This is a genomic window from Variovorax sp. 10N432, from assembly GCF_056394465.1.
In genome coordinates, this window is the sequence record NZ_JBFTHX010000033.1 from 1 (window position 1) to 56,278 (window position 56,278).

Below are 56,278 nucleotides of genomic sequence, written 5' to 3' on the forward strand. Positions count from 1 at the left end.
GTGCGGGACGGGCGATCCCCTCTGCGCCGCTGAGGAGCGCAGCTTCAGGCGGATAAGGGCCGCGCGTGTTTGAGCGAAGCGAGTTTCGCGTGGACCCCGCCTGGAGCGAGCACCGCAAGGGAGCCCGAAGGGCCGGCGCAGTGGGGTCGACTGGCCCGCACCGCTTGCCGGGCGCCCCTCCAACCGGTGACCCCTTCAACCCGCCGAGCCTCAAACATCCACCTCCACGTACAACCGCGTCATCCGCGCCCCACGACGTTTCGCAGTCGCCGAAAGCTCCTGGTCCGTGCGCACCACGTAGCCCCGCTCGGTGGTCGCCTTGCCGAGCGCCGTGACCAGCGCGTCGAGCGGGATGTCGCCCCATTTCTTCTTCAGCGCCATGGCGTGGTCGACCGGGATCACCGCGACGTCGAGGGCCGTCATGCGCTCGAGCCCGCCGGCCTTCAGGGTCGCGTTGTGGCTGCCGTGGTGGCCGACCTTGTAGTAGACGGTGCGCGCGAGCAGGTCCGGGCCGGTGACCGGCTTGCCGCCGACACGCCACTTGCAGTCGCTCCACGTGAGCCAGTTGCCGACCTGGGCGTCGGCGGCGAACAGCAGCACGCCGACATCGTCGAGGTCGATCGCCAGCACGAGGCTGGTGTTGTTGGTCATGCTGTCCAGCGCCAGCGCGAGTTCGGAAGCGTCGTCCATCCAGGCGACATCGATGCGGCGCCAGGCCTCGTCGTTCCAGTAGCGCTGCTGGAAGAAAGGCGTGCTCTGCGCCACCCGGTTCGGGATCCGGAACGCATTCGAGAACGGTTGTTGCTCGGGATTCGCCAGCGCCTGGCCGATGCTCCGCTCGGCCGCCGCCAGCGCCATGCCGTAGGTCTCGGGCGCCGTGGCGCTCGGCAGCGTCTTCTTGAGCATCTTCATGTCGCGCGGCGGACCCAACGTGTAGATGCGGCCGCGGAAACCGTCGAGCTCGACCGGCAGGTCCTTCGGGTCGCAATAGCGCGGCCGGGCCACCTTGGCGCGCACCAGTTCGAGCGCCGAGGCGGTGGTGGTCCGTGCGGCGGCGCCGAAGAAGTCGAGCAGCGACGTCAGCAGGGTCGGCTCGCCATCGCCGCCGCCATCGAGCTGCATCCGGACGGCCGCGGCCCGCAGCAGCGCGAGCGCGTTGTCGCGCTCGCCGCGCAGCTGCTTCGCGTCGGCGTCCTTCGGGTCCTCGGTCCAGCCCAGCCAGACCGCGCCGACCTTGAGTTTGGCGAACGACTCGGCGGCCTGGGCGAAGCCCGAGACATGGTCCCAGTGCTCGTGGGTCGCGACCAGCAGGTCGATGCTGCCGCCGGTGGCGGCCAGGATGTCGTCCATCACCTCGGTCATCACCGCGCCGGCGTTCGCCGTGCCGAGGATCACGCCGCAGTCGATCATGATCTGGTACTTGGCCTTCCGGGCACCGTAGAGCGTCACCAGGTGGCAGTCGCCGAGGCCGTGGCGGTAGGTCCGCACCGTGGCGCGCGGCGGCTTCTTGCTCGGCGTCGGGGTCTTCTTGGCGGCGGCCATGGTGTGTCCCGTCTCAGTGGGCGCGGTGCAGCAGCGCGAAAGGCTCGGCGTCGTGCGTGGCCAGCCCCGAATAGCTGTTGGGCTGGGCCGCCCGGCGGTCCGCCCACAGCGCCTGCTGCGCCGAGACCCGTGCCTGCTGGTCGACCCGCTTGCGCACCAGGTAGGTGATGGCGCCCTTGCCGATGTCGAACAGCAGGGTGGCGCCGGCGCGGAACACCATGCCGGTGCCGTCGTCGGCATGCAGCGACTGGGTCAGTTCGATCACCAGCTGCGACAGCAGCTGGCCGTCGGGGCCGACCCGGTGCAGCGGGCGGATCGAGTGCACCTCGATGCCGTGCAGCGTGCAGGGCACGGCGGTGCCGTCCGTGCCGGCGAGCGAGACGGGGGCCGGCGCTCTGCGGCGCAGGCCGAGCACCGCGAGCTCGTCGTCGTCGACGACCTCCGGGTCGACCAGCCATCCATGCAGCAGCGCGGCGTTGGCGCGCGCGTCCGTCCAGGCCGCTTCGCGGTCGACCTGCAGGTCCCAGTTCAGCTGCAGCCCGGCGAGCTGGCGTTCCAGGCGCGGGAAGGGCGCCGGCGGCGGCTCCCAGGCGATGGTGTCGACCGACAGCGTGCGCACGTTCTCGGGGTAGATGCCGCGCGCCGCGAAGGCCGAGACGAAGGCGACCCGGTAGCCGAGCGGATCGTGATGCACCAGGTCGCGGTCGGCCGTGACCAGCGCCCGCAGGTAGTCGCCGAAAGTGATGTCGACCGGCGGGCAGTAGTCGAGCGCGCGGATGCACATGCCGAGGATCTGGCTCGCCACCTTGCTCGCGACCTCGGTCAGCGCATCCACCAGCTGTGCCGGCAGGGCACCCTCGGGCAGCACTTCCGAGCCATGGGTGGCGAGCCGGATCGGCACCTGCGCACGCCGCGTGTAGATCTTCAGGAAGGCGTCGAAGACCGCCGACACCAGCACCGCGCCGCGCGCGTGGGCCTCGGTCGAGCGCTGGTAGTCGCCCTTGTCGGGCGGGGCCGCGGGCTGCCAGACGTTCTGGCCGGTGGCCTCGTCCCGGACCTCCTTGCCGATCGCCTGGCGCAGCGCGCCATAGTGGCCGGTGGCATTGCCGAACTGCACCGCCAGCTTGGCCAGCAGGGTCGGCTGGAACAGGTCGCCACGGGCCCGGGCGACCGCTTCGCGCAGCGAGTCGCCCATCGAGAAATGCTGGAACAGCGCGACGATGTCGGCAAAGGCTTCGTGGAAGGCCAGCACGTCGGGGTTGGTCGCCTCCCGGAAGCGCCGGTGCAGGCCGTCGAGCAGCGCATGGGTGGTCTCGTGGGCCACGATGTCGTGCGACAGGGCGGTGAAGACGTATTCCGACGGCGCCCCGCTGGTCGCCGCGCTCGACGCGAAGTAGCCGAGCAGCAAGGCCTTGCGCTCGGGGCTGTAGTAGGCGTTCTCGGCTCGCAGGGCATGCGGATGGATGCGCAGCCGGCGCACGAAGCGCTCGGACTGCGGGCCGGCCCGCGGTGCCCACAGCGCCACCCGGCCCAGCGCTTTCTCGAAATGGTCGATGGTGCGCATGGCGACCGCGTAGACCATCTGCTGGTGGAACTGCGGGTTGGCCTCCGAGGGGCGCAGGCCGTCGGTCGCCAGGAGGCGCGGATCGTCGAGATCGACCGGGGCGTAGCAGCAGCCGCTGGCCGGATCGACGTCGACCACCTCGAGGTATTCGCCGACCGGGCCGGGCTGCAGCTTCGCCTCCCAGCGCACCTCGGCCACGGTCTCGTTGAGGCCGACCGTGTCGAGGTCGCGGCCCAGCGAGGGGTCGTAGGCGTAGATGCGCAGCCGCCGCGCGGCCGGTGTCGGCGCCTGCGGCGCCAGGGCGTGCTGCAGGTGCAGGGCCTCGATGCGGCTCAGCCGCTGCGGCGGGATCGGCAGGCCCGGGTCGGGCGCGGGATGCGACTGCAGGGCCGCCCGCAGCGCCTGCGAGGCCCGCGGATGGTTGCGCAGGGCTTCCAGCACGGCCATCCGTTCGGGCCCGGTGAGCGACAGCGGGTCGACCGCGGGCTCGGGCAGGATGCGCTCGATCGCCGAGCACTGGGACAGCTGCAGGGCCTCCAGCTCCAGCATCGCCTGCGCCGGTGTGGCCTGGGCCTGCAGGCCGAGCCCGGTGAGCACCTTGAACAGCGGGAAGGAGGCGTTGTCGGGCGCCTCCGCCTTCAGTGCGGCTTCGGCCTCGGGCTCGACGGCGAGCGCCTTCACGACCTGCAGGCAGCCGCGCCCGAACTTGACCGGGTCGCCGTCCCCGGCGCTGTCGAACAGCGCCCGGCGCACGGCCTCGACCCGCATCCAGGGCTGCGTGTAGCGGCCGCACGCGGCCTTGTTCTTCTGCAGCCAGGTCGCGGCGGCGGCTGCGATCTGCGGCGTGGCCGCGGAGGTGCCGGCGCCGTCGAGGTCGACCACCGTGCCGCAGCCGAGCTTGGCCCACGGCACGTTCGGCGTGTAGGCCGCCATGGCGGTGCGCATCTTGCTCGCCGGCCCGTAGTTGCCGGCCATCTTCGAGGCCGGCAGGTCGGCGTAGGGCTGGTGGTCGGCCATCACGCCGCAGGCCGCGATGACGCGGTTGAACCGCGCCGGGTAGACGACATGGTGCGTCGGCAGGTTGCCGAAGTTGTTGCCGGCCGCGGCCACCACCACCACCCCGGCCTCGTAGAGCGCGTTGACCGCATCGGCCCAGGCGCTGCTCGCGAGGCCGCCCATGCTCAGCGTCACGACATCGACGGCGGTCGCCGGTGTCGCGCACAGCGCGTGCACATGGTCGAGCGCCTGCGCGATCGCGCTGTTGCGGAACAGCACCACGCGGTCGGCGACGCGCAGCGGCACCACCCGGGCGAATGGAGCCGCGCCGAGGCGGGGCAGGCCGCCGGCCGGTGACCCGGCCAGCAGGCTCAGCGTGCCGGTGCCGTGGCCGCGGTTGTTGAACACGCCCGAGGCCGTGTCGGTGGCGTCCGTGGGCGCCTGGTCGTCGACGAAGTTGCGCTGCAGCTCGGTCTCGAGCAGGGCCGGGCGGCTCTGGTGCGCGGGATCGAAGCCGGTGTCCAGGTGGGCGATGCGCACGCGCTGGTCGGCGGGCGGCAGCGTCAGGTCCGCGAGCGCGCGGGCGAACTCCGAATGGCCGTCGTCCTGGTGCCAGAGGGGGTCGTCCGCGCCGGGATAGCCGCTGCTTCCGGTCTTCTGGGCGACGGGCTCGCACGAAGCGGTCAGCGCCAGGGCTTCGGCCTCGGGCGAGCCGGTGATCCAGGATTGGGGGAAGTCCGGCTCGGCGAACTCGGGCAGGGCGGCGCCCGCCAGGCCGAGGCCCTGGGTGACCATCGCGTGGCAGACGTCCCAGGGGTTGCCGGCGTCGAGCGCCAGCGCCGGCTCGACGATGTGCCAGCTGGCGCCGGCCGCCAGTCCCAGCCCGGTCGGGGCGCCGATGCTCTGGAACAGCGGCCGGATGTGCAGCGGCACGGCGGCGCCGAACAGCTGCACCGAGGCCTGGCCTGCGGGGGCTCGCATCTTGACGAGAAATCGCTGCGGCTGGGCCATCGGTTTTCCCGCTGGAATGGAGCGATGGTTGTACTCCCTGGCGGGCGCTGCGCCCCTCTGCCAAATGGTCGAGTGAGTCGCCGCGCCGCAACGGCGCTGCCCGTGCAAAAGTAATAGCCTCTGCCTGTCGTCATCCAGGAGTATTCAAAGCCATGTCCGGAACAACCCCGCTGCCGCCCCAAGGCCTGCGCCCGACGCACGCGCAGATGCTGCGCCACCTGCGTCGCTCCAACGAGGTGGCGCTGCGCGCCGTCGCACTCGGGCACCATCCCTTCGGTGCCGTGCTGGTCGGCCCCGACCAGGAGACCGTGCTGCTGGAGCAATGCAACATCGACACGGTCAACCACGCCGAGTCCACGCTGGCGCGGGTGGCGGCGACCAACTTCACGCCCGAATTCCTGTGGGGCTGCACGCTCTACACGGCGGTCGAGCCCTGCTGCATGTGTGCCGGAACGGCCTACTGGGCCAACATCGGGCGCGTGGTGTTCGCGATGACCGAGGCCGAGTTGCTGGCGGAGACCGGCAGCCATGCCGAGAACCCGACCATGAGCCTGTCGTCGCGCCATGTCTTCGACCACGGCCAGAAGCCGGTGGAGCTGATCGGCCCGGTCACCGAGATCGCGCAGGAGACGATCGCGATGCAGCGCGCGTTCTGGGCCAGCCGCTGACGCAGCGGCCGGGAACCGGGGGACCGCCGCGGTGTCCAACCAGGTCGGTCGTCGACAGGAGACGCCATGCCTCGACTGCTCGTTCCCACGCTCGCCGCGCTGCTCGTGGCCGGCGCCTCCGCGCAGGCCGCCGCGCCAGCGTTGTCGGTCGTCTTCGTGCATCCGGAGCGCTTCACCGATGCCGCCTACTCGCATCCCAACGGCAGCGAGCCCGAGCGGCTCGAAGTCATGCGCGACGTCCAGCGCCACCTGGTGCAGCTGGCCGAGCGCGGCCTGCCGCCCGGCGACAGCCTGCGCATCGAGGTGCTGAACATCGATTTGGCCGGCTGGTTCGAGCCCTGGCGCTTCCGCCTCCAGACCGGCACCTACATCCGCATCCTGCGCGACATCACCTGGCCGCGGATGCGGCTGCACTACACGCTGACCCGCGGCGACAGCGTGCTGGCGGACGCGGACGACGAGCTGTCCAACCTCAACTACCTCATGACGGTCAATCGCTATTCGCCCACCGATCGGCTGCGTTACGAGAAGGCGATGATGGACGACTGGTTCGACCGGCGCATCGTCGCCCGGGCGTCCCAGGACTGACACCGCCCTATTCGCAGAGCCGACGGATCTCCGGCGGGATCGGCACCGCCCGGATGCCGCCGCCTTCGCGGGCGGCGGCGAAGATGCGAACCTCCTCGCATTCGAGGATCAGGTCCTCGCCGCGCGTCACGCGGTAGGTCTGCACGAAGCTCTTCTCGCGCCACTCGCGGATCGCGGCCGCGATCTGCAGCGTGTCGCCGTAGCTGGCGCTCTTGACGAAGCGGGTGTGGGTGTCGACCAGCGGCGTGCCGATCACGCCCAGCGTGCGCGCCGTTTCCTCCCAGCGCGGCACGCCGCGCTCGGCGAAGAAGTGGCGCGATGCGGCGTCGATCCAGCGGAAGAAGTTGGGGAACCAGACGATGCCGGCGGGGTCGCAGTCGCCGAATTCGACGCGGACGGTGTAGGTGACTTCAGGGTTCATGGTGGTGAGAGTCTATGCATCCTGGACGGCGTTCAACGCAGGTAGGCCTGCACCAGTGACACCCAGTAGCTCGCGGTGCTCGGCAGGATCTCGTCGTTGAAGTCGTAGCCGGTGTTGTGCACCATGCAGCCCGGACCGCCGCCGGGCTTGCCGTCGCCGTTGCCGACGATGAAGTAGCTGCCCGGCACCGCGTCCAGCATGAAGGCGAAATCGTCGCTGGCCTGCAGCGGCGCCATGTCCGGGATCAACGCCTTCTCGCCCATCGAGGCCAGCGCCACCTGGCGCGCGAAGTCGGTGGCCGCCGTATCGTTCACGCAGGGCGGCATCTTCCATTGGTAGTCCACCACCGCGCTGGCGCCATGCACGGCCGCCTGGCCCTGGGCCATGGCGGTGATGCGCTCGCGCAGGAAGGCGCGCACCTCGGGCCTGCGCGCGCGCACCGACAGCTTGAGTTCGGCGCTGGTCGGAATCACGTTCGGCGCCTTGCCGGCGTTCATCGCGCCCACCGTGACGACCGCCATGTCGTTCGGATCGACCTCGCGCGACACCAGCGTCTGCAGCGCCAGGATCAGGTGCGCCGCGACCATGATCGGGTCGACGGTGGTGTGCGGCATCGCGCCATGGCCGCCCTTGCCCTCGATGGTGATGACGACCGTGTCCGACGAGCTGTAGATGACGCCCGGCAGGAAGCCGAACTGCCCGGCCGGAAAGCCGGGCTCGTTGTGATAGGCATAGACCGCATCGCAGGGGAAGCGTTCGAAGAGACCGTCTTCGACCATCTTCTTCGCGCCCATCAGGCCTTCCTCGGCCGGCTGGAAGATCAGGTTGAGCGTGCCGTCGAAGCCCTTCGCGGCCGCCAGTACCTGGGCCGCCGCGAGCAGGGTGGCGGTGTGGCCGTCGTGGCCGCAGGCGTGCATGGCACCCGGTTTCCGGCTGGCCCAGGACAGGCCGGTGGTCTCGGTCATCGGCAGCGCATCCATGTCGGCGCGCAAGCCCAGCCGCTTGCCGCCCTGGCCGAGCTTCAGGGTGCCGACCACGCCGGTGCCGCCCAGGCCGCGGTGCACCGCATAGCCCCAGCGCGCCAGCCGCTGGGCCACCAGGTCGCTGGTCTGGAACTCTTCGTAGCCCAACTCGGGATTGGCATGGATCTGCCGGCGCAGGCCGACCATTTCCTCGGTCGACGCCTGGATGCCTGGGTGAATGGGAACGGAAATCATCGGAGCCGCCTTGATGCTGCAGTGGACTCGCATTTTCCACGCCAATAATGGCGGGCCCATTGGCCTCGAAATTGCTGTCCCAGAACGATGACCGATTCCACCCACGATTCCTCGCCCCTCCCGCTGACCCGCCGCCAGCTGAGCCTGGGCGCGCTGGCCCTGGCCGGCAGCCTCGCCACCTCGCGCTACGGCCGTGCGGCCACCGGCAAGGGCACGGCGGTGCTGGCCATCGACGCCGACCCGCCGACCCTGAACCTCGGAACGACCACCGACTTCGCGGCCGGAGACGTCTCGGCCAAGATCCTCGAAGGCCTGGTGTGGCTGGACCCGCAATACAACCCCAAGCCCTCGCTGGCCACCGCCTGGACGGTCTCGCCCGACGGCAAGACCTACCGCTTCACCTTGCGCCCTGGCGTCAAGTGGCATGACGGCAAGGACTTCACCAGCGCCGACGTCAAGTTCACGCTGCTCGAGGTGGTGGGCAAGCTGCATCCGCGGGCGGCGCCGGTGTTCAAGGGCCTCGGCGTCGAGGTCGACACGCCCGATGCCCTGACCGTGGTGGTGCGGCTGCAGAAGCCGTACGCGCCGCTGCTGTCGCAGATGACGGTGTTCGATGCGCCGATGCTGCCGCGCCACATCTACGAGGGCAGCAACATCGGCACCAACCCTGCGAACCAGAAGCCGGTCGGCACCGGCCCCTTCAAGTTCGGCGAATGGAAGCGCGGCGCCAGCATCAAGCTGGTGCGCAACGACCAGTACTGGGATGGCGGCAAGCCCTTCCTCGAATCGATCATCTTCCAGGTGATTCCGCAGGCGGCCAACCGGGTGCCGGCCCTGCAGACCGGCGAGATCGACGAACTGCTCGACTTCTACACGCCCAAGCCCGAAGTCCCGCGCATCCTGGCCGACAAAAACCTGGCACCGCGCCGCGGCGTGAACATTCCTGCGATCTATTTCCTGATGTTCAACACCCAGTCGCCGCTGTTCTCGAAGATCGAGGCGCGCCATGCGGCGGCGCTGGCGATCGACCGCCAGCGGCTGGTGAAGCAGGCCATGAACGGCATCGCCCGGCCGGGCGCCGGCGCCTTCGGCGACGGCTTCAAGTGGCTCTTCAACGACGAGGTGAGCTACGCGAAGAAGTACCCGCTCGACCCGGCGCGGGCCAAGGCGCTGTTCGAGAAGGCCGGCGCCAAGCCCGGCGGCACGACCTTGCGCATGCCCTTCGACGTCAGCCGCGCGCAGATGCGCGCGCAGTCGCAGATCATCCAGGACAACCTGCGCCAGATCGGCATCGAGGTGAAGCTCGAACCGCTAGAGCGTTCGGTGTACTACGACCGCGTGTTCGCCAAGCGCGACTACGACATGATGCTCGGCTCGTACTTCTCGGCCGGCGACCCGGCCATCGGCTACACCCGCCTGTACAACAGCTACACCGGGACCGCGCCCAACACCAACGCCAGCGGCTATTCGAATCCGAAGGTCGACGACCTGCTCGCCCGGGCCGCGACCGCCACCGACCGCGAGGCCCGCGCCAAGCTCTACAAGGAGCTGCAGGCGATCCTCAACGAGGACCTGCCGACCCTGGTGCTGTTCGACGAGGAAACCGTCGACACCGCGAGCAAGAAGCTCACAGGGGTCTTCCCTGCGCTCGATGCGCGCGATCAGTGGGCCGGCGTCAAGCGTCTGGACTAGTCGTCTCTCGATGTCTTCCTTCGTCCTGCGGCGCCTGCTGCATGCGATCCCGCTGCTGCTCGCTGTGGTGGTGCTCAACTTCCTGCTGATCGCCTTCACGCCGGGGGACCCGATCACGCTGTTGGTGGGCGACTTCCCGGCGCCGCCCGAGTACCTCGACCAGATGCGCCGCGAGTTCGGGCTCGACCAGCCGGTGTGGGTCCAGCTGCTGCGCTACCTGGCCAAGGTGGCGCAGGGCGACTTCGGCTATTCGTTCGCCAACCAGCAGCCGGTGGCGACGCTGATCCTCGAACGCCTGGGCGCGACGCTCGAACTCACCCTGACCGCGCTCGCCTTCGCCAGCGTCATGGGCATCGTGTTCGGCGTCGTCGCGGCCCGCGCCGCCAGCCGTCCTGGCCGCGGCCTGGTCGACTCGGCGATCCAGGGCGCCTCGTCGGCGGGCTACGCGATTCCCGACTTCTGGCTCGGCCAGCTGCTGATCCTGGTGTTCGCGATCTGGCTGGGATGGCTGCCGTCGCAAGGCAACAACCCGGTGCGCGGCACGCTGCCCGGCTTCGACGGCTTCGTGCAGCACCTGTCCTACCTGGTGCTGCCGGCCTTTGCGCTGTCGCTGCGCTACCTCACGCTGATCACGCGCATCACGCGGGCCGCGATGCTGGAGGTCATGAACGCCGACTTCATCCTGGCTTCGCGCTCGCGCGGCGCCTCGGAGTGGACGGTGCTGGTGGTGCACGCGCTGCGCAATGCCGCGGCGCCGGTGCTCACGGTCATCGGCTACAACGTCGGCTTCGTGCTCGCCGGCTCGGCCCTGATCGAGGCCGTGTTCGCCTGGCCCGGCATCGGGCGGCTGCTCTACGAATCGATCTCCAAGCGCGACTATCCGGTGATGCTGGCGATCCTGTTGATGGTGTCGGTCACGGTGGTGATCGCCAACCTGGTCACCGACATCGTCCACCGATGGATCGATCCCCGGATCGAACGCGCATGAGCGACCCGACCCAACTGACGATGACGCCCCCCGCGGTGGGCACGCCCTTCCAGAAGGCCGGCTTCCGGCGGCGCCTGCTGCGGCGGCCGACGACGCTGCTCGCGCTGGCCTTCCTCGCGCTGCTGTTCGGGCTGGCCGTGTTCGCGCCGCTGGCCACCGGCCACGACCCGCTCGGCGGCGGCGACAGCGCGCTGCTCGAACCGCTGTCGCCGGGCCACTGGCTCGGCACCGACGACCTGGGCCGCGACATCTGGGCCCGGGTGGTCTTCGGCAGCCGCATCTCGCTGACCGTCGGCGTGCTGAGCGCGCTGATCGCGGTGGTCGTCGGCGTCGTGGTCGGCGCGCTGGCGGGCTACTTCGGCGGCTGGCTCGACACCTTGCTGATGCGCATCGCCGAGTTCTTCCAGACGCTGCCGCGCTTCGTGGTGGCGCTGATCGTCATCGCGCTGTTCGGCACCAGCGTGCTGAAGATGATCGTGGTGATTGCGGCGCTCTCCTGGCCGCAGCTGGCGCGGGTGGTGCGGGCCTCGGTGGCCGCGCTGGCGCAATCGCAGTTCGTCGACGCGGCGCGGGTGGCGGGCATGGGCCACGGCGCGATCATCGTGCGCGAGATCCTGCCCAACGTGGCGGCGCCGATCATCGTGCTGGGCTCGCTCGACATCGCGATGGCGATCCTGATCGAGGCCAGCCTGAGCTTCTTCGGCCTCGGCGATCCGAACCACGTGTCCTGGGGCGCGATGCTCAACGACGCCCAGCAGTACCTGCGCAGCGCCTGGTGGATGTCGGCCTTCCCGGGCCTCGCGATCGCGCTCACCGTGCTGTCGTTCAATGTCTTCGGCGACGCGCTCAACGACGCCCTGAATCCGCGAGGCCCGAAATGAGCGATTCGGAACTGCTGCTCGACGTGCGCGGGCTGTCGGTCGACATCGGGCAGGGCGCGGCCGCGCTGCGGGTGGTCAACGACCTGTCGGTCACGGTGCGCCGCGGCGAGGCCGTGGGCCTGGTCGGCGAATCGGGCTCGGGCAAGTCGATGACGGCCTTCGCGCTGATGAACCTCTTTCCGTCGCCGCTGGCGCGGGTGGCCGCCGGGCAGGTCCTGCTCGAAGGCCGCGACCTGGCCCGGCTGCCGGCCGCCGAACTGCGGGCGGTGCGCGGCGCCCGCGTGGGCATGGTGTTCCAGGACCCCACCAGCTACCTCGATCCGCTGATGCCGGTCGGCCGCCAGATCGCCGAGCCGCTGCGCGCGCACGGACGCACCGACGGGTTGGAGGCGCGCGTCCTCGAATTGCTCGACATGATGGAATTGCCGCACGCCGCACGGGTCGCGCGCCAGTACCCGCACGAACTCTCGGGCGGCATGCGCCAGCGGATCCTGATCGCGAGCGCGCTGGCGATGCGGCCCGCGCTGCTGATCGCCGACGAGCCGACCACGGCGCTCGACGTCACGGTCCAGGCTGAAATCCTGAAGCTGCTGATGCGGCTGCGCAAGGAACTCGACCTCGGCATCCTCCTGATCACGCACGACCTGGCGGTGGTGGCCGAAACCTGCCAGCGGGTCAACGTCATGTACGCCGGCCAGGTGGTCGAGGCCAACGAGGTCGGGTCGCTGTTCGCGGCGCCGCGCCATCCCTACACGCAGGGCCTGCTGGCCAGCATCCTGAGTCCGCAGTCGCGCGCCCATTCGCTGTTCTCGATCCCGGGCAGCGTGCCGATCGCCGGCCACTGGCCCGCAGGCTGCCGCTTTCATCCGCGCTGTCCGATCGCCCGTGCCGGCCTTTGCGACAGCGGCACGCCGGCGCTGCGAACCCGGGGCGCCGGTGCCGACCGCTGCCGGCGCAGCGACGAAGCGCTGGCCGCCGATGCCTGGCAACGCAACGAGGCCGCGGCATCATGAACGAAGCGACTCCGGTACTGCTCGAAGCCCGTGAGCTCAGCCGCCTGTTCCCGGTGCGCGCGAGCGGCGGGCTGTTCCGCGCCCGGCAGATGCAGCGCGCGGTCGACCGCGTCTCGCTGTCGATCCGCGCCGGCGAGGTGCTGGCCCTGGTCGGCGAAAGCGGCAGCGGCAAGACCACGCTCGGGCGCATGCTGCTGGGCCTCACGGCGCCGAGCGAAGGCACCATCCTCTACAAGGGCATGGACGTCGCGACCCGCTCCGGCGAGGCGGCGCGCAGCTTTCGCCGCGAGGTGCAGGTGGTGTTCCAGGACACTGGCGGTTCGCTCAATCCGCGCCGCACCATCGGCCAGAGCGTCGCCCTGCCGCTGACCTGGCACCGCGGACTCGACGCCCGCGCGGCGGCGGTCGAGGTCGATGCGCTGCTGGAGCAGGTCGGCCTCGCGGCCGCGCACTTCCGCCACCGCCTGCCGCACGAGCTCTCGGGCGGCCAGCGCCAGCGGGTCGGCATCGCCCGCGCACTGGCATCGAATCCGGCGCTGATCGTGGCCGACGAGCCGGTCTCGGCGCTCGACGTCTCGGTGCGGGCGCAGATCCTCAAGCTGATGTTCGACCTGCAGCGGGAGCGCCAGCTGGCCTATCTCTTCATCACCCATGACCTCGGCGTGGTGCGTGCCATGGCCGACCGCGTGATGGTGATGCACCAGGGCCGGGTGGTGGAGAGCGGCGACGCCGACGCGGTGCTGAATGCGCCGCGCGACCCCTACACCCAGCGCCTGCTGGCCGCCACGCCGGTGCCCGATCCGTCGCGTCAGCTCGCGCCACAGCGGACTTGAAGATGACCGGGCATTTCACCGAAGCCACCACCGACCACTGGCAGCGCATCGTCGCGGCCGATGACGTCGAGCGGCCCGAGGCGCCCTGGCGCTTCGGCTACCCGGCCCGCCTGCCCGACGGCCGCGTGCTGATGCTGCCGATCCGGCAACTCGCGGCCGAGCCGGCGCATGCCGTGGCATCGCTGCTGGTCAACCACGCCTCGCTCGAAGTGGTCGACACGCTGGGCGCCATGCTGGCGCAGCGCCTGGCCCCGCAGGCGCCCGAACTGGTGATCGGCCTGCCCACGCTGGGGCTCACGCTGGCGCCGGTGGTCGCGCGTGCGCTGGGCCATGCACGCTACCTGCCGATGGGCTACTCGCGCAAGTTCTGGTACGACGAGGCGCTGTCCGCGCCGGTGCACTCGATCACCTCGCCGACGCCGGGCAAGCGCATCTATCTCGACCCCCACCTGCGTCCGCTGATCGAGGGCCGGCGGCTGGTACTGGTCGACGACGCGGTCAGCACCGGCACCACGCTGCTCGCGGCCTGGGAGCTGATCGAGTCGCTGGGCGGCGATGTGGTGGCCTGCGGGGTCGCGATGCTGCAGGGTCGCCGCTGGGTCGGCAAGCTCGGGGCCGAGCGCGCCGCGCGGGTGGTCGGCGTGTTTGAAAGTCCGCTGCTGAAGGCGGTGCCCGACGGCTGGGTGCTGCGGGACTAGGCTGCGTTCATCGCGCGGCGCGCGCGAGGGCGTCCAGCACCACGCGGCGCAGCAAGGCCTCGTCGGCCACGCTGGCCACCTGCGCATTGGACGCCGCGCGCCTCGGCACCCGCCACTCGACGACGGTCATGCCGCGGGTGTGCTCGCCCTTGCATTCGGCCACCAGGTGCGCCGGCCTGAAGCTCATTCCGTGGGGCGCCACCAGCGCCGCGGCGGCCGTCGGGTCGTAGAGCGACATCGGCAAGGTGCCCGCCGGGCTCGCGATGCGCACATAGCCGAGCAGCAGGTCGGCCAGCAGCTCGGCCTTGTCGGTGCCGACGGCACGCAGGGCCTCGGCGTCGGCCGCATGCACGCGCACCTGCCGGCAGGCATCGAGGCCGACCATATGCAGCGCCACGCCGGCGTCGAGCACCGCATTGATCGACTCGGGGTCGACGGCCGCATTGAATTCGGCCGCCGCCGTGTGGTTGCCCGGCCCGGCGCTGCCGCCCATCCACATCAGCTGGCCGATGCGCGGCGCCAGTTCGGGGCGGCGCTGCAGCAGCCGCGCGATGTTGGTGAGCGGCCCCAGCGCGAGCAGCGTGACCGGCTGGTCCGCGGCCGAGAGATGGTCGATCAGGGCGGCCACCGCGTCGCTCGATGCCAGCGCGGTGCGCACCAGCGGCAGGCTGCGGCCGGCCGAGGCCATGGCGTCCGCGCCGAGGATGTTCTGCGCCGTGACCAGTTCGCCAACCAGCGGCCCGTCGCTGCCGGCGTGGATCGGAAAGCCCCAGCCGAAGCAGGCGGCCGCGCGCAAGGCGTTGTCGACCACCACCTCGAGCGGCGCGTTGCCCGCCACCAGCGACATGCCGTCGACCCGCCAGGGCGGCGTCTGCGTGACCGTGAGCACGGCCGCCAGATCGTCGAAGCCCATGTCGGTGTCGATCCAGGCGGAAGTCGGTGCGTTTGAAGGATGCATGCGAGATTGTGTCGCCTGCCGGGCCGGTGATTTCAACCCATCTTGGTCGGCAGCCAGAGCGCGATGATCGGGAACGCGATCAAAATCACCAGCCGCAGGATGTCGGTCAGGATGAAGGGCAGCACGCCCTTGAAGATGGTCGTGAAGCTGACGTCCTTGACCACGCTCTTGATGACGAAGACGTTCATGCCCACCGGCGGATGGATCAGCCCGAGCTCCACCGTCATCACGATGATGACGCCGAACCAGATCGGATCGAAGCCCAGGTGGACGATCACCGGGAAGATGATCGGCACGGTGAGGATGATCATCGCCATGGCGTCCATCAGGCAGCCGAGCACCAGGTACATCAGCATGATCAGCGCCAGCACGCCGTAGCGGCCGATGCCCAGGCTGGTGAGGAACTCGGTGAGCTTCTGCGGGCTCTGCGTGATGGTGAGGAAATAGCCGAACAGCAGGGCGCCGATCAGCACCGTGAAGACCGCCGCCGCGGTGCGGGTGGCCGACAGCAGCGCCTCGCGGATCTTCGGGCCGTCGAGCTTGCGGCGCAGCAGGCCGAGGATGAAGGCGCCGCTGGCGCCGACGCCGCCGGCCTCGGTCGGCGTGAAGAAGCCGCCGTACAGGCCGCCGATCACGAAGACGAAGAGCACCAGCGGCGCCCAGACGTTCTTCAGGTCGGCCAGCCGCTCGGCCCAGGGCCGGAGCTGGCCGCCGGGCAGCCAGTCGGGCCGCACCCGCACGATGATCGCGATGGTCATCACGTACATCGCCATCGCCAGGATGCCCGGCACGATGCCGGCCATGAAGAGCTTGCCGATGTCCTGCTGCGTGAGGATGGCGTAGACCGCGAGCACGGTCGACGGCGGCAGGATGGCACCCAGCGTGCCGCCGGCCGCGATCACGCCGGTCGAGAACGACTGCGGGTAGTTGAAGCGCCGCATCTCCGGATAGGCCACGGCCGAGAAGGTGGCGGCGGTGGCCACCGACGAGCCGCAGATCGCCGCGAAGCCGCCGCAGGCCAGCACGGTGGCCACGCCGAGCCCGCCGCGCAGATGGCCGATCATCGAGTTCGCGGCCTTGAACAGCTCGCGGCTGACCCCCGACACCGACACCAGCGCGCCCATCAGCATGAACATCGGGATGACGCCGAAGGTGTAGTCGGTCACCGTGCGCATCGAGGTCTGGCCGACCAGCTTGAGCGCCGGGCCGGGGCCGACGATCCAGGCGTAGCCGGTGACGCCGACCAGGCCCATCGCCATGCCGACCGGCACCCGCAGCAGCATCAATGCGAACAGGACAACGAAACCCAATACTGCTATCGCATCAGTGCTCATTCATCGGCTTTCATTTCCGGCTTCTCGTCATGGAGCAATTCAGGATGGAAGATCAATCGATAGGTGCGGATCGCGATCAGCACCACGGCCGAGACGTCGCCGAGCCAGGCCACCGCGTAGAAGGGCCAGGTCGGGATGTTCATGTCGTAGGTCAGCACGTTGTCGACATAGGTGCCGCGCACCTTGTCGAACAGCATGGCGGTCTGCACCGCGACCACGAACAGCAGCACCAGCGTCGCGAAGACGTCGATCCAGCGCTTCATGCGCGGCCCGGCGGCGGTCCAGACCAGGTCGACCGTGATGTGGCCACCGCGGTAGCTGGTGGCCGCGATGCCCCAGAAGATCAGGATGCCCAGCAGCATCCGGCCGAAGTCGTAGGAGTCGGGGATCGAGGTGTTGAAGAACTTGCGCAGCACCACCGCCAGGAAGATGTTGAGCGCGACGATCCCCACGAACATGGCGGCCAGCCACTCGATGGAATTGATCATCCGGTCCATGACCCCCACGCGGGGTCGGGTCGGCGCGGCTGCGTCGTTCATTCGAACCCCGCCCGGCTCAGAGCGCCGACTTGTTCTTGGCCAGGCTGGCCTTGAGCGCGTCCATCACGGCCTTCGGGTCCTGGCTCACCTTTTTCACGCCCTCGGCCCATTGGGCCTCGCCGGGCGCCGTGGCCTTGCGCCAGGCGTCGAGCTGCTCGGGCGTGAGCTTGTAGATCTCGTGGCCCGGCTGGCCGGCGATCTTGGCGCGGCCCGCGAACTCGAAGTCGGCCCACGGCGTGGCGACCTTCTCGGCCCATTCGCTGGTGCAGTGGTCGTCGATGACCTTCTTCTGCGCCGGCGACATGCTGTCGTACTTGCTCTGGTTCATGGCCCAGACGAAAGGCGTGACGTAGAGCGGCACGTCCATGTGGTAGCTGACCACCTTGTCGATGCCGAACAGGCCGATCGAGCCCCACGGGAAAGTGATCGCGTCGGCCACGCCGCGCTCCAGCATGTCGCGCGACTCGGGCGCCGACGCCTGCACGTTGGTGCCGCCCAGCGAGGTGACCATCTGGCCGATGGTGCTCGTGGCGGGGCGGATCTTCATGCCCTTGATGTCGGTCGGGAGCGTGATCTTCTTGCGCGCGTGGAAGGTGCCCGGGTCGTGCACGAAGGCGAAGCAGAACTTCACGTCCTTCATCTCCTTCGCCGCGTAGGAGCGGTACCACTCGTCGATGGCGGCCGAGCCGCCCTTGCCGTTGGCGAACAGGAAGGGCAGCGACGCGCCGGCCATGATCGGGAAGCGGCCCGGCTGGTAGCCCGGGTTGATGTAGGCGAAGTCGGCAATGCCGTCGCGCGCCATGTCGTAGTGGTCGAAGGCCTTGCCGAGTTGCTCCGACGGGAACAGCGTCGCGGTGATGGTGCCGTTCGAGGCCTTCTTGATGTCGTCGGCCCAGGCCTGCAGCGACGGATTGAGCGGATGCTGCGCCGGCACCCAGCTCGACATCTTGAGGTTGACCGGCTTGTCCTGCGCATGAACGGCACCGGCTGCCAGTGCCAGCGCGGCCGAAAGTGCCAGCACGGCGCGGCCGGTGGCCGAAGTCATGAAGCGGATAGGGGTCATGGGATGTGTCTCCTTGCGGGTGTTGTCGGATCGGGAAGCTCGGCGCGGTGCGAATCGGTTATTTTTTATAAGAATCGACGCACCGTGAATCGGCATTTACCTTGATTGGGCGGGCGTGGCGCCGGCCTGCGGCTTGCGCTTCATCCAGCGAATCGGCTGCGCGACCACCGGCCGCGGCGGCGCGCCGTGGCGCACCAGCGCCGCGTCGAGCGCCTTGCCGGCCTCGTCCGCCAGCGCGGCTTCGCGCGCTGCCGCGATCGCCGTGGCGCGCGCGGCCGGCGAGCCGTCTGGCAGCGGCGCCGTCGCCAGGTGATCGATCACGTGCAGCAGGTTGGCCTTGCCGCGCTCGTTGGTGCTGCCGTAGCCCTTGATGAGGCGGCCGCAGAGCGCCACCTCGTGGCCCAGGCGCCAGTCGGCGCGCGTGCCTGCGACGACGGCGTCGAGCCAGCGCACGATCAGCGCTTGTTCTTCGGCGAATCGGCTGCCGCGCTTGCGCAGCCAGCGCAGCGACGCCAGCAGCCGCAGCGAGGCCATGCCGATCACCGAATGGCTGCCGACCTTCAGCGGCATCGCCCAGGGCGTCGAACGGCGCCGGTCCCAGGCGGTCACGCGATGCGCCAGCGGGGCCGGCAACAGCGCCGCGAACTCGGGTGCGCCGGGCTTGAAGTGGTCGTACACCTTGACGATGTCGTCGTCGCCGGCCTTGACCTCGCCGTGCACGCGCTGTGTCCGGCTGGCCCGGCTCTTGAGTTCGGCCACCCGCACGATGTCGTCGAAAGCCATCCACAAGGCCAGCCAGCGCGCCATTTCGCGCGTGGTCGAGTAGCCGTGGGCGGCTGCCGGATCGGCCGCGCGCTCGGCGGCCAGCACCTGGGCCAGGCGCTCGACATAGAGCGTGGCGTAGGCGGCGTCCTGGTAGTCGAGCACCCGCGCATGGCCGAGCGCGAGCAGGTCGTGCATCGGCGCCGGAAACCGGGCGGCCACGGCCGGCGGCAGCGGCGCCGGCAGCGCGCGTTCGCCGCTCGCGCTGTCCAGCAGGCGGGTCACCATGGCGGCCTGTTCCCGCGGCGCGTTGACTGCATCGAAGGCGGCGGCGAAGCCGCGCAGGCTGGCGGCGGCCATCTTGCCCGGCTTGTCGCTGCCGCCGTCGCCGCCCCGTACCGCTCGCTCGTAGGCCGCGCGCGGAAACGGGAACAGTCCGCTGCCGGCGATCGCGCCGAGCATCACGGCACTGACCACCGTGCCGGCCTCGCGCGCCGCGGCCCCCATGTCGAACACGTGGTGCTCGCGGCTGAAGGCCTTGACCACCTCGAGCAGCCGGCCGGCATCGGCGCGGCCATCGCCGGGCTGCATGCGCTCGGCGGTGGTCAGGGTGCGGGCCGAGGAGGTGATGACGAGGGTGCGCTCGGGTGCGCTCATGCCGTTGCCGATCTGGCGCGTGGTCTCGAGCAGTTCGGACGAGACGATGGCGTCCAGCGCGCCCGGCACCGGACTCAGGCTGAACACCGGCCGGCGGCCGCCGAGCTCGGCCAGCGGCACCGGGAAGACCTCGACGTAGTAGGTGGTGGCACCGGTGCGCTGCGCCACGCCGGGGATCGAGGTGCTCTGCGCCGCGTAGCCCGCATGGCGCGCGGTATCGACCAGCCATTCGGTCAGCACGCCGCCGCCTTCGCCGCCGAGGGCGCAGATGAGCAGGGTGGTGGGTTGGGTGCGGTTCATCATGCGGGCTGGAGAAGTCGGACGAATGCGCCGCGCAGTCCGTGCAGCAGGCGTTCGTGCCATTTCGGGTTCTGCACCACCTCGGCGCGGTAGAAGCTCGGGCACAGCGTGGCGGCATGGGCATTGGCGCCGCACAGGCCGCAGCCCACGCAGCCGTCGATCACGACCGCCACTGGATCGACCTTGAGCGGGTCCGGGTTGTCCTTGATCGTCAACGTCGGGCAGCCCGACAGGCGGATGCAGGCATGGTCGCCGTTGCAGACGTCCTCGTCGACGCCGTACTTCACGCGCACCACCCGCTCGCCTCTCTTGAGCAGGCTGGCGATCCACGGCTTGATGCGGCGCTGGCGCTCGAGCTGGCATTCGCCCTCGGCGACGATCACCTTCAGCCCGTTGAAGTCGCTGGTGAAGGCGTCGTTGAGCGTCTTGCGCATCTTGTCGACGTCGTAGGTGTGGACCGTGTGCAGCCACTGCACGCCGAGGCCCCTGAGCGTGGCCTCGATGGTCTGGTTCTTGTCGACCAGGCTCTGCTGCTTGTCGACCGCGCGCTCCTTGACCTCGTCGTCGGGCGTGGAGATGATGTCCTGCGTGCCGGTGGCCGAGGTGTAGCCGTTCTTGAAGATCAGCAGCACCGCATCGTCGCCGTTGAAGAGTGCACTCTGCACGCCCGTGAGAAGGCCGTTGTGCCAGAAGCCGCCGTCGCCCATGATCGACAGCGCCCGCCGCTGCATCATCGGCGACACGCCGGCGCGGCTCGCCAGGCTCATGCCGTAGCCGAGGATCGAATGCCCCATCGAGAACGGCTCGAAGGTGCCGAAGGCATGGCAGCCGATGTCGGCCGCGATGTGGACCGGGCCGCTGTCCTGCTGGGCCAGCTTGAGCGCCGCGAACACCGGACGCTCGGGGCAGCCGATGCAGAAGCTCGGCGGCCGAATGGGCAGCGGGGCGTCGAGCCGGGTCGCGACCGCGGCGCGGCGGTCGATGTTGCCCGCCAGCCAGGCGCGGCCCGAGCCGTGCGCCTGGTCCGGCAGGTAGCGCTCGGCGAAGCGGCCGACGCCGGTGGCCAGCACCTCGACGCCGTATTCGCCGGCGGCCGGCAGCATGTCGCAGCCGTGCAGCGGCGTCTGGATGTCGCGCCGGCGCAGCAAGGTCGCGATCTCCTGCTCGATGTATTCGGGCTGCCCCTCTTCGACCACCAGCACCGCGCGCTTGCCGACGCAGAAATCCGCCACTTCCTCGGGCACCAGCGGATAGGCGACATTGAGCACCAGCAACGGGACATCGGTGGCGCCGAAGGCATCCGCCAGGCCGAGTTGCTGCAGGCTGCGGATGAGCGCGTTGTAGAGCCCGCCCTGCACCACGATGCCGAGGTCGGCGTGCGTACCCGGGATCAGTTCGTTGAGCTTGTGCTCGGCGATGTAGCGGCGCGCTGCCGGCAGCCGTTCTTCGCCCTTGAGCTTCTCGTGGCGGAAGGTGACGGGCGGATGCGCGAGCCGCATGTAGTCGAAGCCGGCGGGCTCCGCCATGAGTGCACGGGTCGAGATGGCGGGCGGCAGGTTGTCCCTGCATTCGAAGCTGCCGCGCACGTGGCAGGTGCGGATGCGCAACTCCATCATGCAGGGCATGTTGGAGAACTCCGACAAGCGGAAGCCGTGCTCGACCATGTCCACCATCACGGCCAGATCGGGCCGCGGGTCGAGCAGGCACATGCTGGACTTGAGCGCATAGGCATGCGTGCGCTCCTGGATCACCGAGGCGCCTTCGCCGTAGTCCTCGCCGACCACGATCAGCACGCCGCCCTTGACACCCGGCGACGACAGGTTGGACAGCGCGTCGGCCGCCACGTTGGTGCCGACGATGGATTTCCAGGTGACGGCGCCGCGCAGCGGATAGTGGATCGAGGCGCCGAGCATGGCCGCCGCCGAGGCTTCGTTGGAACAGGCCTCGACGTGCACGCCGAGTTCGTCCATGTAGGGCTTGGCCTGCACCATGACGTCGAGCAGGTGGGACACCGGCGCGCCCTGGTAGCCGCCGACGTAGGCCACGCCGGACTGCAGGAGTGCCTTGGTGATCGCGAGGATGCCCTCGCCGTGAAAGGTGTCGCCGGCACCGAGGCGCAGGGCCTCGATTTCCTTGCTGAATGAAACTTCCAAGAGACGGATTCCTGTTTGCCGGAGGGCTGGGGTGGCGGGGGCAGAGCGGCGCCGGGGTCGGCTCACCGGCCGGTCGCCAGTGTCGTGGGGCGGTCAGCAGTCATCAATAAAATAATCAAACTAAGCAACATGAACGCCATGCATATCGATTCGATCGACCTGAACCTGCTGCGGCTGTTCGACGCCGTCTACCGGGCCCGCAGCGTGAGCCGGGCGGCGGAGTCGCTGGGCCTGACCCAGCCGGCCGCCAGCCACGGGCTGGGCCGGCTGCGCCTGCTGCTCAAGGACGCGCTCTTCATGCGGGCGCCGGGCGGCGTCGCGCCGACGCCGCGCGCCGACCGGCTGGCGGTGGCGGTGCAGGCGGCGCTGGGCACCCTCGAGGAGGCGCTCAACGAGCCCGATCGCTTCGAGCCCTCGGCCTCGCGCAAGACCTTCCGCATCCACATGAGCGACATCGGCGAGGGCCGCTTCCTGCCGGTCCTGATGGCCCGCCTCGGCGCGCTGGCGCCCGGGGTGCGGCTGGAGACGCTGCCGCTGCCGCCGGCCGAGATCGCCCCGGCGCTGGACAACGGCCGGATCGACTTCGCCTTCGGTTTCCTGCCGAAGGTGCGCGACACCCAGCGCGCGCACCTGCTGAAGGACCGCTACATCGTGCTGCTGCGCGCGGGCCATCCGTTCACGCGCGGCCGGCGCAACAGCGGGGCGCTGCTCGACGCGCTGCAGACACTCGAGTACGTGGCCGTGCGCACCCACGCCGAAACCCTGCGGATCCTGCAGCTGCTCAACCTCGAGGACCGGGTGCGGCTGACCACCGAACACTTCATGGTGCTGCCGGCGATCGTGCGGGCCACCGACCTGGCGGTGGTGATGCCGCGCAACATCGCCCGCGGCTTCGCGCAGGAGGGCGGCTACGCGATCGTCGAGCCGGCCTTTCCGTTGCGCGACTTCAGCGTCTCGCTCCACTGGAGCAAGCGCTTCGAGGGCGATGCGGCCAACCGCTGGCTGCGGCAGGTCATCCGGGAACTGTTCAGCGAGGGAGCCTGACCATCACCTGACTTGAAGTCGACAATGGTTTACGATTTCGAACATATTTTTGTAGGATGAAGGCATGCGACATCCATCAGTCATCGACGCGTCGACCCAGCCCGCACCCCTGGCGGGCGCGGGCGCCTGAACCGCATGGCCCAGAACCTTCTGCCACGGGCGTTTCGCGAGGCCGCCTATCGCCGCAAGTTCATCGACAACGTCGACGAGCACCTGTTCATGGGCTCCTACGAGAGCTTCGAAGCGGCTGCCGCGGCGGCACCGACATCCAAGCCCATGGGGTTCGACAACGCCGCGGAGGCCCGCCGGCTGTTCAGCCAGAAGATCTTCTTCTACGACTACCCGGGGCTGTTCTGGATCGCCCGCTCGTTCGAGGACGGCTTGCGTTCCGTGTTCGACCTCGGCGGCCATGCCGGCATCAAGTACTACGCGTTCCGTCGCGTGCTCAACTACCCGTCGGGCATGCGCTGGAGGACCTGCGATGTCGCGGGCGTCATCCAGGCCGGCCGCGAGATCGCCGCCGAGCGCGGCATCGGCGAGGAACTGAGCTTCACCAGCGACTACAAGGAAGCCAGCGGCTTCGACGTGCTGTTCATTTCGGGTTGCCTGCAGTTCCTGCCCGAACGCATGCCCCAGATCCTGGCCGCGCTGCCAGTCAAGCCGAAGCGCATCATCCTGAACACCACGACGGTGCATCCCGAGCGAACGATCTTCACCGTGCACAGCCTCGGGTTCGGCTTCTGCCCCTACCGCATCCAGAAATACGACGAGCTGATGGCCGACCTGGTCGAGGCGGGCTACGTGCGGCGCGATGCCTGGCGCAATGAGGGCAAGCTGATCGAGGTGCCCTTCGTCGAGGGCGGAGACGCCGCCTACTACGCCGGTTGCTGCTTCGACCTCCGGCCGGGTTAGGGCGCCTCCCGCGCCCGGCGACTTCTAGGGTTTTCCCTATCGTCACATACCGGGCGCCACATAGGCGCTATGGGTGGGACCGTATGCATGGCATGCGGCAAAGTACTAACTTCGACATGGCCCGATTTTTGATCGTTCCAGAGCGTTGACAGAACCCACCCACGAGATGCGCATGACCCCGAGCACCCAACCGATCCGCTTTTTCCATCGCGGCCGAATCGTCGACGTCAGCGGCGTCCATCCGACCCGTTCGGTGCTCGACTGGCTGCGCGAGGACGTGCGCTGCACCGGCACCAAAGAGGGTTGCAACGAGGGCGACTGCGGTGCATGCACCGTGGTCGTCGGCGAACTGGCCGAGCCGGGCGAGAAGGGCGCGGTCGGCGGCTTGCGCCTGTCGACCGTCAATGCCTGCATCCAGTTCCTGCCCACCCTGCACGGCAAGGCCTTGTTCACGGTCGAGGACCTGAAGGCGCAGTGCGGCCACGGGCACGATGCGACGCGGCACGAGAAGCACCCGGTGCAGCGGCTGCACCCGGTCCAGCAGGCGATGGTCGACTGCCATGGCTCGCAGTGCGGCTTCTGCACCCCCGGCTTCGTGATGTCGCTGTGGTCGACCTACGAGCACCACCAGGAGGGCGGCACCCAGCCGACCCGGCAGCAGCTGGCCGACGACCTGTCGGGCAACCTGTGCCGCTGCACCGGCTACCGGCCGATCCTCGACGCCGGCCAGCGCATGTTCGACCTGCCGGGCGTGCGGCTGGACACCGCGCCGGTGGTCGAGGCGCTCGCCAGCCTGAGGCACGACGCCACCTTCGACTACGCCGCGCCCCTGGGGCAGCGGCTGGACCATTTCCATGCGCCGACCACGCTGGCCGAACTCGCCGCGCTGCGCGAAGCCAAGCCGGCCGCCCAGCTGCTCGCCGGATCGACCGACGTCGGGCTCTGGGTCAACAAGCAGTTCCGCGACCTCGGCGACATCATCTCGGTCGGCGACGTGGCCGAGCTGAAGCTGATCGAGGAGCGCGGCAGCGGCGCGGCGGCCGAGCTCTACATCGGCGCCGGTGCCTCGCTCGAGAACGCCTTCGCTGCCCTGGTGCAGCGGGCGCCGAGCCTGACCGATGTCTGGCTGCGCTTCGCCTCGCCGCCGATCCGCCACGCGGGCACCATGGGCGGCAATGTCGCCAATGGCTCGCCGATCGGCGATTCGCCGCCGGTGCTGATGGCGCTCGACGCCGAGATCGAACTGCGCCGCGGCGAGCGCGTGCGGCGGATGCCGCTGCCCGAGTTCTATGTCGACTACATGAAGAACAAGCTCGAGCCGGGCGAATTCGTGCAGGGGCTGGCGGTGCCGCTGTCGGCGCTCGGGCGCCAGCTGCGCGCCTACAAGATCAGCAAGCGCTTCGACTGCGACATCTCGGCCTTGTGCGCCGGCTTCGCGATCGCGATCGACGGCGAGGTGGTGAAAGAGATCCGCCTGGCCTTTGGCGGCATGGCAGCCACCGTCAAGCGCGCCGCCCAGGCCGAAGCCGCATTGGCCGGGAAGCCCTGGACCCAGGCCAGCGTGAACGCCGCCAAGCTGGCGCTGGCGCAGGATTTCAAGCCGCTGACCGACATGCGCGCGAGCGCCGACTACCGGCTGCAGGTGGCGCAGAACCTGCTGCAGCGGCTGTGGCTGGAAACGCGCACCAACGACCCGCTGCCGGTTGAAGCCACCAGCGTCTGGAGCGTGATGCCCCACGCCGCCCTCGAGGCCGTGCAAGGAGCCTGACATGAACAAACCCCTCGATCCCAGCCTGTTCCAGTCGGCCGAGGCCTTCGCCGACTACCTGACCAACACCGCCGCGCGCATCGACGCCAAGGCCGAGGCCCGCGCGCATGACGATGGCGCCCGCGTGGGCATCAGCCGTCCGCACGAGTCGGCCCAGCTCCATGTCGCCGGCGAGGCCACCTACATCGACGACATCCCCGAACTCGCCGGCACGCTGCACTGCGCCCTGGGCCTGTCGCCGGTGGCCAACGGCCGGCTCACGGGCGTCCGGCTCGACGCCATCCGCGCGATGCCGGGCGTGGTGGCGGTGCTCACCGCCGCCGACATTCCGGGCAGCAACGACTGCGGCTCGATCGTCCATGACGACCCGATCCTGTGCAGCGGCGACATCCGCTACCTTGGCCAGCCGGTGTTCGCGGTGATCGCCGAGACCCGCGACGCCGCCCGCCGCGCCGCGGCCCGCGCCAAGGACGCGCTCGACATCGAGGCGCAGCCGCCGGTGCTGACGCCGCAGGACGCGCATGCCAGGGGCGAGTACGTGGTGCCGCCGATGCACCTGGTGCGCAGCACGAACGATGGCGGCGCGCAGGCCGCGATCGCCAGGGCGCCGCATCGCCTCAAGGCCGAGCTCGACGTCGGCGGCCAGGAGCAGTTCTACCTCGAAGGGCAGATCAGCTACGCGATCCCCAAGGAGGGCGGCGCGATGCACGTCTACTGCTCGACCCAGCATCCGAGCGAGATGCAGCACCTGGTGGCGCATGCGCTGCACCTGCAGGCCAACGAGGTGCATGTCGAGTGCCGGCGCATGGGCGGCGGCTTCGGCGGCAAGGAGTCGCAGTCGGCCCTGTTCGCCTGCGTGGCCTCGGTCGCCGCCAGCAAGCTGCAGCGCCCGGTCAAGCTGCGGCTGGACCGCGACGACGACTTCATGATCACCGGCCGGCGCCACTGCTTCTGGTACGAGTACGAGGTCGGCTACGACGACGAGGGCCGCATCCTCGGCGCCGAGATCTCGATGGTCTCCCGCGCCGGCCACTCGGCCGACCTGTCGGGCCCGGTGATGACCCGCGCCCTTTGCCACTTCGACAACGCCTACTGGCTGCCCGACGTCGCCATGCACGGCTACTCGGGCAAGACCAACACCCAGAGCAACACCGCCTTCCGCGGCTTCGGCGGGCCGCAGGGCGCGATCGCGATCGAGAACATCCTCGACAGCGTGGCGCGCGAACTGGGCCGCGATCCGCTCGACGTGCGGCGCGTCAACTTCTACGGCAAGGGCGAGAACAACGTCACGCCCTACGGCCAGCTGGTGAGCGACAACATCATCCACGAGCTGGTGGCCGAACTCGAGGCCAGCAGCAGCTACCGCGCGCGGCGCGAGGAGATCGCGGCCTTCAACGCCAGGAGCCCGGTGCTCAAGCGCGGCATCGCGCTGGCGCCGCTCAAGTTCGGCATCTCGTTCAACGTCAAGCACTTCAACCAGGCCGGTGCGCTGGTCCATGTGTACACCGACGGCTCGATCCTGGTGAACCACGGCGGCACCGAGATGGGGCAGGGCCTGAACACCAAGGTGGCGCAGGTGGTGGCGCACGAGCTCGGCGTCAGCTTCGAGAGCGTGCGGGTGACAGCGACCGACACCCAGAAGGTGGCCAACACCTCGGCCACCGCGGCGTCGACCGGTGCCGACCTGAACGGCAAGGCGGCGCAGGACGCCGCCCGCCAGATCCGCGAACGGCTGGCCGCCTGCGCCGCGGCGCGCCATGGCGGCGAGGCGTCGCAGGTGCGCTTCGCCAACGACAAGGTCGAGGTCAACGGCCGCACCTTGCCCTTCGGCACCGTGGTCGGCGAGGCCTACCTCGACCGGGTGCAGCTGTGGTCCGACGGCTTCTACGCCACCCCGGGCCTCAGCTGGGACAAGGACAAGATGTTCGGCCGGCCGTTCTTCTACTTCGCCTACGGCGCGGCGGTGAGCGAGGTGATCGTCGACACGCTGACCGGCGAGTGGAAGCTGCTGCGCGCCGACATCCTGCACGATGCCGGCAAGTCGCTGAACCCGGCGGTCGACATCGGCCAGGTCGAGGGCGCCTTCATCCAGGGCATGGGCTGGCTCACGACCGAAGAGCTGGTCTGGCACCCCAAGACCGGCCTGCTGACCACCCACGCGCCGAGCACCTACAAGATCCCGACCGCCAACGACTGCCCGCCGGTATTCAACGTGCGGCTGTTTGAGGGCCAGAACTTCGAGGACTCGATCCACCGCAGCAAGGCGGTCGGCGAGCCGCCGCTCTTGCTGCCGTTCTCGGTCTTCTTCGCGATCCGCGATGCGGTGTCGGCGGCCGGCGAGCACAAGGTCGACCCGCCGCTGCGCGCGCCCGCCACCAGCGAGGCGATCCTGAACGCGATCACCGCGGTCCAGGCCGGCGCCTGAGGGCCTTTCCATGTGATTGCCGCGCTGTATAACTGCCCGCACATTCCAGACCACGGCGGGCAGTCATGAGAGACCAGGCGCTTCTCGACAAGATCGATCTTCACCTCATCCGGGTTCTACACACCGTGCTGACCGACCGCAGCGTCTCGCGAGCCGCCATCCGATTGGGGATGTACCAGCCCGCCGTTTCCGCCGCCCTCAAGCGGCTACGGGAGCTGTCCGGCGACCCGCTGCTGGTGCGCTCGGGCTCGGGCATGGTGCCGACCGATGCCGGCCTGCGCATGATCGAGCCGGCGGCCGCCATCCTGCGCTCGGCCGAGGTGCTGTTCAGCGACGCCCGCGGCTTCGATCCGCAGACCGCCGCCACCACCTTCCGGATCGCCGCCAGCGACTACATGGACCCGCAGTTCCTGCCGCTGCTGGTGGCGCAGATCAAGAGCCAGGCGCCCCTGTGCCACATCGAGATCCATCCGCTGTCGTCCGATTCGGACTACCACGCGCACCTCTCGCTGGGCCAGGTCGACGTGGTGGTCGGCAACTGGCTCAAGCCGCCGGAAGACCTGCACATGGCGCGGCTGTTCGGCGACGAGATCGTCTCGATGGTCAACAAGGACCATCCGGCGGTGCGGCGCGGCTGGGACCTGGAGAGCTGGCTGGCGGCCGAGCACATCGCGCCGACGCCGACGCATCCGGGTGCCCGCGGGATCATCGACCAGATGCTCGACGAGATGGGCCGGCAGCGCAACATCATGGCCCGCTGCGCCCACTTCGGGCTGATTCCCGACATGGTGGCCTCGAGCCTGCTGGTGCTGACCACCGGCCGCCAGTACTGCGAGCGCTTCGTCGACCGGCTGCCGGTCGCGATCCTCGATTGCCCGGTGCCGCTGCCGCGCCTCATGTACTACCAGCTGTGGCACGAGCGCACCCATTCCTCGAGTTCGGCGCGCTGGCTGCGCGAGCGCACCAAGGCGGTGGCGGCGTCGCTGCGGCCGCCGCCCGCCGCGGCCGGGCCCGACTAGACCGCACAAGAATTTCGCGCCGGCGTCGCGATACGGACAGGAACGCCACGAGCCCAAAGAAACGAGACGGAGACAAATGCGATGAACCGGACAGACACGGTGCCCACCGGGCACGCCACCACGCCACGCCCCGCCGCCAGCGGCTGGGCCGAAAGGCTCTTCAAGCTCAGGGAGCACAACACCACGGTGCGCACCGAACTGGTGGCGGGCCTCACGACTTTCCTGACGATGGCCTACATCATCTTCGTGAACCCGTCGATCCTCGGCGACGCGGGCATGCCGAAGGACGCGGTCTTCGTCGCCACCTGCCTGATCGCGGCGCTCGGCACCGCCATCATGGCGCTCTACGCCAACTACCCGATCGCGCTGGCGCCCGGCATGGGCCTGAACGCCTATTTCGCCTACGTGGTGGTCGGCCAGATGGGCTTCACCTGGCAGGCGGCGCTGGGCGCGGTGTTCGTCTCGGGCTGCCTGTTCCTGCTGGTCACGGTGTTCAAGCTGCGCGAGCTGATCATCCGCGGCATCCCGCATTCGATCCGGGTCGCCATCACGGTCGGCATCGGGCTGTTCCTGGCGATCATCGCGCTCAAGAGCGCCGGCATCGTGGCGCCCTCCAAGGCGACCTACGTCACGCTCGGCGACCTGCACACGCCCGAAGTGGTGCTGGCCACGCTGGGCTTCTTCCTGATCGTGGTGCTCGACCGGCTCAAGGTGCCGGGCGCGATCCTGATCGGCATCATCGCGGTGACGGTGCTGTCCTTCTTCTTCGGCGGCAACGTCTTCCACGGCATCTTCGCGCCGCCGCCGTCGATCGCGCCGACCTTCCTGCAGCTGGACATCAAGGCGGCGCTCACGGGCGGCATCCTCAACGTGATCCTGGTGTTCTTCCTGGTCGAGCTGTTCGACGCCACCGGCACCCTGATGGGCGTCGCCCGCCGCGCCGGCCTGCTGGTGCCGGGCAAGATGGACCGGCTCAACAAGGCGCTGCTGGCCGACAGCGGCGCGATCTTCGCCGGTTCGCTCCTGGGCACGTCCAGCACCACCGCCTACGTGGAGAGCGCGGCCGGCGTCCAGGCCGGCGGCCGCACCGGGCTCACGGCGCTGACGGTGTCGGTGCTGTTCCTGGCGGCGCTGGTGATTTCGCCGCTGGCCGGCGCGGTGCCGGCCTATGCCACGGCACCGGCCTTGTTCTTCGTGGCCTGTTTGATGCTTAGGGAACTGACCGAACTCGACTGGGAAGACACCACCGAAGTGATTCCAGCGGCGGTCACCGCGCTGGTCATGCCCTTCACCTATTCGATCGCCAACGGCCTGGCGTTCGGCTTCATCACCTACGCGGTGCTGAAGCTGTTCACTGGCCAGGCCCGCAAGGTCCACTGGATGGTGTGGCTGATCGGCGGCGTTTTCCTGTTCAAGTTCATCTATATCGGCGGACACTGACGACAATGCGTCCCTGAAACCCAACGGCCAGGCACAGGCATGACAATCCACAGACTCCAGCTCGCGCACATCACCAAGCGCTACCCCGCGGTGGTCGCCAACAGCGACGTTTCGCTGACGGTGGCGCCCGGCGAAACCCACGCGGTCCTCGGCGAGAACGGCGCCGGCAAATCCACGCTGATGAAGATCATCTACGGCTCGGTCAAGCCCGATGAAGGCAGCGTGATGTTCAACGGCCAGCCGGTCAACGTGCGCAACCCGCAGGAGGCGCGGGCGCTGGGCATCAGCATGGTGTTCCAGCATTTCTCCCTGTTCGATACCCTGACCGTGGCCGAGAACGTCTGGCTCGGGCTGGACAAGAGCCTGGCGCTGGCCGAGGTGGCGCGCCGGGTCCAGGCCAAGGCGGCCGAATACGGGCTGGACATCGACCCGGCGCGGCCGGTCCACACGCTGTCGGTCGGCGAGATGCAGCGGGTCGAGATCATTCGCGCGCTGCTGACCGACCCCAAGCTGCTGATCCTCGACGAGCCGACCTCGGTCCTGACGCCGCAGGCGGTGCAGAAGCTCTTCGTGGTGCTCAAGAAGCTGGCCTCCGAAGGCTGCAGCATCCTCTACATCAGCCACAAGCTGCACGAGATCCGCGAGCTGTGCACGGCCTGCACCGTGCTGCGCGGCGGCAAGGTCACGGGGGTGTGCAATCCGCAGAACGAATCGAACGAATCGCTGTCGAGGCTGATGATCGGCGCCGAGCCGCCGCCGCTGCAACACCGGCCGATCCATGCGGGCGCGGTGGCGATGCAGGTCAAGGGCCTCACCTTGGCGCGCGAGGACCAGTTCGGCGTCGACCTGGACGGCATCTCCCTGGACGTCCGCGCCGGCGAGGTGGTGGGCATCGCCGGCGTCTCGGGCAACGGCCAGAAGGAACTGCTCTACGCCCTGTCGGGCGAGGACACTCGGGCCGAGGCCCGCATGATCGAGGTTTTCGGCCAGCCGGCGGCCCACTTCAGGCCGCGCCGGCGCCGCGCGCTGGGGCTGCACTTCGTGCCCGAGGAGCGGCTGGGCCGCGGCGCCGTGCCGACCCTGGGGCTGGCGCAGAACATGCTGCTGACCCGCAGCAACGCGGTCGGCAAGGGCGGCTGGATCCGGACCGGCGCGCTGCAGCAGCACGCCGCCAAGATCATCCAGCGCTTCAACGTCAAGGCCGGCGGGCCGAACGCGGCGGCACGCTCGCTGTCGGGCGGCAACCTGCAGAAATTCATCGTCGGGCGCGAGATCGACGCCGACCCGAAGATCTTCATCGTCTCGCAGCCGACCTGGGGCGTGGACGTCGGCGCCGCGGCGCTGATCCGCGGCGAGATCCTGGCGCTGCGCGATGCCGGCTGCGCGGTGCTGGTGGTCAGCGAGGAGCTCGACGAGCTGTTCGAGATCTGCGACCGCCTGCATGTCATCGCCAAGGGCCGCCTCTCGCCCTCGATCGATCGCGCCGCCGCCACGGTGCCGCAGATCGGCGAATGGATGAGCGGCCTCTGGGACGCTTCGCCACATGCTGCCAAGGCAGCCACGGAGGTGGCCCATGCTTAAGCTCGAACCCCGCCCGCAGCTCTCGCGTTTCTGGAGCTATGGCTCGCCGATCCTGGCGCTGCTGATCACCGTGCTGATCGGCATGGTGCTGTTCGCCCTGCTCGGCAAGGACCCGGTCAAGGGCCTCGCTGTCTTCTTCTGGGAGCCGATCAAGAGCGGCTATGCGCTGGGCGAGCTGATGGTCAAGGCGACGCCGCTCCTCATCATCGCGCTCGGCCTGGCCGTGTGCTTCCGCTCCAATGTCTGGAACATCGGCGCCGAGGGGCAGTTCGTGTTCGGCGCCATCTGCGCCGGCGGCGTCGCGCTGCTGGCCGACAAGTCGACCGGGTCGTGGATCGTGGCCGCGATCCTGGTCGCCGGGATCCTGGGCGGCATGGTCTGGGCGGGCATCGTCGCCTTCCTGCGCGACAGGTTCAACGCCAACGAGATCCTGGTGAGCCTGATGCTGGTCTACGTCGCGGTGCTGCTGCTGGGCTACATGGTCTACGGCCCGTGGAAGGACCCGCAGGGCTACAACTTCCCGCAGACCAAGACCTTCGAGGCCGTGACCCAGATCCCGCGGCTGCTGAAGGGCTCGCGCGTCAGCATCGGACTGCTGATCGCGCTGGCCGGCTCGGCGGCGCTGTGGGTGTTCCTGTTCCGCACCCGGGCCGGCTTCGCCCAGCAGGTCGGCGGGCTGGCGCCGGCGGCCGCGCGCTACGCGGGCTTCTCGGCCCGGCGCGCGGTCTGGATCGCGCTGCTGACCTCGGGCGGCGCGGCCGGCCTGGCGGGTGCGCTCGAAGTGGCGGGCCCGATCGGCCAGCTCACGCCCTACGTTCCCGCCGGCTACGGCTTCGCCGCGATCATCGTGGCCTTCGTCGGCCGGCTGCACCCGGTCGGCATGATCTTCTCGGCGATCCTCATGAGCATGTTCTACATCGGTGGCGAGCTGGCCCAGTCGCGGCTCGGCCTGCCCAAGTCGCTGACCGGCGTGTTCCAGGGCCTGCTGCTGTTCACGCTGCTGGCCTGCGACACGCTGATCGCCTACCGGATCCGGCGCAAGGCAGCGGTCAAGGTGATCGCCTCGACCTCCGGGACCGGTTCGCTGCAGGCCAGCACGCCGCTCACGGCACCGGTCGCCCGTCCCACCGAAGGAGCCGCATGATGGAATCCTACGCACTGCTGCTGGGCTCCACGCTCAGCGCCGGCACGGTCCTGGCCATCGCCGCCCTGGGCCTGCTGATCAACGAAAAGGCCGGCATCGTCAACCTCGGCGCGGAGGGCATGATGCTGTGCGCCGCGATCGCCGGCTTCGCCACCGTGGTGGTCACGCACAACACCTGGCTCGGCTTCCTGGCCGGCATGGCGGCCGGGGCGCTGCTGGCCGCCTTCTTCGGCGTGCTGGTGATCTGGCTCAACACCAACCAGTACGCCACCGGGCTGGCGCTGAGCCTGTTCGGCGTCGGTTTCTCGGCCTTCGCGGGCATCAACTTCGTCCAGGCCAAGCTGCCCGAGAGCGTGTCCTACGCGCTGCCGGTGCTGGGCGACATCCCGCTGGTGGGGCCGGCGCTGTTCCGCCATCACCCGATGGTCTATTTCGCGGTGCTGCTGACCATCGGCCTGATCTGGTTCCTGTACCGCACGCGCGCCGGCCTGGTGCTGCGCTCGGTCGGCGAATCGCCCGAGTCCTCGCACGCGCTGGGCTATCCGGTGCGGCGCATCCGCTTCCTGGCGGTGATCGCCGGCGGCGCGCTGTGCGGGCTGGCGGGCGCCTACCTGTCGACCGTCTACACGCCGCTGTGGGTCGAGGGCATGGTGGCCGGACGCGGCTGGATCGCGCTCGCGCTCACCACCTTCGCGACCTGGCGCCCGGTGCGGGTGCTGCTCGGTGCCTACCTGTTCGGCGGGGTGTCGATGCTGGGCTTCCACCTGCAGAGCACCGGGGTCAACATCCCGAGCCAGTTCCTCAGCATGCTGACCTATATCGCGCCGATCGTGGTGCTGGCACTGATCTCGCGCAACCCGGCGTTTATCCGGGTCAACATGCCGGCTTCGATTGGGAAACCCTTCTACCCCGGCTCATAATCACGTTTCCTTTTGTTTCTCCGCCAACCCGTCCTTCGAGGATTTCGAACAATGAATGATCTGAACAAGCGTTCCCTGCTCAAGCTGGCTGCCCTGACCGCGGTCGCTTCGGCCGCCCTCATCGGCTGCGGCAAGAAGGAAGAGGCAGCAGCTCCCGCCGCGGCGCCTGCCGCCCCGGCGCCCAGCGCTGCGGCACCGGCACCGAAGGCGCCGCTGAACATCGCCTTCGCCTATGTCGGCCCGGTCGGCGACGGCGGCTGGTCGTTCGCGCACGACAACGCCCGCAAGGCGATCGAGAAGGAATTCGGCGACAAGATCAAGACCACCTTCGTCGAGAGCGTGCCCGAGAGCGCCGATGCCGAGCGCGTGTTCCGCGACATGGTGAGCCAGGGCAACAAGCTGATCTTCGGCACCACCTTCGGCTACATGGAGCCGATGCTCAAGGTCGCGGCCGACAACAAGGAAGTCAAGTTCGAGCATGCCACCGGCTACAAGACGGCCGAGAATATGCGCACCTACGACAGCCGCACCTACGAAGGCGCCTACATGGCTGGCGTGATCGCCGGCTCGATGACCAAGAGCAACACGCTGGGCGTGGTCGGCTCGGTGCCGATCCCCGAGGTGCTGCGCAACATCAACAGCTTCACGCTGGGCGCCCAGTCGGTCAACCCGAAGATCTCGACCAAGGTGGTGTGGGTCAACGAATGGTTCAGCCCGCCCAAGGAAACCGAGGCCGCCACCGCGCTGATCAACGGCGGCGCCGACGTGCTGTTCCAGAACACCGACTCGCCGGCCGTGCTCAAGACCGCCCAGGAAAAGGGCAAGCGCGCCTTCGGCTGGGACTCCGACATGACCGCCTACGGCCCGAAGGCCCACCTGGCCTCGGCCGTCATCAACTGGACGCCTTACTACACCAAGGCCACCCAGGACATGCTGGACGGCAAGTGGACCACCGGCCAGACCTGGTGGGGCGTCAAGGAAGGCGCGATCGACCTGGTGTCGATCGCCGAGGACGTTCCGGCCGAGGCTAAGGCCAAGATCGAGGAAGTCAAGAAGGGCCTGAAGGACGGCAGCTTCTCGATCTGGAAGGGCCCGATCGTCGACCAGGACGGCAAGGAAGTGGTGGCGGCCGGTGCCGTGGCCGACGACAAGTTTCTGAGCGGCGTCAACTTCTACGTCAAGGGCGTCGAAGGCAAGGTGCCGGGCGGCGACAAGAAGTAAGACGACGAAAAACCGGATCTCCGGTGCAAAGGGTTGTCCTCGGGCAACCCTTTTTCGTTTTGGGTCTGGGGAGGAACCATGAACGAGTCCGAACTGCAGCAAGTGCTGGTGCGTGGCGAAGACAGCCGACACCAGTTCAAGCGCGATGCGAGCAACGTCGACGGCTTGGCCGCCGAGTTGGCGGCCTTTGCCAACAGCGGTGGCGGATGGTTGTTTCTCGGCGTGGCCGACGATGGGGCGGTCAGCGGGCTGGACCCGGCCGCGGTGCGGCGGCTGAACCAGTTGCTCGGCAATGCCGCTACCCAGCACATGCGCCCGCCTGTACATCCGACGACCGAGAACTTGCAGACTTCTCAAGGCATCGTGATGGTGGTCAGCGTGCCCGATGGCCTCGCCAAGCCCTATGTGGACCATCAGGGACGGATCTGGGTCAAGCAGGGTGCGGACAAGCGACACGTGACGGCGCGCGAGGAAATGCAGCGGATGTTCCAGCGTGCCGGTCTGGTCTATGCCGATGTGGTGCCGGTGGCTGGAACGTCTGCGGCGGATGTCGACGAGAAGGCCTTTCAAGCCTATTTCAACCGTCGCTATGGCCAAGGCAGCGAGTTTGCGGGCCAGACACAGGAGCAACTCCTGCAAAACCTGGGCCTGGGCGATGGGCGTGAACTGAACCTGGCGGGGTTGATGCTGTTCGGCCGCCACCCGCAGCGCTGGCGGCCGGCGTTCGAGGTCAAGGCTGTGGCCTTCCCCGGCGTCAGTCTGGCCGATACCCGCTACTTGGATAGCGAGGATATTGCTGGCACCTTGCAGGAACAGTACCAACGCAGCTTTGCCTTCGTCCGCCGCAACCTGCACCACGTACAGCGCAAGCGCGGCTTCAATACGTTGGGCGAACTGGAGATTCCCGAGGCCGCATTGGAAGAACTGCTGGTGAATGCGCTGATCCACCGCGACTACTTCACCAGTGCCTCGATCCGCCTGATGGTGTTCGCCGACCGGATTGAGATCGTCAGCCCGGGCCACCTGCCCGACAGCCTGAGCGTGGCGGCCATCCGCGAAGGGCGCACCAACCGCCGCAACCCGACGCTGACCGAACATGCCTCCCACATCTTGCCGTATCGCGGCATGGGCAGCGGCATTCCGCGTGCATTGAAAGAGTGGCCGAGTATCGATCTGGCCGACCAGGTAGCGGGCAACCAGTTCAGCGCCGTGATCCGGCGACCGGCTGCGGAGTGGGAGGGGGGCACCCCACCAGTCACCCCACCAGTCACCCCACCAGTCACCCCACCAGTCCTCGCCCTGTTGAAGCTGCTCGCCGAAGCCGGAGACTTGGCAAACGCCGAGATTCGCGAGCGGCTGCAGCTCAAGGACCGCACCCATGTGCGAGAGCGCTATATCGAGCCCGCGTTGACGCAAGGCCTGATCGAATACACCCTGCCTGACAAGCCCAACAGTCGCTTGCAGAAATACCGGCTGACCATCACTGGCCGCGCATTGCTGCAATCACTGGACCGCGATACGCCCGCGCCATGAATTCGAGTGTGCGAGCCACAATTGAACGAGCTGCCGTCAGGGCGCGAAACCTGAGTCGAATGGAGTTACGTTGATAGAAAAAAGTCTTTGGCATCCGGTGGCTCTTGCCGACGAGCTGGCGACGGCGCCGCTCGCGGTGCGACTGCTCGGCGACAAGCTGGTGCTGTGGCGCGATGGCGCCGGTACCGTCCACGCCTGGGCCGACCGCTGTCCGCATCGCGGCGCGCAGCTCTCGCTCGGCCGGGTGGTCGCCTGCGAGCGCGGCGCGGTCCTCGAGTGCCCCTACCACGGCTGGCGCTTCGAGCCCGGCGGCCATTGCATCCACGTACCGGCGCTGCCGGACTTCGTGCCGCCGGCCACGCACCGCGCCGCGACGCACGCCGCGGTCGAGGCCCAGGGCCTGGTGTGGGTCCGGCTCGAAAGTGATGGCCAGGGCGATGCCGCGCTGCCCGCCTTCGAGGCCGAGGACGACGCGGGCATGCGCAAGATCAGCTGCGGCCCCTACGACGTCGAGACGAGCGCCCCGCGGCTGGTCGAGAACTTCCTCGACATGGCGCACTTCGGCTTCGTGCACGAAGGCTGGCTCGGCGCGCGCGAGATGGCCGTGATCGACGACTACCGGGTCGAAGCCACGCCCGACGGCGTGCGCGCGACCGGCTGCAAGGCCTGGCAGCCGCAGTCGACGGTCAACTCGACCGCGCCGGCGCAGGTCGAATACACCTATGAGGTCACAGCGCCCTATGCGGCGGTGCTGACCAAGGTGCCCGAGGCTTCGAGCGTCGGCATCGACGGCTACCGCGAATCGATCGCGCTCCAGATCTGCCCGGTCGATGCCGAGCGCAGCCGGGTCTGGTTCCGCTTCGCCACCTCCGATTTCGAGCGCGACGCGGCCTCGGTGCGCGCCTTCCAGGACACCATCTTCCTGCAGGACAAGCCGGTGCTCGAATCGCAAAGCCCCAAGCGGCTGCCGCTCGACCTGCGCGCCGAGCTCCACACCGTGGCCGACAAGGCCTCGTCCCTCTACCGCCGCCACCTCAAAATGCGTGGCATCACCTTCGGAGTCTGCTGATGACCATTGCCCAAAAACGCACCGTCCGCGACATCGCCGCCGACCGCCTGCCCGCGCTGCTGCGCGCCATGCCGAAGGCCGAGCTGCACATCCACATCGAGGGCTCGCTCGAGCCCGAATTGATCTTCGCGCTGGCGCAGCGCAACGGCGTCGCCATTCCCTACGCCAGCGTGGAGGACCTGCGCGCCGCCTACGCCTTCACCAACCTGCAGACCTTCCTGGACATCTACTACGCCGGCGCCAGCGTGCTTCTGAAGGAGCAGGACTTCTACGACATGGCCTGGGCCTACCTGGAGCGGGCGGCGGCCGACAACGTGGTGCGCACCGAGATGTTCTTCGATCCGCAGACCCACACCGAGCGCGGCGTCGCGATGCAGACCGTGATCGACGGCCTGCACCGGGCCTGCGTCGATGCCAAGGCCAGGCTCGGCGTCGATGCCGAGCTGATCCTGTGCTTCCTGCGCCACCTCAGCGAGGAGGATGCCTTCGCCACGCTGGAGCAGGCGCTGCCGTTTCGCGACCGCTTCATCGGCGTCGGCCTCGATTCGAGCGAGCTCGGCCATCCGCCCGAGAAGTTCGCCCGCGTGTTCGCCCGCTGCCGCGAACTCGGCTTCCACTTGGTCGCCCATGCGGGCGAGGAGGGGCCGCCGGCCTATGTCTGGAGCGCGCTCGACGTGCTCAAGGTCGAGCGCATCGACCATGGCGTGCAGAGCACCAAGGACGCCGCGCTCATGAAGCGGCTGGCCGCGGACCGCATTCCGCTGACCGTCTGCCCGCTGTCGAACCTCAAGCTGTGCGTGTTCCCCGACCTCGGGCAGCACAACCTGCGCGCGCTGCTCGATGGCGGCCTGGTGGCGACGGTGAATTCCGACGACCCGGCCTACTTCGGCGGCTACATGAACCAGAACTTCACCGAGACCTTCGCCGCCACCGGGCTCACGGCGCAGCACGCCTGGCAGCTGGCGGCCAACAGCTTCGAGGGCAGCTTCGTCGATGCCGCGGCCAAGCGCGCCTATGTCGACCGGCTCAACGCGGCCTTCGACGCCTTCGCCTGAACCGCATCCGCAGGCGCCGAGAGCAGCGGCAGGGCGGCGGCCGCGCAGGCCGCGGCCGCCAGCCACACCAGCGGCCAGCCCTGCAGGGCCAACAGGTGAGGAATGCCGAGCGGCGTCGCGAAGCACACCATGAACACGCTGGTGTTCGCCATGCCCAGTGCGGTGCCGGCCCGGGCCGCGCCCGCGCGGGTGGCCAGTTCGGTGTAGGCGACGCCGTGCCAGGCCGATACGCAGAGGCCGCTCACGGCCAGCAGCCCGATCAGCAGCGCGCGCAGCGGAGCCGAAGCACCGGTCGCCGCGTCGCCCGCCAGGGCCAGCGCCGCCAGTGCCGCGAACAGCAGCATGCTGAGCAGGCTGCTGGCGCGCAGGTAGGCCGGCCGGTTCCGGCGGCGATCGGTCCAGCGCCCGCTCCAGACCCGCATCGCCATCGCCCCGACCTGCATCGCCGTCATCGCGGCGGCGATGACGCCCAGCCCGGCGTGGCCGAAGTCGTGCAGGAAGACGGTGCCGAAGGACAGCACCGCGAACTGCGGCGCGCACAGGATGCCGATGCCCGCCGCGAGGCGCCAGACGCGGGCGTCGCGCAACGGGCCGTCCCGGCGCTGCGCGGCCCGCGCCGCGGCCGGAAAGGGCGCGAGCGGCGCCGCGGGTTCGCGCACCCAGGCCCAGGCCAGCAGGGCGCTGAGCGCGCACAGGGCGGCCAGTACGCCGTACATCGCCGCAAAGCCGAAGCGCGATGCGACCGCCGGCAGCAGCATGGCGCCGACCGCGCCGCCGAGCGGCACGGCGGTCTGCCGGATGCTCATCGCCAGGCCGCGCTCGCCGTCGGCGAACCAGCCCATCACGGCCCGGCCGCTGGCGCCGTTGACGCTGCCACCCAGCAGGCCGACTCCGAGCAGGCCGGCACCGAGCCAGCCCAGGCCGGGCACGTGCTGCGGCGTCGGCGCTGCCAGCAGCGCCATTGCGAGCAGCGCCAGGGCGGTGGCGCCGAGGCCGGTCAGCAGCACCGGCCGGTCGCCCCAGCGGTCGGTCAGCAGGCCCCACGGCAGTTCGCTCACGGCGATGCCGAGGCCCATCAGCCCGAGCACCAGGCCCAGGGTGGCGTTGTCGAGCCGATAGCCCGATCGCATCAGCACGGCGGTCATCGGGATGCCGCTGAAAGCGACCGAGAACGCCGCGTTGGCGGCGACGCCTGCGGCGAGCACCTTCCAGCGGTGCGACGAGGTGGCGGGGAGCGAGGGGGCTTGCATCATGCGGCGCAGTGTCCGCTTGTGCCAAGCTTTTGAAAATCAGAAAATAATCAACCATCCGTCCACAAAAACGGGATGATTGACCATGACCCACGTGTTGTTCGACCTCGACGTTCTTCGCAGCTTCTCGACCGGCGTGGCCCTCGGCAGCTACGCCCGGGCGGCCGACAAGCTCGGGCGCTCGACCTCGGCGGTGAGTGCCCAGCTCAAGAAGCTTGAAAGCCAGGCCGGCACGCCGCTGCTGCGCAAGGCCGGGCGCGGCCTCGAGCTCACCGACGCCGGCCAGACCCTGCTGGCCTATGCCCATCGCCTGCTCGAGATCAACGACGAGGCGGCGGCCGCGATGCGCGGCGCCGACCTCGAAGGCTGGGTCCGGCTCGGCCTGCAGGAAGACCTGGGCGAAAGCCTGCTGCCCGGCGTGCTCGGCCGCTTCGCGCGCGCGCATCCCAGGGTTCGCGTCGAGGCCTGCGTGGCGCGCAGCGCCGAACTGCGCGAGCGGCTGGCGCTGGGCCAGCTCGACCTGGCCCTGACCTGGGAAGTCGCGGGCAGCGCACCACTGGACCATGCCGAGCACCTCGTGCGCCTGCCGCTGCAATGGATCGCACCCGCCGCGCCCGCGGCACTGGACACTGCGTGGTGGTCCGAACTGCAGCGCGCCGGGCCGCGCAAGTCGCGCGAGCCGCTGCCGCTGGTGATGGTCGACGCCCCATGCCCGCTGCGCGAGATCGTCACCACGGTGCTCGACCGCGCGGACATTCCCTGGCGCCATGTCTTCACCAGTGCCAGCCTGGCGGCGCTGTGGGCCGCGACCTCGGCCGGGCTTGGCCTGTCGGCACGCCCCGCCTTCGGGCTGCCGCCGCACGTGCGCGTGCTCGACCGCACCGGCACCGGCCTGCCGGCGCTGCCGCAGATCGCGCTCTCGATGGCCCGCGCGCAGGCCGAGCCCGAAGCGCCGGTGGCCCGGCTGGCCGATTTGATGCGCGAGGCGGTGCGCGACAGCGCGACCGGTCGTTGAGCGACGGCGGTCCGTTAAAATGGGCACCGGCGCCGCTGCCCCGCGGCGCCTTTTCCATTCCGGGGCCATGTAGAGGACTACCATGTATAAAAACCTCGCAGCCGCGCTCGCGGCCGCTTGTTTCTTTCTTCCAGCTTTTTCCCAACCCGCGCCGAAGGCCGATCCGCTGAAGATCGGCTTCGTCTATGTCGCCCCGGTCACCGATGCCGGCTGGGTGCGCCAGCACGAAAACGGACGCAAGGCCGTCGAGGCCGCGCTGGCCGGCAAGGTCAAGACCACCTACGTCGAGAACGTGGCCGAGGGCGCCGATGCCGAGCGCGTGATCCGCGACCTCGCCCAGCAGGGCAACAAGCTGATCTTCACGTCGAGCTTCGGCTACATGGAGCCGACGCTGAAGGTGGCGCGCGACTTTCCGGACGTGAAGTTCGAATCGATCACCGGCTACAAGACGGCACCCAACGTCGCGACCGCCAATGCGCGCTACTACGAGGGCCGCTATCTCGCCGGTGTCGCGGCCGGCCGCATGACGAAGACCAACGTCGCGGGCTACGTGGCGGGCTTCCCGATCCCCGAGGTGCTGCAGGGCATCAACGCCTTCACGCTGGGCATGCGTTCGGTCAACCCGCAGGCGCGGGTCAAGGTGGTGTGGCTGGACGTCTGGTTCGACCCGCCGAAGGAGCGCGAGGCGGCGATGGCCCTGTTCAACCAGGACGTCGACGTGATCGCCTTCCACACCGGCTCGACCGCCGTGATGACCGCGGCGCAGGAGCGCGGCAAGCTGGCCGTCGCCTACCACTCCGACATGCGCAAGGTCGCGCCCGACGCCCAGGTCGTCGCGGTCACGCACCAGTGGGGCGACTACTACACGCAGCGCGCCCGTGCCGTGCTCGACGGCAGCTGGAAAAGCGGCAACGTCTGGGGTGGCGTCAAGGAGGGCATGATCCGGGTCGGCGATTTCGGCTCCAAGGTGCCGAAGGCCGTGCAGGACGAAGTGTTGGCGCGCCAGCAGGACATCGCCGCCGGCAAGCTGAAGCCCTTCCAGGCCGTGGCCGCCGATGTGCGCGACAACGAGGGCCGGGTCGTCATCGCCAAGGGGCAGGGCCTGGACGACGAGCAGATCCTCCACATGAACTGGCTGGTCGAGGGCGTGCAGGGGCGGGTCGCGCGCAAGGCGCCCTGAGCGCGATCAGCCCAGCCGCTCGACCACGAAATCCACGAAGCTGCGCAGCTTGGCGCTGGGGCGGGCCTCCGGCAGCCTCACGATGTGGACATCGCGCGCCGGCAGGTCCCAGTCCGCCAGCAGGCGCACCACCTGGCCGGCGTCGAGCGCGGGAGTGAGCAGGGGGTCCGCCTGCACGATGACGCCCACACCGGCGAGGGCGGCCGTGAGCAGGGCCTGGCCATTGTTGGTCACCAGAGGGCCGCGCACCGGGACACGGACGGTCTCCGCGCCGCGCGTGAAACGCCATGAGTGGTTCGGCCCCCATGCTGCGAAGGCCAGCAGCGGCAACGCTTCGAGGTCCGAGGGATGCGCCGGCATGCCGTGGCGGGCGACGAAGGCCGGGCTGGCGACCGCGAACATGGGCGAGCGCGCCAGGGGTCGCGCGATCAGCCGGTCTTCGACCGCAGCCCCGGAGCGGATCCCGCAGTCGAAGCCTTCCTCGGCCAGGTCGACCACGCGGTCGTTGAGGTTCAGCTCGACCTGGACCTGCGGATGGGCGGCCATGTACCGGGCGATCACCGGCATCAGCCGGTGCGCGCCGTAGGCGACCGGTGCGGTCACGCGCAACGTGCCTTGCGGCAGCGCCCGCAACGACTCCGCCACGCCATCCGCCGTGCGCACGCTGGCGAGCACGTCACGGCAGCGTTCCAGGTAGGCGGCACCGATTTCCGTGAGCGCGTGGCGGCGCGTGGTGCGTTCGAGCAGGCGCGCGCCCAAAGCCTCTTCGAGCCCGCGGATGTGCTTGCCGACCATCACGGCCGACAGCTCCAGGGCCTCCGCCGCCTTGGCGAAGCTGCCGGCGTCGATGGCGGCGACGAAGACTTCCATGGCGCGAAGCTTGTCCATATTGCTAACTATTTATTCTGAATCCAAGAAGAGATTGTGTATTTATTGAATGAAAGGTTCGCAAAAGAATAGCGACTCTTTTTCAACCGCATGGATCCCCTCATGAAAATTCTTCTCGTCGGCGCCAGCGGCGTGCTCGGCCGTGCCGTGGCCGCCGTGCTGGCCGACATGCAGTCCTCGGATTTCGACGTCGGCCTGCAGGACAAGCTGCTCGGCCAGCATGTGCTGCGCGACCACGGCTCGATCACGCTCACCAGCGGCATCGTGGCCGAGGAGCCGATCCGGCTGGGCGCCAATGCCACCCCCGTCAACGCGGCGGTCGAAGGCTTCGTCCGTGCGGCGGCGGTTGAATTGCCGCGCAGGCTGCGCATCAATGCCATCAGCCCGACGCTGCTCACCGAGTCGTTGCCGGACTACGAGCCCTTCTTTCCCGGCTTCGAGCCGGTGCCGGCCGCGCGCGTGGCGCAGGCCTATGTGCGAAGCGTCGAAGGCGTGCAAACGGGGCGGGTGTACCGCGTCTGGCAATGAGCCCGAAGCAGCTCGCAGCAGCCGGCCTCCTGGCCCTCCAGGCCGCGGCGATGGCCGCGCCGCCGACCACGCGACCCTTGCCTGCCGACTGGTATCCGGAGAGCGTCGCGACCGGGCCGGACGGTTCGTTCTACGTGGGCAGCTGGCGCCAGGGGGCGGTGGTCCGGCTTCGGCCCGGCGCCGGCGCCCGGCCGGAAATGCTCGTGAAGCCCGGCGCCAACGGGCTCGCGAATGGGCAGGGGGTGCTGGTGGATGCGGCCCGCCATCTGCTGTGGGTGTGTTCTGGTGCGACCGGCTTCACCACGGTCCCGCAGACGCCCAGCGCGCTCAAGAGCTACGACCTGGTGACCGGAACGCCGCGCGGCAGCTACGCCATGCCCGCTTCCGGCTATTGCAACGACCTGGCGCAGGATGCGCGCGGCAACCTCTACGTGACGGACTCGTTCCACCCGCGCGTGCTGCGCCTCGCGCCGGGCGCGGCGGCCCTCGAGGTCTGGAAGGAAGACCCGTTGCTGGCCGGCGGCACGGCGCCTTACCGGGGGCTGAACGGCATCGCGCTCGACGGCGACCGTGACGTCTACGTGAGCCTGGTCGAGGCGGCTTCGCACGTGCTGCACATTCCGCTTGGCGCGGACGGGCATGCGGGCGAGGTCCGGCGCATCGAGGCACCGCGCGTCCTGAAGAACGTCGACGCGATCCGGGCCTGGAAACCCGGCCATCTGGTGCTGTTCGAAAGCAACGCCTTCGGAAGCGGTCCCTATGGTGGCCAAGTCACGGCGGCGAGGCTCGAAGGCGAGCGCATGACGCTCCAGACCCTGGCGGCGGGACTCAACGATCCGTCGTCGGGCACGGTGGCCAACGGCAGGGTCTATTTCATCGAATCGAAGTACGGCCTGCTGTTCGGGCACAAGGACGACGAAGCCGGCATTCCGCGCGACGTGCCTTTCGATCTTCAGTCGGTGCCGTTGCCGGACGACCGGCCCTGATCCCCGGGCCTGCGCTCGAGCGCCCGTTTCGCGGCCGGCCAAGCGCCTCCGCGCCTTCAGTCCACGAAGCCCCGGGGCCGGTGAAAGTACGCGGCCTCGGGGGCGATGCCCTTGACCCGCACCGCGGGCTGGCCCGCATAGACCGCGAATTCCTCGCCGTGGGCCTTGTTGAGCACCGAGCCCGCGGCCAGTACCGAGCGATCGGGCAACGCGGCGCCGCCGAGCACGATCACGCGCGTGCCGACCAGGCAGTAGGCGCCGATCCGGATCGGCTTGCAGTCCTGGCGGCCGTCCACCACGTCGATGCCGTGGGTGATGATCTGCGAGTGGTAGCCGGCGAGGGTCGTGAAGGCGCCGATCTCGACCTTGTCGGTGCAGTCGATGATGTGCTGCTTGGTGATCGCGGCGTGCGCGCCGAGCACCAGCGCCGAGTCGCGTCCGGCACGGTGGCCGAAGTGCCCGCCACCGTGCCGATGGCCGGTGATCCAGTTGGAGCGCTCGATGATCGAATGGGCGCCGCATTCCATCCGCTCCAGGTGGATCGCGACGTTCAGGTGGCCGATGCGGGCACCTTGCGCCATCACCAGGTGGCCCGGAAAGACATAGGACAGCCCGATCCGCGCACCATCCGCGATTTGGTAGCCCCAGAAGCGGCGCAGCAACCAGCGCTTGAGCGACCAGGGCAGGAAGACAACCGCCAGCGCCGCCAGCCGCTTCATCGCTTCGCCTCGTGCTTCTCGATCGCCATCCGGTAGACCGCCACATTGGCGGCGGCCATCTGGCCCGGCGTGTAGAGGGCGGCGTTGGCGAGCCCCTTCTGGCGCAACTCGGCGAGGCGCGGCGTCGCCTGCTCGATGGCCTCGGCCATGGCCACCGGGTCGTCGGGGTCGACGTACACCGCGCCCTCGCCGCCGATTTCGTTCATCGGCGCAAGGTCGGACGTGAACACCGGGCAGCCGCAGGCCTGCGCCTCGATCACGGGCCAGCCGAAGCCTTCCTGCAACGAGGGGAAGAGCAGGGCGGTGGCGCCCGCATAGGCGGCGCGAATCTCGGCGTGCGACAGACCCTGCAGCGTGGTGATCCGGTCGGCGACGCCGTGCCGTTGCGCCAACTGCGCCAGTTCGGGACCGAGCTCCGGGCCGACGAACACCAGCCGCTGCACCAGGGCCGGCCGGGAGGCGGCGGCGGCCCGCTCGTGCAGTGCGATGAAGGTCTCCAGCACCCGCCGGCGGTTCTTCCGCGGCAGGTCGAGGCCGACGTGGAGCAGGTAGGGCTCCTGCGGCCGCAGGCCCAGCCCCGCCAGCAGGGCCTGTGCCTCGGCCGGCGGCAGCGGCGCGAATTCGTCGTTCAGGCCGTGCCGCGCCAGCGCCACCTTCGACGGCTGCGCCACGTCGAGGGACAGCAGGTCGCGCCGGGTCAGGTCCGAGGCGCAGGCGATCACGTCGGCGCGCGCCAGCCCGCGCGCGATCAGGCGCTGGAACAGCCGGCCGCTGCGGCCCACGTCCCAGCCCGCGACCATGCCGCGCGCCGCCTGGATCGCGATCACGTCGTGGCAGGCGATGACAGTGGGCCGGCTCTCGACCCAGGGGACGTACATGCCGTTCGAATGATCGGTGACGTGCACCACGTCGGCCCAGCGCGCCTGCCGCACCAGCGAGGGGATGAACAGCACGAACTTGTCGACGTAGGCGAACCACTTGCGCCAGCGCTCGGAGGGCGCGAAGCGCAGCACCCGCTGCGACGGGGCTGCCACCCGCACCTCGCAGCCCAGCCGGGGCAACTCGCGTTCCAGCACGCGCCGGAAGGCGAGCATGCTGTTCTGGCCATCGGGTTCGTAGTTTGCGACGAGAAGCACTTTCATGGGTGCCGGATTATGTTCGACCGTGCATGGCGGCCGGGCCGGCGCCCGGCGGGCCGGCGCGCCGTTCGTGACATATAGCCTTCATATGCGCATGCACATTGCGTACCGCCGCGTCTGCCTTACCCTCGCAGCCATGCACGCCTACCGAGCCTCCCTCCTGCGATTCGACGCCGCCGGCCGACCGCTGTTCGACACCGACGGCCTGCTGGTGGTCGGCCCCGATGCCCAGGGCCGGCAGCGGGTGCAGGACGCCGGCGCCCATGCCGAGGTGGCGGCGCGCCACCCTGGCGTCGCGGTCACCCACTGGCCGGGACGCATCCTGGCGCCGGGCTTCGTCGACATGCACATCCACTTTCCGCAGACCGACATCATCGGGGCGCCGGCCGACGGCCTGCTGCCCTGGCTGGAGAACTACACCTTCCCGGCTGAAAGCCGCTTCGCCGACCCGGCCCACTCGGCCGAGGTGGCCGAGGTCTTCTTCGACGAACTGCTGCGCAACGGCGTCACCACCTCCCTGACCTTCGCGACCTCGCACCCGCAGTCGGTGCAGGCCTTCTTCGAGGCCGCCGAGCGGCGGCAGCTGCGCATGATCACCGGCAAGGTGCTGCAGGACCGCCATTCGCCCGATGGCGTGCGTGACCGGACCGAGCAGAGCCTGGTCGACACCGAGGCGCTGATCCGCCGCTGGCACAACCAGGGCCGCCTGGGCTACGCCATCACGCCGCGCTTCGCCCCCACCAGCACCGATGCGCAGCTGCGCGGCGCCGGCGAACTGGCGGCGAAGTACCCCGACACCTGGGTCCATTCGCACGTGGCCGAGAACAAGGACGAGGTCAAGTGGGCGCGCGAACTGTTCCCGCAGGCCCGCTCCTACCTGGACGTCTACGCCGGCTTCGGCCTGATGCGCGAACGCGCCGTGTACGCCCACTGCATCCATTTCGACGACGACGACCGCCGCCTGATGCGCGACACCGGCACCGCCTCGGCCGTCAGCCCGACCAGCAACCTGTTCCTCGGCAGCGGTTTCTTCGACTTCGAGGGCGCCGACCGCATCGGCTATCGCTACGGCCTGGCGAGCGATGTAGGCGGCGGCACCAGCTTCAGCCCCTTCGCGACCATGCTGGCGGCCTACTACGTGGGCCGCGAGGGACAGACCAAGCCCGGCGTGAGCATCGCGCCGTCGCAGCTGTGGTGGCGCCATACGGGCGGCGCGGCACGGGCGCTCGGTCTCGATGGTGTCATCGGCAACCTGCAGCCCGGGTGCGAGGCTGACTTCCTGGTGATCGACCCCAAGGCCACCCCCTTGCTGGCGCGCAAGACGGCGCTGGCGAACAATCTCGAAGAGTTGCTGTTTTCCCTGATCGTGCTTGGCGACGACCGCCTGATCGAGCGCACCGTCATCTCGCAAGCCGGGTAGCGCGTCCGGGCTGCCTAGAATAGCGGCCCCAGGAAGGACCCCGACATGAGCATCAAGAGCGACAAGTGGATCCGGCGCATGGCCGAGAAGAACGGCATGATCGAGCCCTTCGAGCCGGGCCAGATCCGCGAGCAGGACGGCCACAAGATCATCAGCTACGGCACCTCGAGCTATGGCTACGACATCCGCTGCGCGCCCGAGTTCAAGGTCTTCACCAACATCCACAGCACCGTGGTCGACCCGAAGAACTTCGACGAGAAGAGCTTCGTCGACTTCCACGGCGACAGCTGCATCATTCCGCCCAACAGCTTCGCGCTGGCGCGCACGGTCGAATACTTCCGAATTCCGCGCAACGTGCTGACCATCTGCCTGGGCAAGAGCACCTACGCGCGCTGCGGGATCATCGTCAACGTCACGCCCTTCGAGCCCGAATGGGAAGGCTACGTGACGCTGGAGTTCAGCAACACCACCCCCCTGCCGGCCAAGATCTACGCCGGCGAAGGCTGCGCCCAGGTGCTGTTCTTCGAGAGCGACGAGGTCTGCGAAGTCAGCTACAAGGACCGCGGCGGCAAGTACCAGGGCCAGCGCGGCGTGACGCTGCCGAAAGCCTGAGACCTGGCGGGACAGACCAAGAAAACTGCGCAGCAGTTTTTTGCTCTGTCCTCCACTGAATAGTCTTCCACTGAATAGTCTTCCACTGAATAGTCTGCTTCCGGCGCGGTCCTACAGCGTCTCGGGCGCTGCGGCGCCTGTGCCGCAGGCCCCGCCCCGGCATTCTCTGCTTCCATCCCACGCGGCGTCCGCGGGGCCACGAGGAACGAGAACATGCCGATTTTCCAGCGCCTTCGCGAGACCCATCCCTACCGCCTGCTGCTGATCGCGACCCTGGCCGCGGTCGCGCTGGTCCAGGTGGTCGCCATGGCCGTGGTCACGCAGTCGCAGGTGCGAAAGGCGGAAGCCCACTACGCTGCCTCAGCCGCGGCGGCCGCGGTCGCGCCGGCCGCGCCCACCCGGCAGAAACCATCCCGCGAGGTGATGAAGGTCGGTTACGCGGCGGCTCGCTGAGCGCGTAACATCCTGCGACGGCCGTCCCGGAGACGGCAGAGGAGCGAGTCATGCGGTGGGAAGGCAACGAACAATCGGACAACGTCGAGGATCGACGCGACGGGGGCGGCGGCGGCGGGTTTCCCATCGGCGGCCGCAGCATCGGCATCGGCACGGTGGCGGTGGCGCTGATCGCCGGCTGGATCTTCGGCATCAACCCCCTGACCGTGCTGGGCCTGCTGAGCGGCGGCGAGCCGGCGCCCCAGGTGCAGCAGCAGGGTCCGGCCCACAAGCCGCCGCCCGATGACCGCGAGGCCGCCTTCGTCTCGACCGTGCTCAAGAACACCGAGGTCGTCTGGAGCGACATCTTCCGCCAGAACGGCGGCAGCTACACGCCCTCGCGGCTGGTGCTGTTCCGCGGCGCCACGCCTACCGCCTGCGGCACCGGCCAGTCGGCGATGGGGCCCTTCTACTGCCCCGGCGACCAGAAGGTCTACATCGACCTGGGCTTCTTCGACACCCTCAAGAACCAGCTCGGCGCGCCTGGCGTTTTCGCGCAGGCCTACGTGATCGCGCACGAGATCGGCCACCACGTACAGGACGAGCTCGGCATCACGGCCAAGGTCGACCAGATGCGCGGCCGGGTCAGCCCGGCGCAGGCCAACGCCCTGAGCGTGCGGGTCGAGCTCCAGGCCGACTGCCTGGCGGGCGTCTGGGCCCACCATTCGCAGCAGTCCAAGCAGTGGCTAGACCCGGGCGACATCGAGGCGGCCATGAACGCGGCCCAGAAGATCGGCGACGACGCCCTGCAGCGCTCGGCCGGCCGCGCCATCGTGCCCGACAGCTTCACCCACGGCACCAGCGCCCAGCGGCAGCGCTGGTTCGGCGCCGGTTTCAAGTCGGGGAACATGCAGGATTGCGACACTTTCGCGGCCAAATCGCTCTAGTTGTTGGCCCTCTCTGGGGGCCTGAAACGGCCGGTCACCGCGCTGTCACTGCCGTTTTTCGCCAAAGTGCGACAATAGAAGGCTTAATGACAAGCTCCTTCTCCAATCTTTCCCTGGCCGAACCCCTCGCGCGTGCCGTCGCCGAAATGGGCTACGAGACCATGACGCCGATCCAGGAACAGGCCATTCCGGTGGTTCTGTCGGGTCAGGACGTGATGGGCGCGGCGCAGACCGGCACCGGCAAGACGGCGGCCTTTTCGCTCCCGTTGCTGCAGCGGATGCTCAAGCACGAGAACAGCTCGACCTCGCCGGCGCGCCATCCGGTGCGGGCGCTGGTGCTGCTGCCCACGCGCGAACTGGCCGACCAGGTGGCGCAGCAGGTCGCGCTCTATGCCAAGTACACCAACCTGCGCAGCGCGGTGGTTTTCGGCGGCATCGACATGAAGCCCCAGACGCTCGAGCTCAAGAAGGGCGTCGAGGTGCTGGTCGCCACGCCGGGCCGGCTGCTGGACCACATCGAGGCCAAGAACGCGGTGCTGAACCAGGTCGAGTACGTGGTGCTCGACGAAGCCGACCGGATGCTCGACATCGGCTTCCTGCCCGACCTGCAGCGGATCCTGTCGTACCTGCCCAAGCAGCGCACCACGCTGCTGTTCTCGGCCACCTTCTCGCCCGAGATCAAGCGGCTGGCCGGCAGCTACCTGCAGAATCCGGTCACGATCGAGGTGGCGCGGCCCAACGAGACCGCCTCCACCGTCGAGCAGCGCTTCTACAGCGTCAGCGACGACGACAAGCGTCGCGCGCTCAAGCAGATCATCCGCCAGCGTGGCCTCACGCAGGCCTTCGTCTTCGTCAACAGCAAGCTGGGCTGCGCCCGGCTGGCCCGTTCGCTCGAGCGCGAAGGCCTCAAGACCACCGCGCTGCACGGCGACAAGAGCCAGGACGAGCGCCTGAAGGCGCTGGCCGCCTTCAAGGCCGGCGAGGTCGACCTGCTGGTGGCGACCGACGTCGCCGCCCGCGGCCTGGACATCAAGGACGTGCCGGCGGTGTTCAACTTCGACATCCCGTTCAACGCCGAGGACTACGTGCACCGCATCGGTCGCACCGGCCGCGCCGGTGCCTCGGGCCTGGCCGTGAGCTTCGCCAGCGGCGGCAACGACGTCCGCCTGGTGGCCGACATCGAGAAGCTGATCAAGAAGAAGATCGAGCTCGAGCCGGTCGAATTCGAAGAAGACCGCCCGCGCGGCCGCATCAACGACGGCCGCCGCCATTGGCGCGAAGAGGGCGAGGCGGGCGATGCCCGCGACGTGCTCGACACCCTCGACCGGCCGCGCGAGCGCGCCGAAGGCCGCCCGGTGCGCAGCACCCGACCGCACCGCGCGCCGTCGGCGCCGCGCGATCCTTTCTTCGAGCAGCCCTACGAGGCACCGGTCGAGCGCGAGGGCGCGCCGGCCTGGGAGGCCGCCGCCAAGGCCGCGCCGTCGCGCGGCATCTCGGCCAACATCAAGACCAAGCGCAAGGTGCCGGCACTATTCAAGGCCGCCGAACCCAGCTGATCCTGCGGATGCCCGGCGGCTCAGCCGGGTTTCTGGGCCTGCGGGCAATCGACCTGGATCAATTCGCGGTCTTGCAGGGTCGGCCCGATGCGCACCGCGCTGAGGCAGCCGCCCCAGACGCAGCCGGTGTCGGTCGACAGCAGGTCGGGCCGTGACTTCCAGCCCAAGGTCGACCAGTGGCCGAAAGCCACGGTCGCGACCGCAGTGGCGCGGCCGGGCACGTCGAACCAGGGCATGAAGCCCGCCGGCGGCGCCGCCGCGCCGTCCTTGCTGTCGAACTCCATCACGCCTTCGGCGCTGCAGAAGCGCAGCCGCGTCAGCGCGTTGACGATCACCCGCAGCCGGGCGCTGCCCGAGAGGGCGTCGTTCCATTGGGCCGGCGCATTGCCGTACATGGTCTGCAGGAAATCGGCCAGCGACGGCCCGCGCAGCACCGATTCGAGCTCGCCCGCCGCCGCCAGCGTGTCGGCGACGCTCCATTGCGGCAGCACGCCGGCATGCACCATCAGCAGGTCGCCGCCGCCGAGGCGCCGGTGCAGCGCCATCGGCTGGTGGCGCAGCCAGTCGAGCAGCGCGCTGCGATCGGGCGCATCGAGCACCTCCCGCAGCGTGTCCTTGCGGCCCGCCTTGCGCGCACCGTGGGCCACCCCCAGCAGGTGCAGGTCGTGGTTGCCCAGCAGGCTTTGCGCGGCAGCGCCGTAGCCCTGCACCCGCCGCAGCACCGCGAGCGATGCCGGTCCGCGATTGACCAGGTCACCGAGCATGACCAGCGTGTCGCGGCTGGGGGAGAAGGCGATGTCGTCCAGCAGGCGCCGCAGGGGATCGTCGCAGCCCTGCACGTCACCGATCAAGTAAAGTGCCATGATCCCCATTCTCACCCGCCTTCATGGATGTTTTTCTCCTGGCCTTGCTGACCACGCTCAACGCGTTGTTCGCAATGTCCGAAATGGCCCTGTCCACCAGCCGCCGCGCCCGCCTCGCGGCACTGGCCGAGACCGGCGATGCGGGCGCCGCTGCGGCGCTCAAGCTGATGGAGGATCCGACGCAGTTCCTGTCCAGCGTGCAGATCGGCATCACCTCGATCGGCATGCTGAGCGGCATCGTGGGCGAGGCGGCCTTCGCGGAGCCGCTGTCGGGGCAGATGCAGGCCTGGGGCCTGGGCGCCGGCACGGCCAGCGTCGCGTCGACCGCGGTGGTCGTGACCTGCATCACCTTTTTCACGATCATCTTCGGCGAACTGGTGCCCAAGCGCATCGGCCAGCTCTACCCCGAGCCGGTGGCGCGCTTCGTGGCCCGGCCGATGCGCGGACTGGCCACCGGCGCCAAGCCCTTCGTGCTGTTGCTGTCGGGCGCCACCGCCGCCACGCTGAAGCTGCTTCGCATCGACTCGAACGCCGCCCGGGTGGTCACCGAGGAAGAGATCTCCGCCAGCCTCGAGGAGGGCGTCGACGCCGGCGTGATCGAGATGCACGAGCACCAGATGGTGCGCAACGTGTTCCACCTCGACGACCGGCGGCTGGCCTCGCTGATGATCCCGCGGGCCGACATCGAATGGCTGGATGCCTCCTGGAGCGTCGCCCGGAGCCTGCAGGAGGTGTCGGCCGCCGGGGCGCTGAACCTGGTCCATTCCTGGTATCCGGTGTGCCGCAACTCGCTCGACGACGTGGTCGGCGTGATCAGCGTGGCCCACCTGCTGCGGCTCGGCCCGGACCACGAGGGATCGATCGAGCAGGCGGCCCAGCCCGCCGTGTTCGTGCCCGAGACGCTGACCGGCATGGAACTGCTCGAACAGTTCCGCTCGCACGCCGGCCGGCTGGTGTTCGTGGTCGACGAATACGGCGTGGTGCAGGGGTTGATGACGCCGCGCGACCTGCTGGAGGCGATCACCGGCGAACTGCAGGTCGCCACCCATGACGAAGCCTGGGCCCGCGAGCGGCCCGACGGTGTCTGGGAACTCGACGGCCTGATGCCGGTGTCGGAGCTGCGCGCCCGCCTGGGCATCCGCGAGCTGCCCGAGGAGGATCGCGGGCGCTACAACACGGTCGCCGGGCTGCTGATGTTCGTCTCGGGCCAGCTGCCCGAGGTGGGCGAGCGCATCGACTGCGCCGGCTGGTGCTTCGAGGTGGCGGCGCTCGAGGGCAAGCGGATCGATCGCGTGCTGGCCTATCCGGACGCCGGCGCCGCCGACCTGGCGCCCTGAACCTGGGCGCCGGCCGGCCGCGGCTCCTATACTGGCCGCCCAGCCCGGAGACCCCCATGACACTGCCCGCCACCACCCTGCAGATCCGCTCGCTCGTCAGCCGCGACGGCCAACTCACCCTGTCGCTGGCCGAGGAGGCGATCGCCCAGCCGGCCGCCCACGAAGTGATCGTCCGGGTCGAGGCCGCGCCGATGAACCCGTCGGACCTCGGCCTGCTGTTCGGGGCCGCCGACCTGCGCACCGCCAAGGCGTCGGGCACGGCGTCCCGGCCGGTCGTCACCGCCGACATCCCCGAAGCCGCGCTGAAAAGCATGGCCGGTCGCCTGGACCAGTCGATGCAGGTCGGCAACGAAGGCGCCGGCGTGGTCGTCGCCGCGGGTGCCTCGCCCGAGGCCCAGGCGCTGCTGGGCAAGACCGTGGCGGCCCTCGGCGGCGCGATGTACACGCAGTACCGCACGATCGCCGCCGCCCAGTGCATGCCGCTGGCCGAAGGCCAGACGCCGGCCGAGGGCGCGTCCGCCTTCGTCAACCCGCTGACCGCGCTCGGCATGGTCGAGACCATGCGGCGGGAGGGCCACAAGGCCCTGGTCCACACCGCCGCCGCGTCCAACCTGGGGCAGATGCTGAACAGGATCTGCCTGCAGGACGGCATCCCGCTCGTCAACATCGTGCGCAAGAAGGAGCAGGAAGACATCCTGCGCGGCCTCGGCGCGAAGTACGTCTGCAACGCCACTTCGCCGACCTTCATGCAGGACCTGACCGATGCGCTGGTCGCCACCGGCGCCACCCTGGCCTTCGACGCCATCGGCGGCGGCAAGCTGGCCGGGCAAATCCTGACCTGCATGGAAGCGGCACTGAACAAGACCGCCACCGAATACAGCCGCTACGGCTCCAGCACCCACAAGCAGGTCTACATCTACGGCGGCCTCGACCGTGGCCCGACCGAGTTCACGCGCGGTTTCGGCATGACCTGGGGCATGGGGGGCTGGCTGCTGTTCCCGTTCCTGCAGAAGATCGGGCCCGAGGGCGCCGCGAAGCTCAAGGCGCGGGTGGCGGCCGAGCTCAAGACCACCTTCGCCAGCCACTACACGGCGGAACTCTCGCTGGTCGAGGCGCTGGACCTGGCGCAGATCGCCGTCTATTCGCGCCACGCGACCGGCGAGAAGGCCCTGCTCAACCCCAACAAGTGAATCGGCGCCCGCGGAGGGCGCCGAGAAGGCTTCAGCCGAGGGCGAGGCGGTTGCCGCCGCCGGCGGTCTTGCGCACCCCATCGGGGCCGTAGAACAACTGCACGCTCGATTGCAGGAAATGCAGCGCGCGCTGGGTGAAGTCGAGGTGCGTGTGGACCATCGAGCCATTGCGCATGTTGCGCGCCTTGGCGTCCTCGGCCAGTGCCAGCAGGGCGGTCCAGGCCTGGCGCGTGGCTTCGCCGGCGGCCGCCGCTGCGGCTTCGGCGCCGGCGGGGCCGGGTTCGAAGCCCAGTGCGACCTGCGCGGTTTCGCGCTGGCGGTCCAGCGTGGCCATCCGGTCCAGCAGGGCGATCTTCTCGTCGGTGATCGCCGTCAGCTCGCTGAAGCGGGCGTTGGCCATGGCTTGTTCTTCCTGGTCCAGCACGGCGAGGAATTCCTCGACGCAGGTCTTCTCGGCATGCAGGTAGAGCAGCATCGTGTTCATGGCTTGGCTTCCGGATCGAGCAGGTCGCGCACGCTGGCCAGCAGGCCGTCGGCGATGCGGTCGGGGTGGATTTGATAGCGGCCGGCGCGGATGTCCTCGCGGATCGCCGCGACCCGGGCGGCGTCGAAGTCGCCGCCGGGCGTGCCGGGCAGGGTGCGGACCTGGCCCATGGGCTGGGCACCGTCCGTGGCGGGCGCCGCAGCGCCATCGACGCCGCTCGCGGCGGCGGCTTGCGCCTTGGTCGGGCGGCTCTGGGGCGTGGCCGGGAGGCCGGATGGATCGATTTTCAAGATGGTTCCTCAAAGGGCTGACCCGTATATCGGCGGACGCAGCCAGAACTTTAGGTCGGAGTTTGCACAAATTGCGGGCGGCGCCCTAGCTGGAAAACCATGGGGGGCGGCAGCCCGGTGGCCCTATTGGGCGAGCCGGATCTGGCCGTCCTCGGTCGCAACGCCGGTCAGCAGGCGGCCGTCGCGGGTCTTGGCCTGGACGGTGGCGCCGACCTCGGCCCGGGTCAGGGCCTTGCCCTCGGTGCTGATCGTGAATCCGGGGCCCTGGGCCACCAGTTGCACGGTCTGGCCCTGCTGGATCGCGACCACGCCGCGCATCGACTCCTTGCGCAGCGGCGCGCCGGCGGCGATCCGGTTGGTGGCCACCACGCCCTGCAGCGCCGAAGCCTCCGTGACCACCGAGCGCGGCAGGTCGCCGAGGTCGCCGCTGCGC

The 56,278-nt window shown here is 69.3% G+C and carries 49 protein-coding genes and 1 pseudogene (1 of these 50 cut by a window edge); 32 read left to right on the plus strand and 18 right to left on the minus strand.

Going from position 1 to position 56,278, the window contains the following annotated elements; all coding sequences use genetic code 11:
* Positions 1–210: 210 nt before the first annotated feature.
* Entirely contained in the window at positions 211–1,542 is a 1,332-nt protein-coding gene (locus AC1DF3_RS28050) for a ComEC/Rec2 family competence protein (RefSeq protein ID WP_478141551.1), read from the minus strand.
* 13 nt (positions 1,543–1,555) lie between these two features.
* Complete coding sequence (locus AC1DF3_RS28055; RefSeq protein WP_478141552.1) at positions 1,556–5,083, minus strand: S8 family serine peptidase; 3,528 nt, start codon at positions 5,081–5,083, stop codon at positions 1,556–1,558.
* 182 nt (positions 5,084–5,265) lie between these two features.
* Here AC1DF3_RS28055 and AC1DF3_RS28060 point away from each other — a divergent pair, with 182 nt between their 5' ends.
* Together AC1DF3_RS28060 and AC1DF3_RS28065 are read left to right on the plus strand one after the other, a co-directional pair.
* Positions 5,266–5,781: a nucleoside deaminase gene (locus AC1DF3_RS28060; RefSeq protein ID WP_286527791.1), complete on the plus strand. Its 516-nt coding sequence runs from the start codon at positions 5,266–5,268 to the stop codon at positions 5,779–5,781.
* 66 nt (positions 5,782–5,847) lie between these two features.
* Positions 5,848–6,369: a DUF3016 domain-containing protein gene (locus AC1DF3_RS28065; RefSeq protein WP_478141553.1), complete on the plus strand. Its 522-nt coding sequence runs from the start codon at positions 5,848–5,850 to the stop codon at positions 6,367–6,369.
* A gap of 7 nt (positions 6,370–6,376) precedes the next feature.
* Here AC1DF3_RS28065 and AC1DF3_RS28070 read toward each other — a convergent pair whose 3' ends face one another.
* Positions 6,377–6,790 (minus strand): acyl-CoA thioesterase, encoded by a 414-nt coding sequence (locus AC1DF3_RS28070; RefSeq protein WP_286527789.1) that lies wholly within the window; start codon positions 6,788–6,790, stop codon positions 6,377–6,379.
* A gap of 32 nt (positions 6,791–6,822) precedes the next feature.
* Positions 6,823–8,007, minus strand: coding sequence for a M20 aminoacylase family protein (locus tag AC1DF3_RS28075; protein ID WP_478141554.1), 1,185 nt, complete (start codon positions 8,005–8,007; stop codon positions 6,823–6,825).
* An 87-nt stretch (positions 8,008–8,094) separates the two neighbouring features.
* Here AC1DF3_RS28075 and AC1DF3_RS28080 point away from each other — a divergent pair, with 87 nt between their 5' ends.
* From AC1DF3_RS28080 to AC1DF3_RS28105, 6 genes are read left to right on the plus strand one after another with little or no spacing between them, the layout of a single operon-like run.
* On the plus strand, positions 8,095–9,699 hold the full coding sequence (locus AC1DF3_RS28080; protein ID WP_286536656.1) for an ABC transporter substrate-binding protein: 1,605 nt from the start codon (positions 8,095–8,097) through the stop codon (positions 9,697–9,699).
* Between the two features lie 10 nt (positions 9,700–9,709).
* Entirely contained in the window at positions 9,710–10,687 is a 978-nt protein-coding gene (locus tag AC1DF3_RS28085; RefSeq protein WP_478141555.1) for an ABC transporter permease, read from the plus strand.
* Positions 10,684–11,568: an ABC transporter permease gene (locus AC1DF3_RS28090; protein ID WP_286536654.1), complete on the plus strand. Its 885-nt coding sequence runs from the start codon at positions 10,684–10,686 to the stop codon at positions 11,566–11,568. The genes AC1DF3_RS28085 and AC1DF3_RS28090 overlap by 4 nt, the downstream gene beginning before the upstream one ends.
* Positions 11,565–12,581, plus strand: a complete 1,017-nt coding sequence (locus tag AC1DF3_RS28095) for an ABC transporter ATP-binding protein (protein ID WP_478141556.1) — start codon at positions 11,565–11,567, stop codon at positions 12,579–12,581. Before AC1DF3_RS28090 ends, AC1DF3_RS28095 begins: the two co-directional genes overlap by 4 nt.
* A complete protein-coding gene (locus AC1DF3_RS28100) occupies positions 12,578–13,414 on the plus strand; it encodes an ATP-binding cassette domain-containing protein (protein ID WP_286536652.1) in 837 nt (278 codons plus the stop codon). Before AC1DF3_RS28095 ends, AC1DF3_RS28100 begins: the two co-directional genes overlap by 4 nt.
* 2 nt (positions 13,415–13,416) lie before the next feature.
* Positions 13,417–14,112 carry a phosphoribosyltransferase gene (locus AC1DF3_RS28105; protein WP_478141557.1) on the plus strand — a complete coding sequence of 232 codons (696 nt, stop codon included), beginning with the start codon at positions 13,417–13,419 and terminating at the stop codon, positions 14,110–14,112.
* A 7-nt stretch (positions 14,113–14,119) separates the two neighbouring features.
* Here AC1DF3_RS28105 and AC1DF3_RS28110 read toward each other — a convergent pair whose 3' ends face one another.
* The 6 genes from AC1DF3_RS28110 to AC1DF3_RS28135 all read right to left on the minus strand — a co-directional run bounded on the left by AC1DF3_RS28110 (position 14,120) and on the right by AC1DF3_RS28135 (position 21,878).
* On the minus strand, positions 14,120–15,070 hold the full coding sequence (locus AC1DF3_RS28110) for a nucleoside hydrolase (protein WP_478141558.1): 951 nt from the start codon (positions 15,068–15,070) through the stop codon (positions 14,120–14,122).
* Positions 15,071–15,102: 32 nt separating this feature from the next.
* Complete coding sequence (locus tag AC1DF3_RS28115; RefSeq protein WP_478141559.1) at positions 15,103–16,404, minus strand: TRAP transporter large permease; 1,302 nt, start codon at positions 16,402–16,404, stop codon at positions 15,103–15,105.
* Positions 16,401–16,943 carry a TRAP transporter small permease gene (locus tag AC1DF3_RS28120; RefSeq protein ID WP_286536648.1) on the minus strand — a complete coding sequence of 181 codons (543 nt, stop codon included), beginning with the start codon at positions 16,941–16,943 and terminating at the stop codon, positions 16,401–16,403. The genes AC1DF3_RS28115 and AC1DF3_RS28120 overlap by 4 nt, the downstream gene beginning before the upstream one ends.
* Positions 16,944–16,959: 16 nt before the next feature.
* Positions 16,960–18,006, minus strand: a complete 1,047-nt coding sequence (locus AC1DF3_RS28125; RefSeq protein ID WP_478141560.1) for a TRAP transporter substrate-binding protein — start codon at positions 18,004–18,006, stop codon at positions 16,960–16,962.
* Positions 18,007–18,102: 96 nt separating this feature from the next.
* Positions 18,103–19,725 carry an indolepyruvate oxidoreductase subunit beta family protein gene (locus tag AC1DF3_RS28130; RefSeq protein ID WP_478141576.1) on the minus strand — a complete coding sequence of 541 codons (1,623 nt, stop codon included), beginning with the start codon at positions 19,723–19,725 and terminating at the stop codon, positions 18,103–18,105.
* Positions 19,725–21,878 (minus strand): thiamine pyrophosphate-dependent enzyme, encoded by a 2,154-nt coding sequence (locus AC1DF3_RS28135; protein ID WP_478141561.1) that lies wholly within the window; start codon positions 21,876–21,878, stop codon positions 19,725–19,727. Before AC1DF3_RS28135 ends, AC1DF3_RS28130 begins: the two co-directional genes overlap by 1 nt.
* 129 nt (positions 21,879–22,007) lie before the next feature.
* On the opposite strand from AC1DF3_RS28135, the gene AC1DF3_RS28140 reads away from it, so the two are divergent.
* The 13 genes from AC1DF3_RS28140 to AC1DF3_RS28200 all read left to right on the plus strand — a co-directional run bounded on the left by AC1DF3_RS28140 (position 22,008) and on the right by AC1DF3_RS28200 (position 39,009).
* On the plus strand, positions 22,008–22,922 hold the full coding sequence (locus AC1DF3_RS28140; protein WP_478141562.1) for a LysR family transcriptional regulator: 915 nt from the start codon (positions 22,008–22,010) through the stop codon (positions 22,920–22,922).
* A gap of 135 nt (positions 22,923–23,057) precedes the next feature.
* On the plus strand, positions 23,058–23,834 hold the full coding sequence (locus AC1DF3_RS28145; RefSeq protein WP_286527758.1) for a methyltransferase, TIGR04325 family: 777 nt from the start codon (positions 23,058–23,060) through the stop codon (positions 23,832–23,834).
* Positions 23,835–24,000: 166 nt separating this feature from the next.
* On the plus strand, positions 24,001–25,602 hold the full coding sequence (gene xdhA / locus AC1DF3_RS28150; RefSeq protein WP_478141577.1) for a xanthine dehydrogenase small subunit: 1,602 nt from the start codon (positions 24,001–24,003) through the stop codon (positions 25,600–25,602).
* 1 nt (position 25,603) lies between these two features.
* On the plus strand, positions 25,604–28,027 hold the full coding sequence (gene xdhB / locus AC1DF3_RS28155; RefSeq protein ID WP_478141563.1) for a xanthine dehydrogenase molybdopterin binding subunit: 2,424 nt from the start codon (positions 25,604–25,606) through the stop codon (positions 28,025–28,027).
* Between the two features lie 65 nt (positions 28,028–28,092).
* Positions 28,093–29,046 carry a LysR family transcriptional regulator gene (locus AC1DF3_RS28160; protein ID WP_301802207.1) on the plus strand — a complete coding sequence of 318 codons (954 nt, stop codon included), beginning with the start codon at positions 28,093–28,095 and terminating at the stop codon, positions 29,044–29,046.
* A gap of 81 nt (positions 29,047–29,127) precedes the next feature.
* Entirely contained in the window at positions 29,128–30,486 is a 1,359-nt protein-coding gene (locus AC1DF3_RS28165; protein WP_286527753.1) for an NCS2 family permease, read from the plus strand.
* A 39-nt stretch (positions 30,487–30,525) separates the two neighbouring features.
* Positions 30,526–32,067: an ABC transporter ATP-binding protein gene (locus tag AC1DF3_RS28170; RefSeq protein WP_286536641.1), complete on the plus strand. Its 1,542-nt coding sequence runs from the start codon at positions 30,526–30,528 to the stop codon at positions 32,065–32,067.
* Entirely contained in the window at positions 32,060–33,211 is a 1,152-nt protein-coding gene (locus AC1DF3_RS28175) for an ABC transporter permease (protein ID WP_286536640.1), read from the plus strand. The genes AC1DF3_RS28170 and AC1DF3_RS28175 overlap by 8 nt, the downstream gene beginning before the upstream one ends.
* A complete protein-coding gene (locus tag AC1DF3_RS28180; protein ID WP_286536639.1) occupies positions 33,211–34,131 on the plus strand; it encodes an ABC transporter permease in 921 nt (306 codons plus the stop codon). Before AC1DF3_RS28175 ends, AC1DF3_RS28180 begins: the two co-directional genes overlap by 1 nt.
* Before the next feature lie 51 nt (positions 34,132–34,182).
* Positions 34,183–35,352 (plus strand): BMP family ABC transporter substrate-binding protein, encoded by a 1,170-nt coding sequence (locus AC1DF3_RS28185; protein WP_286536638.1) that lies wholly within the window; start codon positions 34,183–34,185, stop codon positions 35,350–35,352.
* A gap of 78 nt (positions 35,353–35,430) precedes the next feature.
* Entirely contained in the window at positions 35,431–36,885 is a 1,455-nt protein-coding gene (locus AC1DF3_RS28190) for a Fic family protein (RefSeq protein WP_478141564.1), read from the plus strand.
* Positions 36,886–36,955: 70 nt separating this feature from the next.
* Entirely contained in the window at positions 36,956–37,954 is a 999-nt protein-coding gene (locus AC1DF3_RS28195) for an aromatic ring-hydroxylating dioxygenase subunit alpha (RefSeq protein WP_478141565.1), read from the plus strand.
* The gene (locus AC1DF3_RS28200; protein ID WP_478141566.1) at positions 37,954–39,009 is read left to right on the plus strand and encodes an adenosine deaminase; all 1,056 of its coding nucleotides are present in this window, start codon (positions 37,954–37,956) and stop codon (positions 39,007–39,009) included. Before AC1DF3_RS28195 ends, AC1DF3_RS28200 begins: the two co-directional genes overlap by 1 nt.
* On the opposite strand, the gene AC1DF3_RS28205 is transcribed toward AC1DF3_RS28200, so the two are convergent.
* A complete protein-coding gene (locus AC1DF3_RS28205; protein WP_478141567.1) occupies positions 38,967–40,262 on the minus strand; it encodes an MFS transporter in 1,296 nt (431 codons plus the stop codon). The genes AC1DF3_RS28200 and AC1DF3_RS28205 overlap by 43 nt on opposite strands.
* 82 nt (positions 40,263–40,344) lie before the next feature.
* Here AC1DF3_RS28205 and AC1DF3_RS28210 point away from each other — a divergent pair, with 82 nt between their 5' ends.
* Positions 40,345–41,274 (plus strand): LysR substrate-binding domain-containing protein, encoded by a 930-nt coding sequence (locus tag AC1DF3_RS28210; RefSeq protein ID WP_286536633.1) that lies wholly within the window; start codon positions 40,345–40,347, stop codon positions 41,272–41,274.
* A gap of 82 nt (positions 41,275–41,356) precedes the next feature.
* Positions 41,357–42,454, plus strand: coding sequence for a BMP family ABC transporter substrate-binding protein (locus AC1DF3_RS28215; RefSeq protein WP_286536632.1), 1,098 nt, complete (start codon positions 41,357–41,359; stop codon positions 42,452–42,454).
* 6 nt (positions 42,455–42,460) lie between these two features.
* Here AC1DF3_RS28215 and AC1DF3_RS28220 read toward each other — a convergent pair whose 3' ends face one another.
* Positions 42,461–43,342, minus strand: coding sequence for a LysR family transcriptional regulator (locus AC1DF3_RS28220; RefSeq protein WP_478141568.1), 882 nt, complete (start codon positions 43,340–43,342; stop codon positions 42,461–42,463).
* 180 nt (positions 43,343–43,522) lie between these two features.
* On the opposite strand from AC1DF3_RS28220, the pseudogene AC1DF3_RS28225 reads away from it, so the two are divergent.
* Positions 43,523–43,870: pseudogene (locus AC1DF3_RS28225) on the plus strand (SDR family oxidoreductase); the annotation flags it as partial.
* A complete protein-coding gene (locus tag AC1DF3_RS28230; protein WP_286536629.1) occupies positions 43,867–44,856 on the plus strand; it encodes an NHL repeat-containing protein in 990 nt (329 codons plus the stop codon). The pseudogene AC1DF3_RS28225 and the gene AC1DF3_RS28230, both read left to right, overlap by 4 nt.
* A gap of 56 nt (positions 44,857–44,912) precedes the next feature.
* Here AC1DF3_RS28230 and AC1DF3_RS28235 read toward each other — a convergent pair whose 3' ends face one another.
* Both AC1DF3_RS28235 and AC1DF3_RS28240 read right to left on the minus strand, forming a co-directional pair.
* The gene (locus tag AC1DF3_RS28235; protein WP_286536628.1) at positions 44,913–45,575 is read right to left on the minus strand and encodes an acyltransferase; all 663 of its coding nucleotides are present in this window, start codon (positions 45,573–45,575) and stop codon (positions 44,913–44,915) included.
* On the minus strand, positions 45,572–46,717 hold the full coding sequence (locus AC1DF3_RS28240; RefSeq protein WP_286536627.1) for a glycosyltransferase family 4 protein: 1,146 nt from the start codon (positions 46,715–46,717) through the stop codon (positions 45,572–45,574). The genes AC1DF3_RS28235 and AC1DF3_RS28240 overlap by 4 nt, the downstream gene beginning before the upstream one ends.
* A gap of 133 nt (positions 46,718–46,850) precedes the next feature.
* Here AC1DF3_RS28240 and guaD point away from each other — a divergent pair, with 133 nt between their 5' ends.
* From guaD to AC1DF3_RS28265, 5 genes are all read left to right on the plus strand, one after another.
* Positions 46,851–48,134, plus strand: a complete 1,284-nt coding sequence (guaD, locus tag AC1DF3_RS28245) for a guanine deaminase (RefSeq protein ID WP_286536626.1) — start codon at positions 46,851–46,853, stop codon at positions 48,132–48,134.
* A 45-nt stretch (positions 48,135–48,179) separates the two neighbouring features.
* Positions 48,180–48,746: a dCTP deaminase gene (dcd, locus tag AC1DF3_RS28250; RefSeq protein ID WP_286371529.1), complete on the plus strand. Its 567-nt coding sequence runs from the start codon at positions 48,180–48,182 to the stop codon at positions 48,744–48,746.
* 213 nt (positions 48,747–48,959) lie between these two features.
* The gene (locus AC1DF3_RS28255; RefSeq protein WP_286536625.1) at positions 48,960–49,199 is read left to right on the plus strand and encodes a hypothetical protein; all 240 of its coding nucleotides are present in this window, start codon (positions 48,960–48,962) and stop codon (positions 49,197–49,199) included.
* Between the two features lie 50 nt (positions 49,200–49,249).
* Positions 49,250–50,125, plus strand: coding sequence for a KPN_02809 family neutral zinc metallopeptidase (ypfJ, locus tag AC1DF3_RS28260; RefSeq protein ID WP_478141569.1), 876 nt, complete (start codon positions 49,250–49,252; stop codon positions 50,123–50,125).
* A gap of 86 nt (positions 50,126–50,211) precedes the next feature.
* On the plus strand, positions 50,212–51,681 hold the full coding sequence (locus tag AC1DF3_RS28265) for a DEAD/DEAH box helicase (RefSeq protein WP_286526938.1): 1,470 nt from the start codon (positions 50,212–50,214) through the stop codon (positions 51,679–51,681).
* A 20-nt stretch (positions 51,682–51,701) separates the two neighbouring features.
* Here AC1DF3_RS28265 and AC1DF3_RS28270 read toward each other — a convergent pair whose 3' ends face one another.
* Positions 51,702–52,544, minus strand: coding sequence for a symmetrical bis(5'-nucleosyl)-tetraphosphatase (locus tag AC1DF3_RS28270; RefSeq protein ID WP_286536623.1), 843 nt, complete (start codon positions 52,542–52,544; stop codon positions 51,702–51,704).
* A gap of 23 nt (positions 52,545–52,567) precedes the next feature.
* Between AC1DF3_RS28270 and AC1DF3_RS28275 the strand changes: the two genes are divergently transcribed.
* Both AC1DF3_RS28275 and AC1DF3_RS28280 read left to right on the plus strand, forming a co-directional pair.
* A complete protein-coding gene (locus tag AC1DF3_RS28275) occupies positions 52,568–53,881 on the plus strand; it encodes a hemolysin family protein (RefSeq protein ID WP_286536622.1) in 1,314 nt (437 codons plus the stop codon).
* A gap of 56 nt (positions 53,882–53,937) precedes the next feature.
* Positions 53,938–55,071, plus strand: coding sequence for a zinc-binding dehydrogenase (locus AC1DF3_RS28280; protein WP_478141570.1), 1,134 nt, complete (start codon positions 53,938–53,940; stop codon positions 55,069–55,071).
* 31 nt (positions 55,072–55,102) lie between these two features.
* On the opposite strand, the gene AC1DF3_RS28285 is transcribed toward AC1DF3_RS28280, so the two are convergent.
* From AC1DF3_RS28285 to flgA, 3 genes are all read right to left on the minus strand, one after another.
* Positions 55,103–55,555 (minus strand): flagella synthesis protein FlgN, encoded by a 453-nt coding sequence (locus AC1DF3_RS28285; protein WP_286526942.1) that lies wholly within the window; start codon positions 55,553–55,555, stop codon positions 55,103–55,105.
* Positions 55,552–55,845: a flagellar biosynthesis anti-sigma factor FlgM gene (flgM, locus tag AC1DF3_RS28290; RefSeq protein ID WP_286526943.1), complete on the minus strand. Its 294-nt coding sequence runs from the start codon at positions 55,843–55,845 to the stop codon at positions 55,552–55,554. The genes AC1DF3_RS28285 and flgM overlap by 4 nt, the downstream gene beginning before the upstream one ends.
* A 123-nt stretch (positions 55,846–55,968) precedes the next feature.
* A protein-coding gene (gene flgA / locus AC1DF3_RS28295) for a flagellar basal body P-ring formation chaperone FlgA (protein WP_286536620.1) crosses the window boundary here: on the minus strand, positions 55,969–56,278 show its 3' end. 392 nt of this gene lie beyond the right edge of the window; 310 of the gene's 702 nt are visible here — the last part of the coding sequence; the start codon falls outside the window, past its right edge — the gene reads right to left on this strand; the stop codon is at positions 55,969–55,971.

Coding starts and splice junctions, on each gene's coding strand:
- AC1DF3_RS28050 (WP_478141551.1), bottom strand. CDS start 1,542: ATGGCCGCCGCCAAGAAGACCCCGACGCCGAGCAAGAAGCCGCCGCGC.
- AC1DF3_RS28055 (WP_478141552.1), bottom strand. CDS start 5,083: ATGCGAGCCCCCGCAGGCCAGGCCTCGGTGCAGCTGTTCGGCGCCGCC.
- AC1DF3_RS28060 (WP_286527791.1), top strand. CDS start 5,266: ATGTCCGGAACAACCCCGCTGCCGCCCCAAGGCCTGCGCCCGACGCAC.
- AC1DF3_RS28065 (WP_478141553.1), top strand. CDS start 5,848: ATGCCTCGACTGCTCGTTCCCACGCTCGCCGCGCTGCTCGTGGCCGGC.
- AC1DF3_RS28070 (WP_286527789.1), bottom strand. CDS start 6,790: ATGAACCCTGAAGTCACCTACACCGTCCGCGTCGAATTCGGCGACTGC.
- AC1DF3_RS28075 (WP_478141554.1), bottom strand. CDS start 8,007: ATGATTTCCGTTCCCATTCACCCAGGCATCCAGGCGTCGACCGAGGAA.
- AC1DF3_RS28080 (WP_286536656.1), top strand. CDS start 8,095: ATGACCGATTCCACCCACGATTCCTCGCCCCTCCCGCTGACCCGCCGC.
- AC1DF3_RS28085 (WP_478141555.1), top strand. CDS start 9,710: ATGTCTTCCTTCGTCCTGCGGCGCCTGCTGCATGCGATCCCGCTGCTG.
- AC1DF3_RS28090 (WP_286536654.1), top strand. CDS start 10,684: ATGAGCGACCCGACCCAACTGACGATGACGCCCCCCGCGGTGGGCACG.
- AC1DF3_RS28095 (WP_478141556.1), top strand. CDS start 11,565: ATGAGCGATTCGGAACTGCTGCTCGACGTGCGCGGGCTGTCGGTCGAC.
- AC1DF3_RS28100 (WP_286536652.1), top strand. CDS start 12,578: ATGAACGAAGCGACTCCGGTACTGCTCGAAGCCCGTGAGCTCAGCCGC.
- AC1DF3_RS28105 (WP_478141557.1), top strand. CDS start 13,417: ATGACCGGGCATTTCACCGAAGCCACCACCGACCACTGGCAGCGCATC.
- AC1DF3_RS28110 (WP_478141558.1), bottom strand. CDS start 15,070: ATGCATCCTTCAAACGCACCGACTTCCGCCTGGATCGACACCGACATG.
- AC1DF3_RS28115 (WP_478141559.1), bottom strand. CDS start 16,404: ATGAGCACTGATGCGATAGCAGTATTGGGTTTCGTTGTCCTGTTCGCA.
- AC1DF3_RS28120 (WP_286536648.1), bottom strand. CDS start 16,943: ATGAACGACGCAGCCGCGCCGACCCGACCCCGCGTGGGGGTCATGGAC.
- AC1DF3_RS28125 (WP_478141560.1), bottom strand. CDS start 18,006: ATGACCCCTATCCGCTTCATGACTTCGGCCACCGGCCGCGCCGTGCTG.
- AC1DF3_RS28130 (WP_478141576.1), bottom strand. CDS start 19,725: ATGAACCGCACCCAACCCACCACCCTGCTCATCTGCGCCCTCGGCGGC.
- AC1DF3_RS28140 (WP_478141562.1), top strand. CDS start 22,008: ATGAACGCCATGCATATCGATTCGATCGACCTGAACCTGCTGCGGCTG.
- AC1DF3_RS28145 (WP_286527758.1), top strand. CDS start 23,058: ATGGCCCAGAACCTTCTGCCACGGGCGTTTCGCGAGGCCGCCTATCGC.
- xdhA (WP_478141577.1), top strand. CDS start 24,001: ATGCGCATGACCCCGAGCACCCAACCGATCCGCTTTTTCCATCGCGGC.
- xdhB (WP_478141563.1), top strand. CDS start 25,604: ATGAACAAACCCCTCGATCCCAGCCTGTTCCAGTCGGCCGAGGCCTTC.
- AC1DF3_RS28160 (WP_301802207.1), top strand. CDS start 28,093: ATGAGAGACCAGGCGCTTCTCGACAAGATCGATCTTCACCTCATCCGG.
- AC1DF3_RS28165 (WP_286527753.1), top strand. CDS start 29,128: ATGAACCGGACAGACACGGTGCCCACCGGGCACGCCACCACGCCACGC.
- AC1DF3_RS28170 (WP_286536641.1), top strand. CDS start 30,526: ATGACAATCCACAGACTCCAGCTCGCGCACATCACCAAGCGCTACCCC.
- AC1DF3_RS28175 (WP_286536640.1), top strand. CDS start 32,060: ATGCTTAAGCTCGAACCCCGCCCGCAGCTCTCGCGTTTCTGGAGCTAT.
- AC1DF3_RS28180 (WP_286536639.1), top strand. CDS start 33,211: ATGGAATCCTACGCACTGCTGCTGGGCTCCACGCTCAGCGCCGGCACG.
- AC1DF3_RS28185 (WP_286536638.1), top strand. CDS start 34,183: ATGAATGATCTGAACAAGCGTTCCCTGCTCAAGCTGGCTGCCCTGACC.
- AC1DF3_RS28190 (WP_478141564.1), top strand. CDS start 35,431: ATGAACGAGTCCGAACTGCAGCAAGTGCTGGTGCGTGGCGAAGACAGC.
- AC1DF3_RS28200 (WP_478141566.1), top strand. CDS start 37,954: ATGACCATTGCCCAAAAACGCACCGTCCGCGACATCGCCGCCGACCGC.
- AC1DF3_RS28205 (WP_478141567.1), bottom strand. CDS start 40,262: ATGATGCAAGCCCCCTCGCTCCCCGCCACCTCGTCGCACCGCTGGAAG.
- AC1DF3_RS28210 (WP_286536633.1), top strand. CDS start 40,345: ATGACCCACGTGTTGTTCGACCTCGACGTTCTTCGCAGCTTCTCGACC.
- AC1DF3_RS28215 (WP_286536632.1), top strand. CDS start 41,357: ATGTATAAAAACCTCGCAGCCGCGCTCGCGGCCGCTTGTTTCTTTCTT.
- AC1DF3_RS28220 (WP_478141568.1), bottom strand. CDS start 43,342: ATGGACAAGCTTCGCGCCATGGAAGTCTTCGTCGCCGCCATCGACGCC.
- AC1DF3_RS28230 (WP_286536629.1), top strand. CDS start 43,867: ATGAGCCCGAAGCAGCTCGCAGCAGCCGGCCTCCTGGCCCTCCAGGCC.
- AC1DF3_RS28235 (WP_286536628.1), bottom strand. CDS start 45,575: ATGAAGCGGCTGGCGGCGCTGGCGGTTGTCTTCCTGCCCTGGTCGCTC.
- AC1DF3_RS28240 (WP_286536627.1), bottom strand. CDS start 46,717: ATGAAAGTGCTTCTCGTCGCAAACTACGAACCCGATGGCCAGAACAGC.
- guaD (WP_286536626.1), top strand. CDS start 46,851: ATGCACGCCTACCGAGCCTCCCTCCTGCGATTCGACGCCGCCGGCCGA.
- dcd (WP_286371529.1), top strand. CDS start 48,180: ATGAGCATCAAGAGCGACAAGTGGATCCGGCGCATGGCCGAGAAGAAC.
- AC1DF3_RS28255 (WP_286536625.1), top strand. CDS start 48,960: ATGCCGATTTTCCAGCGCCTTCGCGAGACCCATCCCTACCGCCTGCTG.
- ypfJ (WP_478141569.1), top strand. CDS start 49,250: ATGCGGTGGGAAGGCAACGAACAATCGGACAACGTCGAGGATCGACGC.
- AC1DF3_RS28265 (WP_286526938.1), top strand. CDS start 50,212: ATGACAAGCTCCTTCTCCAATCTTTCCCTGGCCGAACCCCTCGCGCGT.
- AC1DF3_RS28270 (WP_286536623.1), bottom strand. CDS start 52,544: ATGGCACTTTACTTGATCGGTGACGTGCAGGGCTGCGACGATCCCCTG.
- AC1DF3_RS28275 (WP_286536622.1), top strand. CDS start 52,568: ATGGATGTTTTTCTCCTGGCCTTGCTGACCACGCTCAACGCGTTGTTC.
- AC1DF3_RS28280 (WP_478141570.1), top strand. CDS start 53,938: ATGACACTGCCCGCCACCACCCTGCAGATCCGCTCGCTCGTCAGCCGC.
- AC1DF3_RS28285 (WP_286526942.1), bottom strand. CDS start 55,555: ATGAACACGATGCTGCTCTACCTGCATGCCGAGAAGACCTGCGTCGAG.